The organism is Mesorhizobium sp. M1348, from assembly GCF_040317925.1.
Lineage (GTDB): Bacteria > Pseudomonadota > Alphaproteobacteria > Rhizobiales > Rhizobiaceae > Mesorhizobium.
Genome location: NZ_JAMYLH010000026.1, coordinates 1 through 55,462, shown reverse-complemented (window position 1 = coordinate 55,462; position 55,462 = coordinate 1). Strand labels below are relative to the sequence as shown.

The following is a 55,462-nucleotide window of genomic DNA, read 5'->3' as shown; positions in this document are numbered from 1 at the left end:
CTGCGGCTTTGCGCTTGTCTCTTTTGGCGGTTTGCACTAGCGAAGTTGCACATCAAAATATGCGTTCTCGCATATCCGCAATTTCAATATGCAGGCCCTTATGAGCATCATCGATACCCGCACGCCCGACGCCAAGCGCCTGGTTCCCGGCGCCACCGGCGACTGGGAGATCATCATCGGCCTCGAGGTCCATGCGCAGGTGACCTCACAGGCAAAGCTGTTTTCCGGCGCCTCGACCATTTTCGGCGCCGCGCCCAATGCCAATGTCAGCCTGGTCGACGCGGCGATGCCCGGCATGCTGCCGGTCATCAACGAAGAATGCGTCAAGCAGGCGATCCGTACCGGGCTGGGCCTGAAGGCTGAGATCAATTTCAAATCGGTCTTCGACAGGAAAAACTATTTCTATCCTGATCTGCCGCAGGGCTACCAGATCTCGCAGTTCAAGCAGCCGATCGTCGGCGAGGGCAAGGTGATCGTCTCGGTCGGCCCGGACCGGCAGGGCGAGTTCGAGGACATCGAGGTCGGCATCGAGCGCCTGCACCTTGAGCAGGATGCCGGCAAGTCGATGCACGACCAGCATGCGACGATGTCCTATGTCGATCTCAACCGCTCCGGCGTGGCGCTGATGGAGATCGTCTCCAAGCCGGATATGCGCTCCGCCGATGAAGCCAAGGCCTATGTCACCAAGCTGCGCACGATCGTGCGCTATCTCGGCACGTGCGACGGCAATATGGACGAAGGCTCGTTGCGCGCCGACGTCAACGTCTCGGTACGCCGGCTCGGCGGTGAATTCGGCACGCGCTGCGAGATCAAGAACGTCAACTCGATCCGTTTCATCGGCCAGGCCATCGACTATGAGGCGCGCCGCCAGATTGCCATCCTCGAGGACGGCGGCAGGATCGAACAGGAAACGCGGCTGTTCGACCCCAACAAGGGCGAGACGCGCTCGATGCGCTCCAAGGAAGAAGCGCACGACTATCGCTATTTCCCCGATCCCGACCTTCTGCCGCTGGAATTCGACCAGGCCTATGTCGACGCGCTGGCAAAGGACCTGCCGGAACTTCCGGACGCCAAGAAGGCGCGGCTGATCACCTCGCTCGGCCTGTCGACCTACGATGCCTCGATCCTGGTTTCTGAAAAGGCGATTGCCGATTATTTCGAGAAGGTGGCGGCCGGGCGCGACGGCAAGCTCGCCGCCAACTGGGTCATCAACGACCTCCTGGGGGCCTTGAACAAAGCCGGCAAGGATATTGAAAACGCTCCTGTTTCGCCCAACCAGCTTGGTGCCGTCATCGACCTGATCAAGGAAGGCACCATCTCCGGCAAAATCGCCAAGGATCTGTTCGAGATCGTCTGGAACGAGGGCGGCGATCCGCGTCAGCTGGTCGAAAGCCGCGGCATGAAGCAGGTCACCGATACCGGCGCCATCGAAAAGGCGGTGGACGAGGTGATCGCAGCCAACCCAGACAAGGTCGAACAGGCGCGCGCCAAGCCGACCATGGCCGGCTGGTTCGTCGGCCAGGTGATGAAGGCGACCGGCGGCAAGGCCAATCCGCAGGCGGTCAACGAGCTGGTCAAGGCCAGGCTCGGGATCGAATAGGATGTTCGTCCGTACCGCCGGCGAGCGCGATCTTGCGGCGGTACGCGCATTGCTGATCGAGACCTGGCATGCCACCTATGACGCCATCTACGGCGCGGCGCGGGTCACCGAAATCACCGATGAATGGCATTCGATTGCCGCACTCAAAGCACGGCTGACGCGGCCGAACTCGGAGTTCCTGCTCGCCGACGACGGCAAGAGCATCGGCGGCATGGCCTTCGCCGCCGCCACCACGGATCCCGGGATCGTCATGCTGAACCAGCTTTACGTGCATCCGGCCTGGCAGAGGCAAGGCATCGGCCAGGCGCTGCTGGACGAGATCGAGGCCAGCTTTCCGGAGGCCCGGACGCTGCGCGTCGAGGTCGAGGAAGCAAATGCTCCGGCCATCGCCTTTTACCGCTCGAGAGGGTTCTTGCCCGCCGGCAACACGGCCGATTGCGGCGGCGCCTCAGGATTGCCGGCGCTGGTTTTGGAGAAGGCGATCGGCTAGCTCGTTCGCCTGGCGCTCAGTTGCGTTTCACGGGCAGGTTGGAGCAGCCGGCAGCGAGAAACTCGCACGGCAGGCTGCCGCCGCCACCCGACGTGTGCGGGGGCGTGGCGGCTTCGATTTTTTCCACCTCGTAATATTTCGAGGTGACGCCCCATTTTTTGACGCCCTGGCACGTCGAGCGCAGGCCAACCTCCGTCGCCTTTGCCGCAGTCTTGAAATACGTGGTGATCCTGCAGGATTGGCTGACCGGCAGCGCGTTCGCCGGGCTCGTGACCGGCGGCAGGAAGTTCGGGAAGGCAAGCAGCGAGATTGCCGCAATGATCCGGACGGCGGGCATGGTGTGGGGAAAGTGCAGCATCGTTTGTCTCCATCGATGGCGCCGCTCGCTCGTGGCGCAGCGGCGCGTTTGTTCCCGCAAGATCAGGCCATGAAGCCGGCGCTGCCGCATCGGCCGCGCGGGAGATGGCGGGAACCGCCGCCGTCATCCGCGAGCGGCCGCGTCAGGGCGTTTTCGGCTTGATGAGCGTCTTTATCGGAACAGCGACTTTTGGTGGCCGGACCGTACTGGCCCCACCGTCGACGGCCAGCCCGCCGCTGTTGAGATAGCGTACCGTATAGTGCAGCTCATAGCCCGGAACTCTGATCCATGTAGGCTTGTGATTGAACTGGTCCGGAGGCCTCGAATACCACTTCGGGATCTGCATGATCTTGGAACCGGCACCGAATCCCGCAGTCTTGGCCGCTACTGCGAAGGCGCTGTCTCTGGGATCGTTCGGCGGCTGATCGACATTGCCGATGACGACCAGCGAATCGTATTTTCCCGCGTCGAGCTGTACTGCGGGAAGGTTCAGCGCAGCCACGTCGCCTTCGCGCATCGTCAGCGCCTTCTGAAGGCCATCCTCATTGGCATAGACGTTGAGGTTTATGGCCTCGGATTCCGCATAGACGACATTGTTGTGGAAGTCGCGGGCTGCCAGGCGTGTGAGGCTGTCGAAGGTCACTTCTATCGTCGGCTTGGCTATGGCGTCCGTCACCACCAGGTTGCGTCGCGGCACCGTCCAGAAGATGAGATCATCGTCGGTGGCCTGCGTGCCGGCATCGGAGCCGTCTATGGCCGAGCATTTCGAATTCGGAACCGGCGTCGTCACCGGCAGGGGTGCCGAAAACGAGCTGCGTACCTGGGCGTCGATGTAATTGCCGACGTTGAAAACGTCTTCGAGGATGTTGCCACCTTCGAAGCTCGCCGGGCCGGGTTGCGAGCGGATGATGACCTGGCTGGAATCGGTCTGCCAGCCGCTGCAGAAGACGTTGACGTCTATGGGAATGCCGATGTGGCGGTCGGAGGTCACCGGGATCGAGACTTTGATGGTCAGGATGTAAGGAACTTTGACAAACCAGCTGTTCGGCTGGTTCAGCATCTGCGTCGCAAAGCGCGACGGCCGCCATTGCTTCAGCGATTCGATCGATGCGCGCGACGATCGTCCCTGGGCGGCCAGCTGTGCGTTGGTGGCGTCGACCTTGGCTTGCGCCAGGTTGCGGACGGTGTTGGTGATCAGGAACACGCCGAGTTCAGCTTTGCAGGGCCTGTTCGATTGTGTGGGGTTGCATGGGGCAAGTGCCGCACTGGGAACCGGCGGCCCCGAAGGCGGCGGCTGGGCGGCCGCGGTGGCCGCCATCAGGCAGAAGAACAGCATCGTGCAGGTTTTCAACATGGTATCCTCGCTCTGTCGTTGGAAACCACCCTCCGCCTAGACAGCAGCATTTCTTCGATGGCGGTTCATCGCCCGCACGGGGGATGAACCGCGAAACGTCGGGCGGGCCCAGCGACGTTGAGCCGCCGCCGTCCTTTCGGATCGGATGGCTACTGCTTCACGGCGCCTTCGGTTGTCGCCTTCGGCGCGACGACCTTCGGCTTGGGGGTTTTCGGGCCTGGGTCGACTACCAGTGCGGCCGTGCAGGAGCATTTGCCCGAACCGCAGTTCAGGTCGCCCTTGCACATTTTGGAATGCCGCATGTCGGTGCAGTCGGCGGTCCCGGAGCAGGAGCAACTGCCTTGCCCAATCGTTCCGGACTGACATTTGAAGCTCCATGCCGGATCGGCGGCAAGGCCGGCCACGGCGAGCGATAGGACAAAAAGCATCGTCGAGATAAGCTTGCACATGAATACCTCCCGGTTCTATCGAGCGATGGAACCACGAAGCAGCAACGCCTTCATCTCCCGCGTGGGGGACGAACTCGCATACCGGTGACGATCGTCAATGCTGTCCCTTCAGCACGACGAGATAACCGCGTTCGACGCGAAGCCGGAACGCGATTTGCCCTGCAGTGCCGGGATCCTTGGAAACTTTGTCGATGACATAGCCGCTGGGATGCGAACCAAGCCATTCTTCCGGTTTGTCGGTGCTTTCGAACGGCCTTTGCAACCGGGCCAGGAAGCCGACTTCGCCTTGATAGTCGAAAGCCACGGCCCAGTCCGCATCCTTTCGCTCGTCGATGAAGTTGGCGAGCGGCGTCAGGTCATAGCGTTTGAACGCGGTTGCCGATGCCACCGCGTGGCCGATGCCGAAAATGACAAGCATGACGACGGCCGAGCTCTTCAGCCTGGCGAGCGGGATCTCCGCCATGAAATAGCCGAACAGGATGACCACGAACGGCAACATCGGCACGACATAGTGGGGCTGCTTGCCAGATATCGCGCTGAACACCAAGAACACGGCAACGAACGAGAACGACAGCAGGCGCAAGGCGCGCAGATCCGGCGACTTCGCGTCGATCAGGCTGCGTATCCGCGTGCGCAGCTTCAACCGCCAGACCTCGGGTATGAAGATCCACGGTATGAACATGACCGGCAGCAGCAGCAGATAGAAATAGAACGGCCGGCCGTGCGAATTGCGCAAATTGCCGGTGACGCGCCCCGCCGACTGGTTCCAGACGAGATCATAGACGAAATTGCCTTTTGTCAGGATCGTCGCCGGCACCAGCCAGATCGCAACCGGAATCAGCGCGGCGAGCAATGCCAGGCCCACTCCAGCGAGGAAGTTCGGTGTCGCCAGTCCCGCCCGCCGGTCGCGCCAGAACGGGTAGAACAGGATGGGCGCGCCGATATGGATCAGCACCACCGGGCCTTTCGTCAGCACGCCCATGCCGATGAACAGCCCGGCCAGAACGGCCTGCCAGCGGTTGCCGCTCCGGGCAAAGGCAATCAGCGACAACAGCGCGGCGAGCACAAAGACCGTCAGCAACAGGTCGAACAGGATCAGCGTCGAATAGATGACGAACACGCTGCTTCCGGCGACCAGCCAGGGGATGCGCCGCGCGATGTCGTCGCGGCCCGGAAACAGGGTCTTTGCCAACGCCGTGGTCAGCCAGATGACGAGCGAGGAGGCGGCGAAGATGACCAACATCGCCGCCGGCCGGCTGGCGCCGAAAACGGTCCAGACAAGGTCGATAAGCCAAAACAGCAGTGGCGGCTTCTGCAGATAGGGCGCGAAATTCATCGTCGGGACGAAGATCTGTCCGCTCAGATACATTTCCCAGGTGACGCTGAGATATCGCGTTTCGTCGACGGGCAGCAGTGGCCGGAAAGCGACCGCGATTACGATCAGCCCAAGCAAAAAGAGGTAGGGGAGCAGCCGCTCGGTAGATGTCGGTGTCAAAGGTCGAGATCCGCGCCAGAAACCATTTTCTTTCCAGCCGAGCATAGTGCCGCGTTTCTGGACCGCGAACGACCGCACCATGATTTTGGCCGAATTGCAACGTTGCCGGTTTCGTTTCGCAGATTTTGCGGACGATGGTCTTAAAGGCTTGGAAAACTGACCGGCCGAGCCTTTTGGACCGCCGCCGGTCCGGGGAATCTGCGCAAATTAACTGGAGCGCAACGGCGGCGACAATTCCCGCATCAAGAGTTCGAGCTCGCGCTGATCGCCGGTACCGGTCTTGTCGAAGATCGTCGCCAGCTGCGACTTGACGGTGCCGTCCGAGACGCCGCCGGCCGCGGCGATTTCCTTTCGGGTCAGGCCGGCGGCAACGTGACCGGCAACGCGCCTTTCTGCCGCGGTCAGTCCGAACAGCGCCGCAATGGCGTCCAGCGCCGGGATTGGTGCCGAACCGGCCGCAGCGATGAAGATTGCTGCGGCGGCGCGCTGCGAGATGCGCGCCGAGATTTCACGCCGCGCCAGCGGCATCACATGGGCCACCGCCGGAACGGCCGTCTTGGCCAGGGGAATGTTGATGCCGCAAGGTCCGAGCGCGAATTCGTCGCGCGTGCCGAGCTGGACGGCGCGGCCGATCGCGGCATTGGCGTTGGCATAGGTGAAGGAAAGCTGGCCGCGCACGCAAGCAACCGAAATGTTTTCGGCGAGCAGCGCTTCGGCTGACGGGTTGGCGAAGATGATGGTCATGTCTTCGGCGACGATCAGCACCGGATGGTCGAGGCTTTCGATGATGGAGCGGAAGATTTCGGCCTTCCGCCGCTCGGCCTCGAACAGGTCGCCGATGGTCACCGCGCGCCGCACATGCGGCGCCAGCAGGCAGACAAGCTCGAGATCCTCGCGGGAAATCTGGCGCCTGTCCTTGTCGGTCACCACCATTAGCGTGCCGATCCGGGTCGGCCGCTTCATCAACGCCACCCAGAAGAAATCGTCCAGGCGGTTGGGTTGCACCCATTCGCGCACGATGCGGCTTTCGAGCCATCTCTGTCGCGTATCCGGGCCTTGCAGGGCGTAGATCGAATCGACGGTGAACGGCACGTCGATCTCCATCTTGGGAACCGCCGCATAGAACGGCACTTGCGAGCCGTAGTCATGCTTCAACGGCTCAAGAACTGCGGGATCGCCGCAGGACACCGAAAACCGCGCGGAACTGCTGATCGTGTCGATGACGGCGAGCATGGCAAGCTGGCCTTCCGCCAGGCTGCAGATGGCCTCGAGTGTCGCCTGCCAGCGGTCGACGTCGGCAATCGAATCGTAGATCGCCTCAACGACCTGCGGCAATGCGCGACCGGCCGTGCCCGCCAGCGATGACATGAGCCCCTCTCATTTGCCGTCCTTGAGGCAACGAAGCATCAACTCCTAGAATAACGCTGCGTAAGGTCGCCAACAACCCATTTCATCTGCTTCGGGCGGACGCGAAAATCGCATGAACGTTTCGCTTTCCCGCCAGCCATTTGCTCGCCGGTTGCGGCAAGACCCTTGCCTTCGCAATGCCGTGACGCCATAAGCAGGAACAGGCGCCGCCGCAGCCGCCGCGAGGACTTGCTACAAGGACTTGCCACGAGGATTTGGATGAAAACTTTCCTTCTGCAGTTTTTCACCTGGTGGAACAGCCAGACATTGGGAACGCGCTTCCACACCTGGCGGCATGGCAAGAAGGTCGGGCAGGACGAGGTCGGCAACGTCTACTATGAGGGCGGCGTCGATTCGGAAGGCCGCACGCGCCGCTGGGTCATCTACCGCGACTATTCGGAAGCCTCGGCGATTCCGCCCGGCTGGCATGGCTGGATCCATCACCGTGTCGACGTTGCGCCGCCAAGCGAAGACTACAAGCCACGCGACTGGCAAAAGCCGCATGTGCCGAACCTCACCGGCAGCCCCGCAGCCTATCGGCCGAAAGGCTCGGTGCTGACCAACCAGCATCGTCCGCAGGTGACGGGCGACTACGACGCCTGGACGCCTGGTTCGTGATCGATCGCCGCGACACGCGCGCGGTCTCCACGGGCGCGGTCCCCACGGGGCGGTCCTTTGTCGCCACAATTGCTGTTTAGCTGTTTGCTGATCCGACAGCAGCAACTAGCCTTGGCGTTAAGAGAATCACCCGGGCGCAAACCACCGGACCTTGCATGAGCATGTTCAGCCGAATTTTGACGGGCGGATTAACCGCGGTCGTTCTCGCTTCTATGGTGGCGCTTGCTGCTGCGCAGGAATTGGCGCCGCCTGCACCGGACGCGTCCGTGGCGCCTGCAGCACCCGCAGTATCCGAGCGCATCACCAATCCCGTCGCTGAATTCGCCGGCATCGACAAGATCACCGGCCGTATCATCACCTTCGATGTCTATATCGACGAGACGGTGCAGTTCGGCGCTTTGCAGGTGACGCCGCGCATCTGCTATTCGCGGCCGGAGAACGAAGAGCCGAAGACGGATTCGTTCGTCGAGGTCGACGAGATCACGCTCGACCGGAAAATACGCCGTATCTTCACCGGCTGGATGTTCGCCGAAAGCCCCGGGATCAACGCCGTCGAGCATGCCGTCTATGATATCTGGCTGAAGGGCTGCAAGCAGAAGTCCGACGTGCCGGCACCCACTGCCCCCAAAACCAACTAGAATCTGTCAGCGCGGCGGCGGATACCGCGCCTTGCGGAACCGCCGTGTTGCCCGAGCGTTGGTGCCTCTCTACGGTGGAGGTTGCCATGATGATGGCCAACAAGAACGAACTTCTCGATATCGAAAGGGGATTCTGGAGCGGCGGTGCCGACTATTTCAAGGCCAACGCCGATACCGAATGCCTGGTGGCCTTCCCGCAGATGGCGCGGGTGATGAGCAATACCGATCTGGCCGCAACTGCGACGGACCCGAACCGCTGGCGCGATCTCGACATCGACCTCAAAGGCATCATCGAGCCTGGCAGCGACATCGTCATGCTGACCTACGAGGCGCGTGCGACGCGGCAAGATGGCGAAGCCTATGCGGCGCTGGTCAGCACCGGCTATGTCCACCGCGTCAATGGCTGGAAAATGATGTTCCACGCACAGACGCCGCTGGTGACGGCATCAAAAGGCTGACCGGCCGCTGGAGCAATTCCAGGAAAAGTGTGAACGGTTTCCGTCCGGAATTGCGTTTCTGTGAAACGATGAACCATTCCAGGTTATGGAAAAAACACGGCCTCGCCCTTCAGCGCCCCGGCCAGCATCTTCTCGTACTTGCCGCGCGGCACGTCGATTGCGCCGAAGCGTTTGAGATGCTCGGTGGTGAACTGCGTATCGAGCAGCGCAAAGCCGCGCGCCTTCAGGCGTTCGACGAGGTGAACCAGGCAGGCCTTTGACGCGTCGGTCTCCCTGGCGAACATGCTCTCGCCGAAGAACACGCGGCCGAGCGATACGCCGTAGAGGCCGCCGACCATCCGGTCGTCGTGCCAGGCCTCGACCGAATGGCAATGGCCCATCCGATGCAGCTCGATATAGGCTTCGCGGATCGGTGCGTTGATCCAGGTCGACCGCCGTTCCTCGCGCCTTTCGGCGCAGGCCTCGATCGTCGCCTCGAAGTCGAAATCGATGCGGAACTCGAACAGGTTCTTGCGGATCGTCTTTCTCAGGCTTTTCGGTATGTGGAACCCGTCGAGCGGAATGATGCCGCGCGTCTCCGGCCGCACCCAGAACACTTCGGGGTCATTGGCGCTTTCGGCCATCGGGAAGACGCCGGAGGCATAGGCTTTGAGCAAAAGGTCGGTCGGGATGCGATAACCGGGTGCGTAGGGACGGGTCATCGCTTCGCCCTGTATCACTCGCCTTCGGCCAGGTATTTTTCCAGCCAGTGGATGTCGTAGTCGCCATTGGCGATGTCGGCGTTGCCGACGAGGTCGCGAAACAGCGGCAGCGTCGTCTTGATGCCGTCGACGACGAACTCGTCGAGCGCGCGCCGCAGTCGCATCATGCATTCGACGCGGTTGCGGCCATGCACGATCAGCTTGCCGATCAGGCTGTCGTAGTAGGGCGGGATCTTGTAGCCGGAATAGACGCCGGAATCGACGCGGATGCCGAGGCCGCCCGGCGTGTGGAAATGGGTAATGGTGCCCGGCGACGGGGTGAAGGTGCGCGGATCCTCTGCATTGATGCGGCATTCGATGGCATGGCCATGGAAGCGGATATCTTCCTGGCGCACCGAAAGCCCGCCGCCCGAGGCGACGCGGATCTGCTCGTGCACGAGGTCGATGCCGGTAATCGCCTCGGTAACCGGATGTTCGACCTGCAGGCGCGTGTTCATTTCGATGAAATAGAACTCGCCGTCCTCATAGAGGAATTCGATGGTGCCGGCGCCGGAATAGCCGAGATCGGCGATCGCCCTGGCGCAGACGCCGCCAATATGCGCGCGCTCCTCCGCATTGAGCGCCGGCGAGGGCGCTTCTTCCCAGACCTTCTGGTGACGGCGCTGCAGCGAGCAGTCGCGCTCGCCGAAATGCACGCCGCGCCCGGCGCCGTCGCCGAACACCTGCACTTCGATATGGCGCGGCTTCTGCAGATATTTCTCGATATAGACGGCGTCGTCGCCGAAGGCCGCACCCGCCTCCGAGCGTGCCGTCTGCAGCGCCACCTCGAGGTCGGCCTCGCTACGCGCCACTTTCATGCCGCGCCCGCCGCCGCCGGCCGACGCCTTGATGATCACGGGGTAGCCGATCGCGGCGGCAATGCGCTTGGCTTCCTTGTCCTCGGTGACCGCGCCGTCGGAGCCGGGCACCACGGGAATGCCGAGGCGTTTTGCGGTGCGCTTGGCCTCGATCTTGTCACCCATGATGCGGATATGGTCGCCCGTCGGGCCGATGAAGGTGATGTTGTGCGCGGCGAGGATGTCGGCGAACTTGGCGTTCTCCGACAGAAAACCGTAGCCGGGATGCACCGCGTCGGCGCCGGTGATCTCGCAGGCGGCGACGATCTGGTGGATGTTGAGATAGCTGTCGCGCGACGGCGGCGGGCCGATGCAGACGCTCTCGTCGGCGAGACGCACATGCATGGCGTCGGCGTCGGCGGTCGAATGCACCACCACCGTCTGGATGCCCAGCTCCTTACAGGCGCGCAGCACCCTGAGGGCGATTTCGCCGCGATTGGCGATGAGGATTTTCTGGAACATCTTTCGCCTGTTCCCGGCTCTACTCGATCACGACGAGCGGCATGCCATATTCGACCGGCTGCGCATCTTCAAACAGGATCGCCGTCACCGTGCCGGCGCGCGGCGAGGGGATCTGGTTCATCGTCTTCATTGCTTCGATGATCAGCAGCGTCTGGCCTTCCTTGACCTTCTGGCCGATTTCGATGAACGGCCTGGCGTCGGGCGACGGTGCCAGATAGGCGGTGCCGACCATTGGCGAGGCGACGGCGTTCTTCGACACATCGGGCGTCGCCGGGGCGGCCGCTGCCGCGGGCTGCGCGGCTGCCGGCGCATAGGCCGGCTGGGCTGCGGCGACCGCATGGACGGCCGGCGCCTGCCGCGAGACGCGCACCTTCAGATCGCCCAGCTCGACCTCGATCTCGGTCAGGTTGGTGTCGTTCAGTATGCCCGCCAGATCGCGGATCAGCTGCTGGTCAACACCGTTCTTCTTTATCGACATTTTCGAGCCTTCTGTTTGTTGGCCGGTCATAGGCGTGCAGCCAGCGCCTGCAGCGCCAGCGTGTAGCCGAGCGGCCCGAACCCGCAGATCATGCCGACGGCGACCGGCGCGACCATGGAAACGTGGCGGAATGGTTCCCGCGCGTGGATGTTGGAAAGATGCACCTCAGCGACCGGCAGCGGCGCGACAGCGCGGATGGCATCGTGAATGGCGATCGACGTATGGCCGTAGGCGCCCGGATTGATGACGATTGCGGCGGCCTTGTCGGCGGCCTCCTGGATCCAGTCGACGAGGTCGCCCTCATGGTTCGACTGGCGGAAATCGATCTCCAGCCCAAGTGCGGCACCCGCCTGCTTGCAGTCGTCGGCGATCGCGGCAAGCGTCTTGCCGCCATAGATGCCCGGCTCGCGCTTGCCGAGCGCGTTGAGATTGGGGCCGTTCAGGACGAAAACCGTTTTCAAAAAATGCCGACCTTTCCCGGCGCGGCTAAGCCGGCGCGCCGGACCCTCTATAATGGGCATAGACGCTGGCGAAAAGAGCGCAAGTGCGTTCTTTCGCCGTCCACAACAGCCGGAAAACGGCCCGTGCCGGAAACCCGCAGCCTAATCGAAACCCGAACGCTAATCAGAGCGCGGCCTTCGCCGCCTCGATCTTTTCGGCCAGCACTTCCTGGCCAAGCGCGCCGAACACCACCTCGTTGCCGACGACATAGGACGGCGTTCCGGTGATGGCGAGCTTGGTGGCGAGGTCATAGGTCTTGGAGAAGGCCTCGGTGATGCTCGGGTCTTTCATCTTTTCGCGCAGCGCCGCCTCGTCGGCGCCGAGCGACAGCGCCACCTTGATTGCCGCCGCCTCGGTGGCGCGCCCCTGGCCGCCGAGCAGCGCATTGTGGAATTCGCCGTATTTCTCCGGCTTCATCAAATGGAAGGCCATCGAGACGACGCTCGCCTTCTGCGAATCCGGGCCGAGGATCGGGAACTCCTTGAGCATGAAACGCAGGTCCGGATCGGCCTTGGTCAGCGCGCGCATGTCGTCGATGGCGCGTTTGCAGTAGCCGCAATTGTAATCGTAGAACTCGACGATGGTGACCTTGCCGTTCGGATTGCCGACAACGCCGTCGAATGAGGAATTGAAGATCTGGTCCTTGGCGTCTTTGATGACGCCGAGACTGGCGACGCGCTGTTCTTCCTTCTGCTTGGCCTCGAGTGCCTGCTGGGCCTCCAGAAGCACTTCCGGGTTCTTCAGCAGATAGTCGCGGACGATGCCTTCGACTTCGGCACGGTCGAGCTTGGTACCCGAGGACGCCGTCTGGGCAAGCTGTGCCGTGCCGGCCTTCGCCGTCTGCGGATTTCCGGCGACGAAGCCGAAAGCCAGCATGGCGAGAGCCGCTGCCACTCCGGTAGTGCCCAGCAGAATTGCCTTGGTCATGATCCTCGATCCTCTTGCCTGTGTTCGGGTCCGCTCGGTTTGGCTGCGTCGCAGCGTGCGTCCGAAAAGGTTCACTTCTTCTTACCTGATGGTGCGTAGTTTATAATGTCCTGCGCGCGAAGCCAGCCCGGCTCGCCCCGCTTCATGCTCTGCTGCGCCCGCATGGCGAAGATTTTCGCATTCTTGTAGTCGCCGGAATAGAAATGCCCTTCGGCGGTTGCAAGCTCGGCGGCCGGGATGTTGCCGAGTTCCCCGTAGGCCTGTGCCAGATAACGGTATCCGGCGGCGTTTTCGCGGTCCCGCCCGAGGCCGGTGTTGATCTGCGCCACCGCCTTCTTCAGCGAATCCGCCGTGCCGATGGCCATCAGCGCCTGGCCGTAAGAGACCGGCAGCAGCCCGGATCGCGCCGGATCGAGACTGACCGACTTGGCATAGGCGTCCGCCGCATCCTTCGGCCGGTTCGCCTTCATCAGGATGTCGCCGCGTAATTCCTGGAAATAGGGATTTTTCGGCTGTTCCTTGATCAGCGCGTTGGTTTTGGTGAGCGCCGAGGCCAGATTGCCGAAAAGATAGGTCATCTGCGCGTCGCCATAGCGTGAGGCGAGGCTGCCGGGGTTCTTGCGCATCAATCGCGACGCCGCGGCCTGGCCTTGCATATAGGCGGCGATCTTGATGCGCATCATATCGTGGCGCTGCTGCAGTGCAGGGGGGTCGACCTTGTCGACGTAAGGGCTCTGCTTCACCAACACTTCGAGATTGGCGATACGCTCCTGCGGCATCGGATGGCTGATCCTGTAGGGATCGACTTGGGCGCCCGAGAGCGACAATGCGTTCTGGAAACGGCTGAACGTCTTCAGCATGCCCATGCCGGACTGGCCGGTAGCATTGAGATAAGCGATTGCCGAGCGGTCGGCGGTCATCTCTTCGGTGCGCTGATAGGCGAGGATACTGCGTTGCGCCATCTCGCCGCCGCCGGCCATCACGCCCATGCCGGCGCCGGCGAGGCCGCGGCTGTTGCTGGTGGCGCCGGCCACCATGGCGCCGGCGCCCAACAGCGTCGCCAGGATCGCCATCGTCTTGGCGCGCTCGAGCTGTTCGCGCAATTTCTGCTGGTGCCCGCCGGCGATATGGCCGGCCTCGTGGGCGATGACGCCGATGATCTCGTTGGGCGTTTCGGCCGTCATCAGCGCGCCGGTATTGATGAACATGCGGCGGCCGGCAACAAAGGCGTTGAAGCTCTGGTCATTGACCAGCACGATGTTGATGGCGTCGCCCGACAAGCCCGCCGCCTTGAAGATCGGCCGCGCGTAATCGCGTACCAGCGCCTCGATCTCGGCATCGCGCACCACCGGCACATTCTGCGCAAACGCATTGACCGAGCCGGCCATGGCGACCACCGCGGCAAGCGAAAGCGTCGCGAAGGCGCGCGCTGTCCTGGCGATCGTCGATTTGGGTCGGCTCAACATGGCAGGTCCACTGGTAGACGAGTGGGCGAAGGATGAAAAGTCGGCAGCTTAAACTTACCGAACTTGTGATCCCCACACCAATCGGGCATTTGTGCGGCGCAGCCAGCATGGCGGCACGTGCGGACAAGTGTGGTGGATTGAAAAATGGTTGTTTCGCTTTCGCGCCGCGGCGCGGTCGAACCGTTCCATGCCATGGACATCCTGGCCGAGGCGAATCGGCTGAAGGCCAAGGGCCTGCCGGTCGTTTCCATGGCCGTCGGCCAGCCTTCCGATCCGGCGCCGGCCGGCGTTCGCGAAGCGGCGACGATCGCCTTGAAAGCAGGCCGCATCGGCTATACCGACGCGCTGGGCCTCACCGGCCTCCGCAAGGCGATCGCGGCCCATTATGGCGAGCATTACGGGCTTGACGTTTCGCCCGAGCGGATAGCCGTCACCACCGGATCGTCGGCTGCCTTCAACCTCGCTTTCCTGGCAATGTTCGATCCAGGCGACCGCGTCGCCATCGCGGCGCCCGGCTATCCTGCCTATCGCAACATCATGGCCGCGCTCGGCATCGACATCGCCGAGATCGAGTTGGACGGCGCCGCCTATCTCCATGCCGAGCACCTGCAAGCCGCGCATCGCGAAAAACCGCTGAAGGGCGTGCTGTTCGCCAGCCCGGCCAACCCGACCGGCGCGGTCATTCCCGCCGGCGATCTCGAGGCGCTGGTCAAGACGGCGCAAGAGCTCGGCATCGCCGTCATCTCGGACGAAATCTACCACCGGCTGGCCTATGCGGCGCCCGACACGACCGCGCTTTCTTTCGGCGCGGATGTGACGGTGATCAATTCCTTCTCGAAATATTATTGCATGACCGGCTGGCGCATCGGCTGGATGGTGCTGCCGCAGGAATTGGTGCGGCCGGTCGAGCGCATCGCCCAGAGCCTCTACATCTCGCCGCCCGAGCTGTCCCAGATTGCCGCGATCGAGGCATTCAAGGCGACGCCAGAACTGGAAGCGGTGAAGGCGCGCTATGCCTGGAACCGCGAGATCCTGATGCAACGCCTGCCGGAGCTCGGCTTTGCTTTGGCCGCGCCCATGGACGGCGCCTTCTACGCTTTCTGCGACGTCACCAGGCATACCAATGACAGCATGGCGTTTGCGCGCAGGATGTTGGCCGAGGCGCATGTGGCGGCGACGCCGGGCCGCGATTTCGATCCGCTGCAAGGCCATCGCACGATGCGCTTTTCCTATGCCGGCAGCCACGACGATATGGTCGAGGCGATGGCGCGCATCGAACGCTGGCTGAAGTAGCGGGGGCGACCATGCCGGAGTTTGATCAGGCGCCCCAACTCGAACATGCGTTGCGCGAGGTCGCCGCCGAAATGGCGGAGCGTACCGATCGCGGCGACGTCGCCAGCTATATTCCCCAGCTCGGCAAGATCGACCCGAAAAAATTCGGCATTTCCGCGGTGACCAATGACGGCCGCGTGCTGACCGCGGGCGATGCCGACGAGGCGTTTTCGATCCAGAGTATCTCAAAGGTGTTCACGCTGACGCTGGCGCTTGGCAATGTCGGCGATGCGCTATGGCAGCGGGTTGGGCGCGAGCCGTCGGGCAATCCGTTCAACTCGATCGTCCAGCTCGAGCACGAGAACGGCATTCCGCGCAATCCGTTCATCAATGCCGGCGCCATCGTCGTCTCCGACATCCTGCTCGCCGGCCATCAGCCGCGCGAGGCGATCGGCGAGATCCTGCGCTTCGTCCAGTTCCTGGCCGATGACGACACGATCATCATCGACCGCGAGGTCGCGGCGTCCGAACGCGCCACCGGCTTTCGCAATTTCGCGCTTGCCAATTACATGAAATCGTTCGGCAATCTCCACCATGCGCCGGAACTGGCGCTGGGCGTTTACTTCCACCATTGCGCTATCGCCATGAGCTGCCGGCAACTGGCCCTGGCCGGCCGCTTCCTCGCCAATGGCGGCAACAACCCGGCGACCGGGCATTCCGTCGTCTCGGCCGAGCGCGCCCGCCGCATCGGCGCGATGATGCTGACCTGCGGCCACTATGACGGCTCCGGCGACTTCGCTTTCCGCGTCGGCATTCCCGGCAAGAGCGGCGTTGGCGGCGGCATATTGGGGATCGTGCCGGGCATCGCCTCGCTTGCCGTCTGGTCGCCTGGCCTCAATGCCAACGGCAATTCCAGGCTGGGCTCGATCGCGCTGGAAAAACTGGCGAAGATAATGAACTGGTCGATCTTCGCACCATAGTGTTGTCGCCTGGAATTGGGGCAAAAAAATCCCGCGCAGCCGATCGGCCACGCGGGACTTTTTTAATCAGAAAGTCTGGCTAATGCACGGAAAGGCTTAGAAAAAGCCCTTCCGCTGCCACCAGCCGGCACGCTTCGGCTTGTCCTCGGCCTTTGCTTCCTCGGTCTTTGCCTCGTCGGGGACGATCGAGGAGACGACCGGCACGACCGGAGCATCCACCGGTACGGGCTTGCGCCGCGACGGCCGGACCTTCGGCGTTTCCTCGGCAGCCGCCACTTCGGTCTCCTGCGACACCGGCGCGGGGGTCTCGCCGGAAGCCACGGAGGCGGCCTCGGCAGCCGATGTCTCGGCGCCCGCAATCTCGGCAACTGCTTCCGCCGCAACCTTCTTCGGCTTGGCGGCGCGGCGCGGCTTCTTCGGCTTTTCGGCGCTCGGCATGTCGTCGTTCGCCGGAGCAAGCACCGCAAGCTCTTCGGCCGGCGGCGCACCTTCCGGCTCGCCGGTCACGGGCTCTGCTTCCGACACGGCATCTTCCGTCATGGCGGCTGGCTCGCCGGCGCCGGCTTCGACGCCGTCCTCGCCGTCTTCACGGCGATTGCGTTTGCCGCCGCGCTTGCCGCGCCGGCGCTTCTTGCCGTGACCGTCGTCCGCCGCTTCCGCCGTTTCGGCAACACCGGCCGGCGCTTCACGGTCCGCTTCGGCGGCTTGGTCGCCCGCGGCTACGAAGGCGTCGTCTGCCGGCGCCGAAACGGAAGCACCTTCCACAGCAGCGCCATGCTCGCGGTCCCCATGTTCGCGGTCCCCGTGCTCGCGTTCCCCGTGTTCACGATCCTTGCCGCCGCGCCGTCTGCGGCGCTTGCGGCGCTTGCGATCGCGGCCTTCGCCGTCCTCGCCGGACTTTGGCTGCTGCGGCTGCTGGACAGGACGTGGCTGCTCGGCCTGCACCGGTGCCTCGTCTTCCTGCTCGATGACGATCTCGTCCTCGGGTTCTTCCGGCTCGACATAGGCCGGGAACGTGCGCGCCTCGACAAAGCCTTCAGGCTTTTCGGCCAACGCACCGCGGAAGATGGCATAGTGTTGTGCACCGACCGCGTCATCGGCTTCGATGGTGATGGTCACGCCGAAGCGGTGCTCGAATTCCACCAGCGTGCCGCGCTTGTGATTGAGCACATAGAGCGCGGTCGCTGCCGGCGTCCGCACCGTGATGTGGCTGCGCGAATCCTTGAGCAGGAATTCCTCGATTGCCCGCACCACCATCAGCGCAACCGACGAATCGGAGCGCACATGGCCGGTGCCGCCGCAATGCGGGCAAGGCTTCATCGTCGATTCCAGCACGCTGGCACGGATGCGCTGGCGCGACATCTCCATCAGGCCGAAATGCGAGATGCGGCCGACCTGAATGCGGGCGCGGTCGTTCTTGAGGTGATCCTTCAGCCGCTTCTCGACGGAGCGGTTGTTGCGGTTCTCCTCCATGTCGATGAAGTCGATGACGATGAGGCCGGCGAGATCGCGCAGCCTTAATTGCCGGGCGACTTCCTCGGCGGCTTCCAGATTGGTGTGAAGTGCGGTGTCCTCGATCGAGTGCTCCTTGGTGGAACGGCCCGAATTGACGTCGATGGCGACCAGCGCTTCCGTCTGGTTGATGATGATGTAGCCGCCGCTCTTCAGCGTCACCTGCGGCTGCAGCATGCGGTCGAGCTGCGCTTCGATGCCGTTGCGCACAAAGATCGGCGTCGTGTCGCGGAACGGCTGAACCACCTTGGCGTGGCTCGGCATCAGCATGCGCATGAAGTCCTTGGCCTCGCGGTAGCCTTCTTCGCCGGAAACCAGGATCTCGTCGATATCCTTGTTGTAAAGGTCGCGCACCGAGCGCTTGATCAGGCTGCCTTCCTCGTAAACCAGGGCAGGGGCCGTGGATTGCAGCGTCAGATTGCGGACGTTTTCCCAAAGCCGCATCAAATATTCGTAATCGCGCTTGATCTCTGCCTTGGTGCGGCTTTCGCCGGCCGTACGCAGGATGACACCCATGCCCTGCGGCACTTCGAGATCGGCGACCACTTCCTTCAGCCGCTTGCGGTCCTGCGCATTGGTGATCTTGCGCGAAATACCGCCGCCGCGTGCCGTATTCGGCATCAGCACCGAATAGCGGCCGGCCAGCGACAGATAAGTGGTCAGCGCTGCACCCTTGTTGCCGCGCTCTTCCTTGACGACCTGCACCAGCAGGATCTGCCGGCGCTTGATCACTTCCTGGATCTTGTACTGGCGGCGCACCGGCTTGCGCCGGTTGCGCACTTCTTCCAGCGCGTCTTCGGCGCCGACCGATTCGACCTCGTGATCGTCCGGATGCGAGGATTGCACCTCTTCCAGCATGCCGCGATCATTGTCTTCGGAGGTTGCTTCGCCGCTTGTCTCGGCCCCGCTTGTCTCGGCCCCGCTTGTCTCGACTTGCGGGACGGCTTCCGAGATTACGTCGGCATCGACGCTGGCAGCGATGGAACTGGATCCGCCTTCGGATGGCTCGGTCTCGCCGCGATCGGCGACCTCATCGCTCTGTCCGGCGGCATCCTCGCTCTGTCCGGCAATGTCGGACATGGTGTCGTCGGCAGCGGCATCCAGGTTTTCTGCGACGGCATCTTCGCCGTTCTCGCCATTCTCACCGTCGGCCGCGCCTGCCTCGCGCCTGTGCTCGCCGCGGTCGCGGCTCTTGCCGCCACGCCGGCGTCCGCGCTTGCCACGGTCGCGGCTCTGGCGGTCCTCGCCTTCGGCGGCTTCCTCGTCCTCTTCGTCCTGGGCCTCCTGTGCTTCCGCACGCAGCAGCGCCTGACGGTCGGCGACCGGAATCTGGTAGTAGTCGGGGTGTATTTCACTGAAGGCGAGGAAACCGTGACGGTTGCCGCCATATTCGACGAAGGCTGCCTGAAGGGAAGGTTCGACGCGCGTTACGCGGGCGAGATAGATATTTCCTTTGAGCTGCTTCTTGTCCTGGGATTCAAAGTCGAATTCTTCAATACGGTTACCGCGAACGACGACAACGCGTGTTTCCTCCGGGTGGGAGGCGTCTATCAGCATTTTGTTGGGCATTATTTCGTTTCCTCCCGGCAGCCGTCGGCCGCGGCTTGCGGGGCAATGCCCGCTGCCGTGGACCCGGGACATGGGTGCCGGACAATTGAACGTCCGCCGGCCGCTGCCTGAGCGCCATGGCGGTGCCGCCCGCAGCCGTAGTGGCGCGGTTTGTTGCGGACCTTTCCATGATTGCGCTTGAAGCCATCGTCACCAGCAGAACCTTTTGAACCAAAGCCCGGGAAAAACCGGACCAGCTTGTTTGCTCATACAGAGCCGGCACGGGACAATCCCGGCCGTTTTGCTCACGCAGGCGATTCCCCCGCCACGGGAGCACGCCTGCGAAAATCGTCGCGATCACCGATGCCTTCTTCGCCTGAAGCGAAAGGAGCCGTCTTGCGTCTGACCTGTAGCAGTAAGCTGCGGAGGAGGACGGTTCCAGGATTGCAGTGATCCACCATCGCTTTTATGATTTGGCGGGTTGGAAGGCAACCCCGATTCCCGATGCCGGCAAAAAGCCGTTCCGCAGCGGAAGCACAGGTCCCAAGCCTTCCATGAAGGCTTGGTTAACCTTCTCTGGATACCAATCGTTAATCGAGTTCGCGGCCTGCCAGAACTTTGACAAGCAATAAGGCGCTTCGACAAGCGATCGCATGACGCCAAACGGGAGCGACTGGTAGAAAGATGGGACTGGCAGGCTTCGCAGACAAGGGCCGTCATAATGGAGGCCGGTTCTTCCGCACCGCCTGCCTGCTGCCGCTGATCCTGGCTTGCCTGCTCCTTTCGCCGCTTTCGCGTGCTGCCGACGCACCGCTCGGTGCCACAAGCTACAAGATGGCCGGCGATGCCACCAAGATGCGTATCGTCATCAATTTCGACCGCGAGCCCGACATCAAATGGTTCCTGCTGCGCGGCCCAAATCGTCTGGTCGTCGATCTGCCGGCCACGAGATTCGCCCTCAATGCCAAGGATGTGAAGCCGCGCGGGCTTGTCCGCGCCGTGCGTTACGGTGGACTCGGCGAGGGGAAATCGCGGCTGATTCTCACCGGCAAGGGACCGTTCGCCGTCAACAATCTCGACGTGCTCAAGAACGATGACGGCAACGGCTACCGCATCGCCATCGACATGTCGGCGGCGTCGCAGCGGGAATTCGATGCGGCGCTCGCCAATCAGGCGCTGACCACCGGTTCGACGGTCTCCGCCGACAAGGCCGGCAGGGTCGGTACCGGGCCGGTCTCTAATCCGGGCCATCGATTCACCGTCGTCATCGATCCCGGCCATGGCGGCATCGACGGCGGTGCCGGGGGCCTGAACGGTACGGTCGAAAAGAACGTGACGCTCGCCTTTGCCATGGAACTGCGCGACAAGCTCGCCGCCAGCGGCAAATACGACGTGTTCCTGACGCGTGAGACCGACGTGTTCCTGCGGCTCGACGACCGCGTCCGCATTGCCCGCCAGCATGAGGCCGACCTGCTCATCTCGATCCATGCCGACACGATCAGCCTCAAGGGCATTCGCGGCGCAACCGTCTACACCGTGTCCGACAAGGCTTCCGATCCCGAGGCGCAGGCGCTTGCCGACCGTGAAAATCTTTCCGACCAGTTCGCCGGCATGGAGATCAAGGACGACAGCAAGGAAGTGACCGATATCCTGATCGACCTGATCCGCCGCGAGACGCATAATTTTTCGATGAGCTTTGCCCATACACTCGTCGGCCAGCTTTCCACCAGCGTCGGTCTGATAAACAACCCGCAGCGCTCTGCCGGCTTCAAGGTGCTGAAGGCGCCGGACGTTCCATCCGTGCTGGTCGAACTCGGCTATCTGTCGAACGCCAAGGACGAAGCGCAGTTGCTCAGCGCCGATTGGCGCAACAAGGCGACCCAGAGCATAACCAACGCCGTTGCACTGTTTGCTTCGGCCAAGAGCGGAACGGGGGCCGGAGGCTGAAATGCCCGCCGGCGCCCACAACCTGAAGCAGCGTTGCACGGCGACAACACCCTGTGCTTTTATTTCCGGCATTCGAAACCGAAATTCCACGCTGCCGTATTTTGCCCACATGGTCGCGACATGGGTTTGCGATTACGGTTTGGGATCGTCCCGAAAGCTTGCGTGAAGGGCGGCTTCGTTTAGGAAATTCCCGAACCAAGGACTGGAGCGGGTATGATTCGTCTCATTGGCTATTTCTTCGGCATCGGCACGACGCTGGCCCTTTTGGTCGCGGCGGGCGTGGCGATCTATATCGGCCATTTGTCGAAGGACCTGCCCGATTACGAGGTGCTGGCCAAATATGAGCCGCCGGTGACGACCCGCATCCACGCGTCGGATGGCGCGCTGATGGCCGAATATGCGCGTGAGCGGCGGCTTTATCTGCCGATTCAGGCGATCCCGGATCGTGTCAAGGCGGCCTTCCTGTCGGCCGAGGACAAGAACTTTTACAACCACCCCGGTATCGACGTGACCGGCCTTGGTCGCGCCATTGTCGTCAACCTGCAGAATGTTGGCTCGGGAAAGCGCCAGGTCGGCGCCTCGACGATTACCCAGCAGGTGGCGAAGAACTTCCTGTTGTCTTCAGACCAGACCTACGAGCGCAAGATCAAGGAGATGATCCTCGCCTTCCGCATCGAGCAGGCCTATTCGAAGGATCGCATTCTCGAGCTCTATCTCAACGAGATTTTCTTCGGTTTCGGTGCCTATGGCGTCGCCGGTGCTGCGCTCACCTATTTCGACAAATCGGTGAACGAGCTCACCGTGGCCGAGGCTGCCTATCTTGCCTCTCTGCCGAAGGGGCCGAACAACTATCATCCCTTCAAGCATGCCGATCGCGCCTTGGAGCGCCGCAACTGGGTCATCGACCAGATGGTCGAGAACGCTTACGTCACGCATGAAGAAGGCGAGAAGGCCAAGGCCGAGCCGCTCGGCGTCTCGCCGCGCCGCACCGGCAACTATCTCTTCGCCGGGGAGTATTTCACCGAGGAAGTGCGTCGCCAGATCATCGCGCGCTATGGTGAGAATGCGCTCTACGAGGGCGGCCTTTCCGTCCGCACGACGCTCGATCCGAAGATGCAGCTGATTGCCCGCAAGGCCATGCAGAATGGTCTCATGAAGTTCGACACACTGCGCGGCTATCGCGGGCCGGTCACGAGCATCGACATTTCCGGCGATTGGGGCGTGCCGCTGGGCAACGTCAAGCGGTTGGAAGACGTGCCGGAATGGTCGCTCGCCGTCGTGCTCGACAGCTCGGCCACCGGCCTGTCGATCGGCCTGCAGCCGACGCGCCAGATCTCCGGCGAAATCGTCAAGGACCGTGTCGAAGGCACCGTCAGCCGGGAGGACATGAGCTTCGCCATGCGCCACGTCGTCGACGGTAGAACCGTCAAGGCGAAGTCGCCGGCCGACGTGCTGAAGCCGGGCGACGTGATTTTCGTGCAGAAGAACGACGGCTCGGACAACAGCTACAGCTTGCGCCAGGTTCCCGAAGTGGAGGGCGGCCTGATCGCCATGGACCCGCATACCGGACGCGTCCTGGCCATGGTCGGCGGTTTCTCCTACGCGCAGTCGGAGTTCAACCGGGCGACGCAGGCCATGCGCCAGCCGGGATCGTCGTTCAAGCCGATCGTCTATTCGGCCGCCCTCGACAATGGCTATACGCCCGCCTCCGTGATCATGGACGGGCCGATCACCATCCAGAGCGGCAACACGACCTGGACGCCCAAGAACTACGACGGAACGGTGGCCGGCCCGGCGACGTTGCGCTCCGGCATCGAGAAATCGCGCAACCTGATGACGGTGCGGCTTGCCAACGACATGGGCATGAAGCTGGTCGTGGAATATGCCGAGCGTTTCGGCGTCTACGACCACCTGGCGCCGTATCTGCCGATGGCGCTGGGATCAGGCGAGACGACGGTGATGCGCATGGTGTCGGCCTATTCGATCATGGCCAATGGCGGCAAGTCGATCAAGCCGTCGCTGATCGACCGCATCCAGGACCGCTACGGCAAGACCGTCTTTAGGCAGGACGAACGCGGCTGCTCGAACTGCAACGCCGCAGAATGGCAGAACCAGCCAGAGCCGGAGCTGGTCGACAATTCCGAGCAGGTGCTCGATCCGATGACGGCCTACCAGATCACATCGATGATGGAGGGCGTCGTGCAACGCGGTACCGGCGCCACCATCAACGAACTCGGTCGTCACATCGCCGGCAAGACCGGAACGACCAACGACGAAAAGGATGCCTGGTTCATCGGCTATACGCCGAACCTCGTTGTCGGCCTCTACATGGGCTACGATCAGCCGAAAGGTCTCGGCAAGGGCGCGACCGGCGGCGGCCTTGCCGCGCCGATCTTCAAGGATTTCATGCGCGTGGCGCTGGACGGCACGCCCAATGTCGACTTCAAGGTTCCGGAAGGCATGAAGCTGATTGCGATCAATCGCAAGACCGGCATGCGGGCTAACGCGGGCGACGCCGGAACCATCATCGAAGCCTTCAAGCCGGGTACCGGTCCCGCCGACAGCTATTGGGTGATCGGCATGGGTGCGGACGGCTCGAACGCCACCGGCGGGGCGCTATCGCCGCAGGCCAACCAGGCCATCCAGTCGGGCGGCGGCGGGCTCTACTGACAATCACTACATCGGGTCGGGCCGGCTTGACGATCATGGTCGACCCGGCCCACTCCGCTTTACAGGGGCCGGCGCTTTACAGGAGACCGTGCCGTCCCTATGTACCGCGCCACCAAACCGCCATCCAACAACAGGACAGAACAGCCAGCCATGCGCGCGGAAACGCAAAATATTGTCGACGAGATCAGGCAGGCGATCACCCTGCTGAGGAGGCATCTTTGACTGGGACCAAGCCATAAAGCGGCTTGAGTACCTGAATGTGCGTGCCGAGGATTCAAGCCTCTGGAACGAGCCGTTGGAAGCGCAAAAGCTGATGCGCGAGCGTCAGGGCCTCGAGGAAGGCATTGCCGCGGTCAAAGGCCTCACCCAGGCCCTGGAAGACAATATCGGCCTGATCGAGCTTGGCGAGGAAGAGGGCGACGAGGGCGTCATCGCGGAGGCCGAAGCGGCGATCCGCTCGATGCGCGGCGAGGCCAAGGCGCGCCAGATCGAAACGCTGCTGTCGGGCGAGGCTGACGCCAACGATAGCTATCTGGAAGTCCATGCCGGCGCCGGCGGCACCGAAAGCCAGGACTGGGCCTCGATGCTTCTGCGCATGTATACGCGCTGGGCCGAGCGCCGCCGCTTCAAGGTCGAGGTGCTGGAAGTGCATGACGGCGAAGAAGCCGGCATCAAGTCCGCCACGCTGCTGATCAAGGGCCACAACGCCTATGGCTGGCTGAAGACGGAATCCGGTGTGCATCGTCTCGTGCGGATTTCGCCCTATGACAGCAATGCGCGCCGCCACACCTCCTTCGCCAGCGTCTGGGTCTATCCCGTCATCGACGATACGATCGACATCGACGTTTCCGAATCCGACGTCCGTATCGACACTTACCGTTCTTCGGGATCGGGCGGCCAGCACGTCAACACCACCGATTCGGCGGTGCGCATAACCCATCTCGCCACCGGCATCGCGGTCGCCTGCCAGGCGGAGCGCTCCCAGCACAAGAACAAGGCCAAGGCTTGGGAAATGCTGCGCTCGCGGCTTTACGAGGAAGAGCTGAAGAAGCGCGAAGCGGTGGCGAACGCCACGGAAGCGTCGAAGAGCGATATCGGCTGGGGCCACCAGATACGGTCCTACGTGCTGCAGCCCTATCAGCTGGTGAAAGATCTGCGCACCGGTGTCGAGAGCACCAGCCCGTCGAGCGTGCTCGACGGCGACCTCGACGATTTCATGGAAGCCTCGCTGTCGCAGCGGATCGAGGGTGGCGCCGGTGAAACGGTGGCCGATATCGACTGAGGCTGCCGGGAATGTGAGTTCATCACGCGAGAGTTACGGCCATCGCGCGAGAGTGACGAGCTCTCAATTTGCACTTACCTGTCGTTCTACAACTTTGTTTTTCGTAGAGTTTTTCAAAATCGAATTCCGCTTTTGACGTGGATGCCTCGGGCCTGCCGGTGCCAAGCCTGGAACCAGCGCGAGCCAAATCCCGTTATTGGCGATCCCGCTGCCGGGGTTGACCAAATTTCGTCAATCAGGGCGGCAGGTTGGTTCCGACTGCAGAGGTCGGCGTTCGGTTGCAACAGCAATTCCTTGCGCCAACCAACGAATCAGCTCAGCATTCATGCGCTGGGGAGGAAAAAGCATTTATGGCCGGACGCGGCGTATCTGCGACCTGACGATCCGGCCACTGGGAAGACACGTTCCGGGAACGGGCAAGCGAAATGCTTGACAACCGTTGATAGGAACTGCGCTCATGCCTGCTCTCGCACCCAGACCGGCCCCAATCGCCCGCACGGCGCGCCGACTCCTGAATTCACTTGTCGCGGCAGTGGTTTTGATAGCTGCCGCCATTCCATTCGCGGCGCCTGCTCTGGCGCATGATGCCACGCCGACCGCGGCCATGCCTCAAGGCTGGAGCTACCCGTTCTCCTGCTGCTCGGGCTATGATTGCCGCGAGGTCTCTCAGACGTCGATCAGCGAACGTCCCGAGGGCTATGTCATCAAAGGAACCGGGGAAGTCGTGGCCTATAGCGACAAGCGGATCAAGAATTCGCCCGACGGCGAATATCATTGGTGCTCCGTCGCCGGCGCCAATGACGGAAAGACCATCTGCCTGTTCGTGCCACCTTCGTCCTATTAGTGCATGTCACCCAAAGTTTTGCCCACGGCTTGACCCCAGGGAGTGCAGCGGTTTTGGATTGACGCGCTCCATCGCAGGCCCACAGGTCTGCTGACGGGGAGTTGTCAGGAGCGTTACTTTATGGTGCCTTGCCGTAGGGGCGGCGGGCATTATGAGGGACTGGTTCATGACCATCAAGGCAAGCTGCCACTGCAAGGCGACGACGTTCGAGGTTTCGCAAGCGCCGCAGACAGTGACCCGGTGCACCTGTTCCTTCTGTTCGAAACGCGGGTCGTTGTGGGCCTATTACACCCCATCGCAATTCAGACTCACCAGCCCGCCGGAGAATGTTTCGTTCTACCAGTGGGGATCGAAAACCATAAAACATGGTTTTTGCGCCACCTGCGGCTGCGGCACCTTCACCGAGACGCCGGACTGGTCGACGGGCGAGCCGAATTTCGACAATCCGAAAATCAGCGTGAACTCGCGGCTGTTCGACGATTTCGATCTCGACAAGGTCGAAGTGGTGGTCATCGACGGCAAGAATCTCTGGTAGCCGGGTCGAATTGCGGTGGTCGCGCGAGCCGCTGCAGGCGTGTGGAATTGAGCCGGGGAAAGCCGCGGCAGCGGCTTTTGCTGGTCCGCTTTTCGCCGCATTTCATGTTACAAGTCGCTGGAAGGGCTGATGCGGTGCGCCGTTGCGCGGCCGTGGAATGGAGAGGGACCACCAAATGAAAAAGATTGTGCTCGCCGTCGTGGCGACGGCTGTGCTCGTGAGCGCATGCACCACCGATCCCTACACCGGGGAGCAGAAGGTTTCCAACACCGCTGCCGGCGCCGGTCTCGGTGCTTTGGCGGGTGCCGGGCTCGGTATGCTTGCCGGCGGCAACGACCGCCGCAACGCGCTGATCGGCGCGGGCATCGGTGCGCTTGCCGGTGGTGCCATCGGCGCCACCATGGACCAGAACGAGGCCGAACTGCGCCGGCAGCTTCAGGGCACCGGCGTCAGCGTTACGCGCACCGGCGACCAGATCATCCTCAACATGCCGTCCGACATAACCTTCAACGTCGACCAGGATGCGGTGAAGGCCGGTTTCTATCCGGTGCTGAATTCAGTGGCCCTTGTGCTGAAAAAATTCCGCCAGACCACGGTCGACGTGTTCGGCCACACCGACTCGACCGGCAGCGACGAGCACAATTTCGACCTGTCGCAGCGCCGCGCTTTGGCGGTCGCCAACTACCTGTCCGGACAGGGCGTCGATTCCCGCCGCTTCGCCGTCACCGGCTTCGGCAAGACGCGTCCGATCGTCTCCAATGCGACCGCTGCCGGCCGGGCACAGAACCGCCGCGTCGAGATCCAGCTGTCGCCGCTCACCTGAGGCAAGCGCATGAACCGGGAGCGGCCCCGCAAGGGGCCGCTCTAATGGTTATGCCGGACCGCCGGCCGCCGGCGCCCTTTGTTCGTGATGTCAGGACCGGGCCGGCTGATCGACAATCGCGGCAACGATCCGGCGTACGATCGGAAGCACAATCAGCAGACTGGGAAACGCGACAAGCCATGAAGCACCCCATGCATAGCTCCAGGCCGCAATAAACCCGTTCGTCCAGCCTGCGCCGATTGCCGTCGAAACCGCCGAGACAATCGAGGACATCAGAATCGAAAGAACCAACGGCATCACCACCGCGCCGTAGGAGGGCGGCAGCTTTCTCAACTTGAAGGCTCGGTCCGGTGATGCTTGCATCGAAATCTCCCCATCAGAAAATGTGCGTAAGTATTATTGTGAGGACGATCAGGCGGCATATGCCGCCTGCAGCGCCAATTCCCGAATGAAGCTTCGCAGCGAACGCGGCTCGCGGCCAAGCGCGGCGCGCAACGCCAGGCTGTTCCCGCCGAGGCCGTATTTGGCGTAGTGGCTGTGTACTTTGGCCAGCATCTGCAACTGGCGGTCGGTATAGGGAAGGCGGGCTTTCGCCGCCCAGTCCTGAAATGTCGGCTCGCCCGCCGAAACCGGCCGGCCAAGCGCTTGGCTCATCATGGCAACGACCTCTTCGCGGCTGTGCATACCGTCGGCGCACAGTTCGAGGGTCGCATAGGACAAACGCGCTTCGGTCAGTGCGATCGCCGCCACTTCAGCCACATCGCGGTAGTCGACGCGGGCAAGCTTCGCCGTCTTTGGAAACGGCTCCGAGAAAACGCCATGCTCGACGACGGACGGCCAGGCGGCCGCGATATTTTGCATGAAATTGGCCGGGTGCAGAATGGTGTATTCCATGTTCGTCGAATAGAGGGCAGCTTCGACGGGTATCTTGCTTGCATGGTTTTCCAGCCTCGTATTTGTGGGCTGGATCACCGACGAAAAGACGAATTTCCGAACGCCCGCTCGCGCCGCCGCCTCAACCATGGCAACCCCCATGGCGGCTTCATCGGGAGCAAAGGCCGGTCCGATGTGAAAGACACCGTCGACACCTTTCACGGCCTGCTCAAGGCTCTGATGGTTGCGCAGATCTCCGATCGCGATCTCTGATGCGCCGGCTTTCCGGGCTTTTTCGGCACTCGCGGCGTCACGAACAAGCGCCCGAACCCTGGCGTTGCGGCGGACGAGTTCAGGCACCACCAAACCGGCAACGCGGCCTGCGGCGCCTACGACCAGGACGGTTGGACTGGGTGTTCGCATGACGATCTCCTTCCCTCGAGTCTGCCTTTCGGCCTGTGCAGGGAAGATAAAATCTAGCGAACTGCGTTACAATTCACCGATTTTGCGATAGTTTCTCCCGGTTTTCGGGAGAAATAGGCAATGAGCCGGATAGAGGATTTCGAAGCCTTCATTGCCATTGTCGAGCATGGCAGCCTGACGGCTGCCGCACGCCGGCTGAACCGCTCGCTGCAGTCGGTCAGTCGGTCTCTGGCGACATTGGAGGAATCAATCGGGGTCGAGCTTCTGCACAGGACGACGCGCCGCTCGACGCCGAGCGAAGCCGGAGCGGCCTTTTTCCAGCGCATCAAACCCGCCGTCGAGGAAATTAACGAAGCCAGGCTTCAAGCGGCCAATCGACGATCCGAGCCGTCCGGCATCCTGCGCATGAGTGCCCCGGTTCTGTTCGGCCCGGACTTCCTCGTGCCGGTTATCGCCGACTATATGCGGACATATCCCCGGGTCGGGGTTGACCTCCAGCTTTCCGATGAATTTGTCGATCTTGATGCCGAGGGTCTCGATCTGGCGGTAAGGATCGGCAATTTGCCGGATTCCAATTTACGTGCGAAGCGCCTGGGGGCGCTGCGGCGCGTGGTGTTCGGCGCACCTGCCTACTTCCAGCAACACGGCCGACCGGCCCATCCGCTTGAATTGCGTGAGCATGAATGCATCGTACGAACTGTCGACGGCCGCCCAGGGGAATGGATGTTTCAGATTGAAGGCAAGCCCCGGCCGGTGAAGGTCGCGGGCACCTTCCGGTCGAATTTGATGATATCGATCTATGCAGCCGCGGTTCACGGATTGGGTCTGGGCTACTCGCCGCTTTGGCAGGTAAGGCACTTGGTGGACGATGGCCGTTTGGAACTGGTTCTGACCGAATTCGAGCCAGTGCCGGTGCCGATACACGCCGTGTGGCCGGAAGGCAGATCATCCTCGGCCAAAGTCCGCGCTTTTCTGGACCTGCTGGCATCCCGCCTGGAGCTCAAGAACCTTTAGGGCCCAGACCAAACTGAACGCCGATCTTACCTCATCGACATCAAGTTCGTGATCAGAACAGCTGTGACGGCGTCGAGTGCGGGCTGATGGACCTCCGAATGACCGATGTCCTTCAGCTGATCGGTCGTCAAATCTGCCAGTGCCCTGCGTCTTGCGACGGTCCGCCGCCAACCGCTGAAGGCAGCGATCATCATTGCTGCGTCTTTAAGGCTAGACCCAAGCAAGCGTTTGGCCATGCTGCGGGCGGCGCGAGGTTCCGTGTGAGCCATTGTTTTGGTCTCCCATTTCGAGTTTGCGGATGGGAGCGTGCCACGCAGGCGTTTTCGGGCTGTTCGGCTGGGCGTGAACAACTGGGAGAAGTCCGGCGATCGGCCGTTAAATCGGTGTTAAATCGATCCACCGAGATGCTATTCTGTCGCTGCGGTCGAAGTCTGGAGAGGATTTGTGCGCATCCGGTTGCTTGGTGGCCTGGAGGTTACTTCCCCGGAGCACCGGCCTGTCCGGTTCGCCACACGCAAGACTTCGCTTCTTTTTGCTGCTCTGGTTCTCGCAGGCCGCCGCGGCCATCGTCGCGAGCAGCTTTCCGAAACTTTTTGGCCGGGGCGAAGCAACGGGCAGGCCCGCAATAGTCTGCGGCAAGCGCTGGTCGACATCAGGCGCACGTTCCCCGCCAGCTCGGATGCAACCGTCTATATCGATGGTGATCAGGAAACCGTCGCGCTTTTTGCCGGTCCGGATGAGGCGGACATCTCGATCTTCGACCGGAAATTAGAGCAGGGCCGAACCGCCGATCTCGCCGTCGCCGCCGATCTCTACCGCGGTGAGCTGCTTGCCGGGCAAGCCATTCCTGACGAACTGGACGAGTGGTTTGGACCTTATCAGAGCCAGTATCAACGGAAGGCACAGCAGCTGGTGGAGCGGCTGAGCCTCGCTCTCTCCGAGCCCGGCTCCGCAGAAGAATCGGCCTGCGAAGGGCTCGCGGAGAGGCTGCTCGCTTCGGATCCGACCGTGGAGGCGGCCCATCGGGCGTTGATGCGGATCCATACCCTCACGGGCCACGAAAACGCGGCTTTGCGACAGTTCGAGTCCTGTCGGGCTCTCTTGAAGAAGCATCTGGGCGCGGAACCTGAGGCACAGACGGTCTCCTTGGCGGCTTCGCTGCAATCACGGAAGGGAGCCGAATATCAGCGGACCGCACCTAGATCTGATGTGGTACCGCAGCCGCAAGTCTTGCCGGTCCCGACGAAACATCACGATCGACCGTCGGTAGCGGTGTTGCCATTTCAGAATTTAAGCGGCGATGCGGAGCAGGAGTATTTTGCCGACGGCATAGTCGAGGACATCATCATAGCCTTAACTCACTTCCGCCACCTGTACGCCATCGCCCGGAATTCGAGCTTCACCTACAAGGGCCAGGCCGTAGACTTAAAGCAGGTCGGGCGCGAGTTGGACGTGCGCTATGTGGTTGAGGGAAGTGTACGCCGGACGGGTGATCGCCTGCGCATCGCCGGGCAACTCATCGACACCTCGACAGGGGCCCATCTCTGGGCCGACCGTTTTGACGGAACGCTCGCCGAAGTCTTCGATCTGCAGGATCAGGTCGCCTCAAGCATAGTGGGCGCAATAACGCCGAAAGTGGAGGAGGCCGAGATCGAGCGTGCCAAGAGCAAGCCGACGGAGAGCCTCGACGCTTACGACTACTATCTCCGCGGGGTGGCGGCCTTTGACCGGACGATCACTAGCAGATCGGCCATTGACGATGCCTTGCGCCTCTTCATGAAGGCGATCGACCGTGACCCGGAGTTCGCGATAGCCCATGCGCGGGCGGCGCGGTGCTACGCCACCCGAAAAAGCAACGGCTGGATGGTCGACCGCGCGAAAGAGAATGCCGAGGCTACTCGACTGGCCAGGAGAGCGGTCGAACTCGGAAGGGACGATGCGATTGCGCTTACCTTCGGTGGATACGTCCTCGGCTACGTAGGTGGCGACCTTGATGACAGTGCGGCTTGCATCGATCGCGCGCTCGCGCTCAACCCGAACTTGGCCGCTGCTTTGGGCGTCAGCAGCTGGGTGAGGGCTTGCTTGGGCGAGCCAGGCAAGGCCGTCGAGCACGCCGCGCTTGCCATGCGCCTAAGCCCATTGGATCCACGCCTGTTCGCTTGGCAATTCAACACCGGACTCGCTCATTTTTGTGCCGGCCGCTACGATGACGCCGTCGCTTGGGCGGGAAAGTCGCTGCGGTACCAACCGAACTATGTGAGCGCGATGCGTGTAGTGGCGGCGAGTCATGCCCTTGCGGGGCGCCTGTCGGAAGCGCAGCAAATGATGGCCCGGGTCTGCGAGTTCGATCCTTCGCTGCGGCTTTCGAATCTCGCCGAGGTGCTGCCGCCGTTTTATCGACCGGACGATCGCAGCAGATACATCGAAGGCCTTCGGAAGGCGGGCCTGCCGGACTGACTCGCGGCAATGCTTCGCGCGTCGGTGTACGCGCGAGCGCCGTATCAGACCTTGGCGACGATCCGCATAAAGGCCGGCATGTCGTCGCCGAAACCGACGGTCGCGTCATTGTCTTCCTGGCGCTGGCGGGCAGGGCGCTCGCGCTGCGGCCTGGTGTCGCCGCGTTCGGGCGCGCGCCGTTCGTTGCGATCGGGCGAAGCTTTGCGTTCGGTATTTTCGGAGCGGATCGCGTCTTTGCGGGTACGCCGCTCGCCTATGTCGGCGACGGTGGCTTCGGCCACGACCGGCTGTTCCTCGCTAACTGCTTCCGGCGCTGCTTCTTCGCTGCGCTTGGCGTGGCGTTCACGCGGTTTGCGCTCGCCCCTGTCCTTGGCGTCGTCCTTGCGGCCGGCGCGGCGTGGTGCACCGCGGCCACGGCGCGGCGCCTCATCCTCGCCGCCCTCGCTGGCGACGACCGTCGATAGGTCGCCGTCGTGCCATTCGATCTTAGTGCCGATCAGCCGTTCGATCGCGTCGATGTATTTGGTATCCGACTTGGTCGCGATGGTGAAGGATTTGCCGGAGCGTCCGGCGCGGCCGGTACGGCCGATGCGGTGGACGTAATCCTCGGCGTGGATCGGCACGTCGTAATTGAAAACATGGCTGACATCGGGAATGTCGAGGCCGCGCGCCGCGACGTCCGAAGCAACGAGGTAGCGCAGCTTGCCGTCACGGAAATTCGCCAGCATCTGCATGCGCGCGCGCTGGTCCATGTCGCCATGCAGGGCGCCGGCGTCGAAATCATATTTCAGCAGCGAGCGGAACAGCTCCGACACCTCGACCTTGCGGTTGCAGAAGATAATGGCGTTCTTCAGCTCGGCATCCTCGGCCTTCATCAGATTGCGCAGCGTCTCGCGCTTGTCCCAGGGCTTTGGCCCGGATTTCACAAGCCGCTGGATGATGTTGGTGGCGGCGGACGCAGCCTTCGACACTTCGACGCGCACCGGCGCGTGCAGGAACTTCTCGGTGAGCTTGGTGATCTCCGGCGGCATCGTCGCAGAGAAGAACAGCGTCTGCCTGGTGAACGGGATCATCTCGCAGATACGCTCGATGTCGGGGATGAAGCCCATGTCGAGCATGCGGTCGGCCTCGTCGATGACGAGGATCTCGACGCCATTGAGCAGGAGCTTGCCGCGCTCGCGATGGTCGAGCAGGCGGCCGGGGGTCGCGATCAGCACGTCGGCGCCGCGCTCGAGCTTCTTGTCCTGCTCGTCGAAGGACACGCCGCCGATCAGCAGCGCGATGTTGAGCTTGTGGTTCTTGCCGTATTTGACGAAGTTTTCCTCGACCTGCGCGGCGAGCTCGCGCGTCGGCTCGAGGATCAGCGTGCGCGGCATGCGGGCGCGGGCGCGGCCCTTTTCCAGCCGGGTGAGCATCGGCAGGACGAAGGACGCCGTCTTGCCGGTGCCGGTCTGGGCAATGCCCAGCACGTCCTTGCCGAGCAAGGCGTGAGGGATGGCGCCAGCCTGGATCGGCGTCGGCTCGGTGTAGCCGGCATCGGTAACTGCGGAAAGGACCTTCGGCGACAGGCCGAGGTCTGCGAAGGTCAACGCTTCTTGAGCGATCTGGGTGTCTGAGGACAAGTTTGGCTGTCTTTGGCTGGTTCGGGGGCGCAACATAAGCAGTCGCGGCAAGCGCCGCGCGCCTGCAAGATTGGTATTGCAGGTAGGCGCAAGCCCACGATTTGTCAACACAAACGGGTGGCATTGGCGCGATTGTGAAGTCGTAACCTTAATCGCGATGCTTAATTTGCGCAGTGGCTGCTGCGCCGGCTCAATACCTGAACTGTTCGGCGAGAATGCGCTCGTTCCACGAATGGTTGGGATCGAACAGCAGCGTCGCCGTTGCCGTCGGCGATTCCCTCACCGTGACCGTCGTCACCGCCTTGACCTCGGTGTGGTCAGCGGCGGCATTCACCGGCCGCTTTTCCGGCTCCAGAATGTCGAAACGCACGATCGCCTTGTTGGAGAGCAGCGCGCCGCGCCCGCGGCGCGGACGAAACGGGCTGACTGGGGTCAGCGCCAGCAGCGGAGCGTCGAGCGGCAGGATCGGCCCGTGCGCCGACAGATTATACGCGGTCGAGCCGGCCGGCGTCGCAATCATCACGCCGTCGCAGTGCAGTTCCTCCAGCCGCTCTTGCCCATCCACGGTGATGCGGATCTTGGCGGTCTGGTAGGACTGGCGCCAAAGCGCGACCTCGTTGATCGCGAGCGCCGAAATCGTCTCGCCCTCCGCCGTCACCGCCTGCATCTCCAGCGGACGGATCGTTTCGGCAACGGCCGCCGCGATGCGCCCCGTCAAGCCGCTGGCGCGGTATTCGTTCATCAGGAAACCGATGGTGCCACGGTTCATGCCGTAGACCTTCTTTCCCGTGCTCATCGTCTCACGCAGGGTCTGCAGCAGAAAGCCGTCGCCGCCGAGCGCCACGACGATCCCGGCTTCTTCGACGGATGCCTGGCCGTAACGTGCAGAAAGGCTTTCCAGCGCCGCATTGGCGTCGGCTGTACCGGATGAGACGAAGGCGAAACGGCTGGCGGTTTTGCTCATGGCTCTCAACGACAACCGATTGGCGACGACCGTTTGGCGACCGATTGGCGGCGACCGGTTGCTGGGCCGCGCCAGCGCCGGGTTAGCATGGGTGGGCATTTCTGCAAAGGGAGGGAGGTGCCTTGAGTTGGCGGCCAAACAAGCCGCACTCGCGCATCATGTCGCGGGACAAAATGATGTGATGGTTAAGACTCGCCTTAAACTCTCGTAAAGCCGGATCGATCATGTTAGCCGGCAGCGGACGGGCGGCGTGGGGCTAACCAGTCGAGGCCGATCTATTGCCGCTGGCACGCTTGATTATTGTCTTCCTGATGCTGGCAAGTTTTGCCCTGGCTTTCGCGGAACTGGTGCGCCAGTCGGAGGAAAAGAGTTTTAGACCCGAGCCTACGGCGTCACGCTGCGGCGACGCGGTGGGGACACCCTGTCCGCAAAGGGCGCTTTGACGCCACTGCGCCAGTGCTTATCGGGCGAGCAGGTGGCAGCCGGCCTTGCGCTTTTGCGCGAGATACTCGTCGACAAGCTGGCGATAGCGGACTTTGCCGAAGCTCGGGAAATGGCCGCCATGCACGACCGAGACATCGAGATCGCGCATGCGCAGCAGCGTTTCGACATAGTCGTCGATATCGGAGTGATAGACATCGTCGATCAGCGGTCCGTCATAGACGATGTCGCCGGAAAACAGGATGCCCGTCCTGTTTTCGTAGAGCGCAATGCCGCCGGGTGAATGACCGGGCGTGTGGATCACCTCGAAGGCGCGGTCGCCGAGATCGACGACATCGCCTTGTTCGAGCAACCGGCCGGCTGGTGCGGGCAGGATCCGGTAGCGTTTCGTGTCCCAGCCTTGCGGCATGCCGTCGAACATCTCGTCGGTGGCATAGCGGTCGGCAACCGTCCATTCGTTGCGCGGGTCGGCGAGGATCTCGGCCTCGGCCGGGTGCACGCAGCGGTCGGGAAATTCGTGATGGCAGCCGATATGGTCGAAATGCGTATGGCTGGCCACGCAAACGAGCTTGCGTTCCGTCACCAGCGGCACGTGGCACCGCAAGCTGAAATGGCCGAGGCCGGTGTCGAACAGCAGATCGCGGTCGCGGCCGCGCACATGCCAGATGTTGCAGCGGAAGAACGGCTTGATCCACGGCTCGTGGATCAGCGTCACGCCATCGCCCATGCGGATGGTTTCGTACCAGTGGCCGGCGTCGATGGTTGGAAGCGTGCTCATGTTCAGTCCGCAAGCAGGATGATGTCGCCAGCATCGCACGATACCGCGACCACGTCGCCCGGCTGGACGGCCGATGCCGAGGGAACCTTGGCGATGAAGTGCAGCGCCGGGTCGGTCGTGGAGGTCCCCAGCACACGCTTGAAGCTGCCCTGGAAGACAACGTCGCTCACTTTGACCATGCCAAGCGGCACAGCGCCGCCGGCCGCGCCGAGGACAAGATGCTCAGGCCGAATGGCCAGCACAACGGTCGAGCCGGTCGGCAATGTGCCGGGCAGCGAGAGCGACCCAAGCTTCGTGGTGACGGTGATTTTGCCGCTCTTCGCCTCCGTCACCGTTCCCGATATCAGCGTGCTTTCGCCCATGAAAGTCGCGGAAAAGCGCGTCGCCGGCCGTGCATAGACGCGCTCGGGCGGTCCTTCGTCCTCGATGCGCCCGTCATTCATCACCACGCAATGATCGGCCAGCGCCATCGCCTCTTCCTGGTCGTGGGTGACGTGGATGAAGGCGGTGCCGACGCGTTTCTGGATCGCCTTCAACTCGTCCTGCATCTGCCGGCGCAATTTCAGGTCGAGCGCGCCGAGCGGCTCGTCGAGCAACAGCACCGCCGGCTCGACCACCAGGGCGCGCGCCAGCGCCACGCGCTGCCGCTGACCGCCTGAAAGCTGGTGAGGCTTCTTGTCGAAGGCGGTGGCCAGCCCAACCAGCGCCAGCGCCTCGCGCGCTCTCGCTGCTCGGGTTGCGCCATCGACGCCCTGCATGCGCAGGCCGAAACCGACATTGCTGCCGACGCTCATATGCGGAAACAGCGCATAGTCCTGGAACACGGTCGTCGTCGGCCGCTTCGCCGGTGGCACGGCGGTGCAGTCCTCGCCGCGGATCAGCACCTTGCCTTCGCTCGGCGTGACGAAGCCGCCGAGGATGGACAGAAGCGTCGTCTTGCCGGAGCCGGACGGCCCGAGCAGGATCGTGTAGCTGCCCGGCTCGATCGTCAGCGAGACGTTCTTCAGCACCGTGTGCTGGCCGAAGCGATGCGAGACAGAGCTTATATCGACCAGTGGCGCACTCATGCCGGCTTCCTCCGCAACAGCATCAGCTCGAACAATACCACCAGTACGATGGATACGGCGAAGACCAGCGAGCCGACGGCGTTGGTCTTGGGATTGAGGCCGGAGCGCAGCAGGTTCCAGATCTCGACCGGCAGCGTCGTGTCGAAGCGCGTCAACAGGAACGAGATGACGAATTCGTCCCAGGAGAAGGTCATCGACAGGAAGTAGCCGGCGAAGATGGCCGGCGCCATGACAGGCACCGTGATCAGCAGCAGCACCTTCCATTCCGGCGCGCCGAGGTCGCGCGCAGCGCGCTCGATATTGATCTGGTGGTCGCCCATCTGGCTGTAGACGATGGCAAAGCAGAGCGGCAGGTTGATCACCACATGGCCGATGCCGGCGGCAGTGAGCGACTTCGGCACGCCGGCCCAATTGAACAGCACCAGCAGCCCCATGCCGATGATCAGATAGCTGACGGTCAAGGGCAAGGTGATCAGCCCGCGCATCAGGCCTGAGCCCGGCAAGACGAAGCGCGCAAAACCCCAGGCGGAGAGGAAGCCGAGCGTGATGGCGAGAGCCGAGGAGACGATTGCCACCAGCAGCGAATTGACTAGCGCCGAAGTCAGCCGCGTGTCGGCGAGCACGGCCTCGTACCAGCGCAGCGAAGGCCCGGTGAAGGGCGGGATCGGAAACGACGTCGCTTGCAGCGAAAACAGCACCAGCACCACCACCGGCAGGAAGATGAAGCCATAGATGGCGAGGGCATAAAGGCCGGAGACGAGGCGGATGAAAGCGCGCATGGTCAGGCCCGCTCGATCTTCAGCCAGCGGGCGCAGGCGAGATAGGCGATGGTGACCACCGCCATCAGAATGATCGACAGCGCAGAGGCGAGCGGAAAGTCGCCGCGCCGGCCGATCTGCATCATGACGAGCTGCGGCATCAACAGCTCGTTGTTGCCGCCGAGGATCTGCGGCGTGATGTAGTCGCCGATGCACAGCACAAAGGTGAGAAAGGCGCCGACCATGATGCCCGGCAGCGTCAGCGGCAAAACGACGTGCAGGAATGTGCGCACCGGCCCGGCGCCGAGGTCGGCGGCGGCCTTGCGGTAGCTTGGGCTGAGCTGCTTCAGATTGGCAAAGATCGTCAGCGTCAGCAGCATGACGAAGAAATGCACGAAGCCGGTGACGGTCGCTAGCCGCGTATTGGCGAGTTGCAGCGGTTCGCCGAGCAGGCCGGAGCCGGTCAGCGCCCGGTTGACGACGCCGTTCTGCGCCAGCACCAGCAGCCACGAATAGGAGCGCACGACATAGGAGGTCCAGAACGGCAGCACCGCCAGCATCAGCGCCAGCCGCTGCCAGCGCTCCGGCACCTGCTCGGCCAGGATCCACGCAAAGGGATAGGCAAGCAGCACGGAGATCACGGTAACGATAGCGGTGACCTGCAGCGAGTTCACCATCGCCTGCCAGTAAGATGGATTGGCAAAGAACTGGCTGTAGTTGGACAGCGTGAAGCCGCCGCCTTCATGCGCGGTCAGGCTGGATACCGCCATGGCGACGAAGGGCAGCACGAAGAACAGCAGCGTCCAGCCGAGCGCCGGCGTGACCAGCGCCCAGGGCAGGGCACGCTCACTCTTCGTGGCAGCGCTCACGACCGGTAGCCGGTCATTGCGCCTGCAGCATTTCGGTCCAGACGTCTTGCATCTTCTTGTCGAGATCGGCGTTCGGCGCCGGATAGGACTGGGCGCGGGCGAGGAATTCCGGCTGCTCGTCGAAACGCAGGATCTTCTTCTGCTCGTCGCTCAACGCCGCCTTGCTGTTGGCCGGCATGCCCCAATAGCAGGACGAGGTCGCGAGCCGCGCCTGGCCTTCGGGGCTCATAATGTACTGGATGAATTTAAGCGCCAGCTCCTTGTTCTTGGAATCCTTGAACATTGCCAGCGACTGCGACCACAACACGGCGCCTTCTTTCGGGATCGAGAAGTCCAGCGCCGGGTTTTCCTTGGCTAGCCCGGCCGTCACCCATTCGCCGCCGCCGACCAGTATGTCGACCTCGCCGGTTGCCAGCGCCGTCTGGCTGGCGGTCACTTCGCCGACCAGCTTGGCGTTGGCCTTCATTTTGAGCAGCTCTTCCTTAATGGCGGGAAGGTCGGCTTCGGTCAGTTCCGCCGTCCTCTTGCCGATCGCCAGTGCGGCCATGCCGATGACCGGCAGGTAATAATCGTAGATGGCGATCTTGCCCTTGTATTTGTCGCCGGTCAGCGCCGCCATCGACTGCATGTCGGCCGGGTCGACCTTGGTCTTGTTGTAGCCGATCGTGTTGTAGCCGAACTTTTCGGTGATGCCGTAGCGCTTGCCGTCGACCACGGTGGAACTGTCCATCTTCACCTGCGGGAAGAGGTCGGACAGCGGCAGCTTGTCTTCCGGCAGCGGTTCGAACAGGCCCTTTTCGACGCCTCGCGGTACGTCGATGCTGTCGATCACCATCACGTCCCAATCGCCGGGCTGCGACTGTTCGACGATGGCCAGGCCGGCGCCGGTGCCTTCGAACTCCTTGACATTGACCTTGACGCCGTTCGCTTCCTCGAACGGCTGCAGCAGTGCCGGATCGGCGTGATCGCACCAGATCAACGCATTGAGGTCCTGCGCCTGAGCGAGGCTGCCAGCCGCCAGCAGCAGTGCTGCCGCGGCGCACGCGCCTTGGAGATGGCTCTTCAGAACGGAAAGCGGATTCCTGACGGTTGGATTGGGGGTCTTTGGATTGACGGACATCGAGTGTTCTCCCTTGCCTTTTTGGCTTGTGGCAAAAAATTGAACCAATTCTAAAATTGAGTCAATTCTGTTTTTGTGGCAAACAGCCGCTATGAGCGGATTGCGGGCAAGGCAGAAGGCGGATCGGCACCGCCGCATCATAGAGGCTGCGGCGGCGCTTTTCCGCGATGCCGGTTATGAAGGCGCCAAGATCGAGACCATCGCCGCGCAGGCCGAAGTCTCGGTCGGCACGATCTACAATTACTACCAGAACAAGGGCGACATCCTCGGCGCCATCGTCTCGATGGAGGTCAACGAGGTGCTCAATGCCGGGCGCGGCGTCGTCGCCAACCCGCCGGCCAATATCGGCGACGCGCTGGACACGCTGCTCGGCATCTATATCGAGCACTCGCTGCATTACCTCAGCAAGGAGATGTGGCGGCAGGCCATGGCGATCTCGACGCAACTGCCCGACAGCCCGTTCGGCCAGGCCTACACCGCGCTAGACCGCGCACTGACCGAGCAGATCCGCGCGCTGATCGCCCGCCTGCAGGCGCTCGGCCTGGTACGCCGCGACATCGACGGGCCGGCGCTGGGCGAACTCATCTTCAACAACATGAACATGATGTTCATCGAATTCGTGAAGCGAGAGGAGGCGAGGATTGCCGAACTGCGCACGGCGATACGCAGGCAGAACCGGATATTGGTGGCGGCAATCGGAATGTAAGAAGATCAAGAGCGAGTAGGGCCTGCAACACAAATCGCCGCAGCCGGAGCATCGCCTAACGGTTGATCAGCCATAGAATGGCCGAGAGCACGATGCTGACCAGTATCCCCGTGGTGATGGGGACATAAAGCCTGAAGTTCTCACGCTCGATCACGATATCGCCGGGCAGCCTGCCAAGGCCGGTCCGGGCCAACCAAGGCCACAGCAGGCCTATGGCGACTATGCTGAGACCAACGACGATCAGAGTTCGCGACATGGCTGCATCCTGCCGGAAATAGTATCATGCCAGAAATCTAGTGTTGACGGGTCTGCAAGCAGCGCTTCCTCTCGATGTTGCCTCTTGAGTTGAGGTTGAAATCTGTTACAACCTAAAAGGGCATCAAGGAGGGATTGGATGCAGATTTCCATCTGGCATTGGGCTATAGTGCTGCTGCTGATCGGCGTGCCTGTTTTCTTTGCCGTTCGGTCAGCCGCAAAGCCATTACAGGATACTTCGGCTCTCGTAGGTTTCGGAGGCTGGCTTATGCTGCTGGCGATCCTTCAGGCTTTCTCTCCGCTACGCACGCTCGTCTCATTGGGCTCATCGAGTGAAGGCTACCGACAGCTCATGACGCTCCCGAATGGCACTTTGGCGGTCTACGGAGAGATTGCCCTCTTGCTGGCGTTTGCGGTGTTCCAGGTGGTTGTGCTCTTTGCGATGCTGCTGCGGAGTTACCGCTTCAAGCAGCTATTCCTGTATCAGTGGTTTGCAATACCAATCGTGTTTATTCTGGACGCGGTATGGATCTCAGCGGTTATGAGCGCTCCTGTGAGCTTGGTGCTTGCAGGGCATGCGCTGGTAATGCCCGCAGTTTCTTTTGTCTTGACCGGCATCTGGGTCGCCTACGTCTACAAGTCGGTCAGGGTGAGAAACACGTTCGACCGGGTCGCCATATCCGGTCAGGTCGCGAGTGCTTCATAGAGCTTGCCGCGAGTCCTATGTATGGCTGCCGACAAAAATGCCGGGCGCCCAATATGGACCCGGATCATCCGGCTACTAGGCCTGCTCTAGCGAGGATTTCAGGAGCCGGCGTGACATGCCCGTGCGGCTTGCAGTAGTCCGGGTCGATCGCGCGATAGCCGAGCAGATGGCCGAGTGGCGCTAGGATCGCCAGCGCCACTTGCTGAATCGAAGGTGGCGGGTGCGTGAAGACGATCACGTCGGCAAATTCCCTGGCGATGACTGCCGCCTGAAGCGGCGAAGGTCTGCCTTTTCTGTCCACCTTGCCGGCATTGGCCAGGCCGAAGAGCATGCCAATCAGCAGCTCGAAACGGTTCGGGTCGACATCTTCCGCACCTGGCGCCCGATCGACTTCGACCAGCACATGCGCTTCTTCGGTTTTGCTGCTGTTCCACCAATCATGTGCGACGCCCGCTTCGACCGTGGCGGATTGGCCAGGCCCCAGAGACAAAGTCTTCCCGCCGATGCAGGCGTCGAGCCGGCCGCCGAGGACGGTAAACCGTTCTGTCAGGTTCGGGTGGAAGTGCTCGCCCACCACTGCGGCTCCCGGCCGGGCGGTCAGATGAGCGATGCCAGGTCCCTGGCCGCGGTCTTCGGTGCCACGCAGGATGACTGCATATTCGCCGGTCACCTTGTTCTCGTAGACATCTCCACAACGTGACATGGATCAGCTCCGGGTTCAGAGCACCGCTGCCGGCAAGGTTACGGTTAAAGGGTTGGTCGTTCAACGACGCTCGAACGGGCGATTGTGAAATTCTTGCGCCGGCTCCGTCGACACGGGCGCGACCGGCGCTCTACCGGATATGCTTAGGCGGGCGCGCTCGTGGAAACGGCACGACCGTCAGTGGCGCCTTGCGGAATTCCGCGATGGCTATTTCTTCAATCAGCGCGTCGAGGGCCTCGTTGACGCGTCGGCTCGTTTCATCCGCGCCGCAGAGGCGGTTTTGTGCGCACTCCAAAAGCTCTCGCGCCGCGGCGAAATCGCTTCGCATGACAACACCCTTTGGTTTTTGGCCCGCCGCACGGCCATTGTCGGCGCGCTTAATTGAGCGAGTGCTAATATACACAGGAGCAATTTAATCGAATGCTGTTAAATGGCCCGGAGCCCGGAGAGCGGCCGAAATGACCGCCCTGTAAGCGCAAGACACGAATAGGCTAGGGATCTCCTGGTATGAGACGCCAAAGCGCAATCTGATGTCAGATTAAGCCGGCAACTCACGCAAAATTTGTGGTTCGCCGAGGGGGGACGGTCGGGAACGCGTGGGGCCTAATACGTTCTTGGGCGGCTTAGAAATTCTCGGGCGGCGGCAATCTGGCGTCGATGCTCGCGAAGGAATGCCGCGCCGAAACAAATGGCGAAGGCCAGTACCGAAAGACTTGTCGTTGCTCTTGATGCAGGATCAGGATCGGGACTTATCAGGAAACGGAAGCCGAAGGCGAAGGCGAAGACGACAACGCCACCAAACATGCCGCTGACGAAGGGGGTAGTCGTGCGTCTCTGCTCCAACGAAGACTCCTAGGTTTTCCGCTAGGGAACTATGGTTTCCGCTAGGGAATATATGCGTTGAAGCTGATGTGCTACCGATCCTGACGGCCCCGGCCTGTGGATATCGGGGATGAGCAGATATCAGGCGCCCCGGAGGTCTCAAGAAGCCCGTGCTGGTGCCCCCGGACGGGATCGAACCGCCGACCTTCGGTTTACAAAACCGCTGCTCTACCAGCTGAGCTACAAGGGCACGGCGCCTCGGTTAGCATATTTGTTGCGCCAGTAAAGACAAAACTCCGTTTTTCGGTTCCCGGCGAACGCGCCGGTTCTGCCGCCAGGGCGTCCTGAAAACGGCCAATTCGCTCCCTATATTGATCGAAGGTGCAATCGCATCAGCGAGGCTGTCGCATGATCAGGTTTGTCATCATTCTCCCGCTCGTCGTCGTGACCTGGCTTCTCCTGGTGAAGCTCATCAAGGATCTGAAGCGCGCCAATATCGACTGGACCGGCGTCACCACCATCATCGGCTTCATCGCGCTCGCCTTCTGGCTTCGCCATATCACCGGCATGGGCTGAGGCCTGCCGATTGTTCCGGTGAACTGTCGACGGCGCGACCGTTCGTGGTCGCGCGGCTGACAGCATCAGACCGGGCGATTTCCCCCGTCGAGAAAAAATCCAAAAAGATCTTCGAACCTTTTTCCTTGTTGCGACGACTGATGGTCAAGGGGCGGTTGGATCGCCTCCCACAACAAGGAGATCGTCATGTTCAAGCGCACCATCGTTTCCGGCCTCGTCGCCACCACTGTCGCCGCCGCCATGCTGGTCGGCACGGTTCAGCCTTCAGCCGCCCATCACAAGCACAAGCACCTCGGCATCGGTATTGCCGCAGGTGTCGGCGGCTTCCTGCTCGGCAGCGCGCTGGCCCAGCCGCGCACCGTCTATATCGAGGAAGACGGCGGCTCCTGGCACGTCCGGCGCTGCCTCAATCGCTACCAGAGCTACGACCCGTACTCGGACACCTATGTCGGCTACGACGGTTATCGCCATCGCTGCCGGCTTTGAGAGCCACTATGCCAGCTTGAGAGGAGGTGACCGTTTCAGGCACCGGAAGAAGGGGCACCCCACTGCCCCATTTTCTGTGTGTCTGGGCTCCTATTCGAATGGTCGACCGCCACTGTCGGCATAGCGCATCATTTTCGAATTGGGCGCCGTCGATGAAACTGCCAATCTCCCCCCTTGCGGGGGAGATGCCCGGCAGGGCACAGGGGGGTGCTGTCCCGCACTACCTGTCAATAGATGACAGTCAAGTCCTAAGCCAATTCCCAGTTGGAGTGGCTAAACATCGAAGCCGGCGATCCTTCCCACCCCCCTCTGTCCTGCCGGACATCTCCCCCGCAAGGGGGGAGATTGGATTGCCGAACGGCTTTCGCCAACCGCCAACACTGAAGACTGCCTTATCCCGCCGTTCGGCTCTTGCCGGATGTACAGCGATTTCCCGACAGCCTAATCTACTGCCGAGCCGAAACAGGGAGAGGGCGCTTGGGCGAGCACGATCCGAACGAAGAGCCGATCGAGACGGTTTTCCGCAACGGCACAATCACCACCGTCGGCATCCTGCTGGCGTTCTCGTTGGGCTTCATCACGCATTGGGCCGCCAACCCGATACCATGGGAAATCTATCACCTGGCCGCAGTCGTGCCGATTTTGATCGGCATTGCCCTGCAGATACGAGCGCTGCGGTTGCTGCTCGACTTAACGTCTCTACAACGGCGCGTTCTTGAACGCGCCAATCGTATCTTCATTGCCGGCCTCATCTTCACCGCCTGCGGAGTTGGGCTGGCGATGCTGCTTGATTTCTACGACCTATCGACCAAGAGCGCGGTGCCCGGGGCCTAGCTTTGGCCATCCTGGCTGATGTCGCACCATTCGGCGCTGGTCAGCGCTGCCATGCGCTCGGTTCGCTGCCAAGGCCGGGACGGGTCGGCAGGCCGCCGATCATCCTCGTCACCTCTGCAGCTGCATCGCGCACCAGCGGGCCGATCTCGGCTAGCCGTTCCGGCGTGACCCGCACCGTCGGCCCGGAGACCGAAACGCCGCCGATCGGCTCGCCGAATTCGTTGAAGATGGCGGCGGCGACGCAGCGCATACCCGGATGCCGCTCCTCGTCGTCGACCGACCAGCCGCGCAATTTGATCGTCACCAGGTCGCGGGCGAGAGCCGAGATGTCGGACAGCGTGTTTTCAGTGAAGCGCTCCAGCCCGGCCCGGCGCAGGATGGTGGCGACGCGTTCCGGCTCGAGATGCGCCAGCACCGCCTTGCCGATACCCGAGGCATGGAAGGAGCTGCGCGTGCCTGGCCGGAAGAAGGCGCGGATCGCCTGATGGGTCTCGACCTGGCTGACGAAGACGACGCAATCGTCCTCGGCGACGCCGAGATTGGCGGTCTCGCCGGTCTTCTCCATCAATTCCTGCATGACGATACGGGCGCGGTCGACCAGCTTGCGGCGGCGCAGGAACGCCGCGCCCATGCGATAGGTCTCGACGCCGATCGACCACAGCTGGTCGGTGCCGTCGAACTCGACCATGCCATGGTTCTCCAGCGTCGTCAGCATGCGGTAGGCGGTGGATGCTGGCAGACCGGAACTGGCGGCGATCTCGCTCAGCGACAGGCCGCTGCCATCGGCCACGATTGCCAGGATGCGCAGCGCCCGGTCCAGCGACTGCACCGAAGCGGCCTCGGACGGCCCGTTGAAGGCGCGCGGCCGGCCGCGCTGGCGTTTTTCGGTGGTTTCCATCGGGCCGTTCTTCGCTCTGTTTGCCCAAATAGGCAATGGAAAAGTTTTTCACCGCTTTGCGAAGTGAATTCGTGGAAAACAGAAAGCCAAATCAATTCAATCCACAAGAGCCGTTTTCTAGAAATGAAAAAATATTCTGAAAAAATTGAGAAATCGTTGGTGCGGTGGCATCATCGGCTATCAACAATTCCGTGGAGGCTGACATGGCCAGGATGCGCGCAGTCGACGCAGCGGTTCTCGTTCTCGAAAAGGAAGGCATCTCCTGTGCCTTCGGCGTGCCGGGTGCTGCGATCAACCCGCTCTATTCGGCGCTGAAGGCGAGGGGCAGTATCCGCCACATCCTTGCGCGTCATGTCGAGGCGGCCTCGCATATGGCCGAAGGGTTTACCCGCGCCAGGTCGGGCAATATCGGGCTGTGCATCGGCACTTCGGGTCCCGCCGGCACCGACATGATCACCGGTCTCTATTCGGCCGCTGCCGATTCTATCCCGATCCTCTGCATTACCGGGCAGGCGCCGCGCGCGCGTCTCAACAAGGAAGATTTTCAGGCCGTCGACATCGCCGCCATCGCTGCACCCGTCGCCAAATGGGCGGTCACCGTCATGGAGCCCTATCTGGTGCCGATGGCGCTGCAGAAAGCGTTCCATCTGATGCGCTCGTCGCGGCCGGGGCCGGTGCTGATCGATCTGCCGGTCGATGTGCAACTGGCCGAGATCGAGTTCGACATTGATGCCTATGAGCCGCTGGTGCCGTTCAAGCCAGCAATGTCGCGCGCTCAGGCCGAGAAGGCGTTGACGATGCTGAACGCAGCGGAAAAGCCTGTCATCGTCGCCGGCGGCGGTATCATCAACGCCGATGCGTCGGACCTGTTGATCGAATTCGCCGAAGTCACCGGCGTGCCTGTCATCCCGACACTGATGGGTTGGGGCGCGATCCCCGACGACCACCGTCTGATGGCCGGCATGTGCGGCCTGCAGACCTCGCACCGCTACGGCAACGCGACGATGCTCGAAGCCGATTTCGTCTTCGGCATCGGCAACCGCTGGGCCAACCGCCACACCGGTTCGGTCGACGTCTACACCAAAGGCAAGAAGTTCATCCACGTCGATATCGAGCCGACGCAGATCGGCCGGGTCTTCGCGCCGGACCTTGGCGTCGTCTCGGATGCCGGTGCGGCGCTTAAAATGCTGCTAGACGTCGCCACCGAATGGAGGACGGCCGGAAAATTGCGCGACTGGTCGGGCTGGGCCGGCGAATGCCGGCAGCGCAAGAAGACAATGAAGCGCAAGACCCATTTCGAGCAGGTGCCGCTGAAGCCGCAGCGCGTCTACGAGGAGATGAACAAGGCGTTCGGCCGCGACACCACCTATGTCACCACGATCGGCCTGTCGCAGATCGCCGGGGCGCAGTTCCTGCATGTCTACAAGCCGCGCAACTGGATCAATTGCGGCCAGGCCGGGCCGCTCGGCTGGACATTGCCGGCAGCACTCGGCGTTCGCGCCGCCGATCCGGACCGCACCATTGTCGCGCTGTCCGGCGACTATGATTTCCAGTTCATGATCGAGGAACTGGCGGCCGGCGCACAGCACAAATTGCCCTACATCCATGTCGTGGTGAACAATGCCTATCTCGGCCTGATCCGCCAGGCACAGCGCGGCTTTTCGATGGATTTCGAGGTCAGCCTGGCCTTCGAGAACGTCAACCGGAAAGACGAACCTGAGGCGGGCTACGGCGTCGACCACGTCGCCGTTGCCGAGGCGATGGGCTGCAAGGCGGTCCGGGTGCGCCGGCCGGAGGAATTCGCCGGTGCCTTCGAAGAGGCGCAGCAGCTGATGAACGAGCACCAGGTTCCGGTGGTGCTCGAATTCATCCTCGAGCGCGTCACCAATGTTTCGATGGGTACCGAAATCGACAAGATCACCGAATTCGAGGAACTTGCCGAGCATCACGAAGATGCCCCCACGGCGATCGTCATGCTGGACTGACTGGGAGAAGAAGAATGCCACGGTTTTCAGCCAATCTTTCGATGCTCTTTCCCGAGCATAACTTCCTCGACCGCTTCGATGCCGCCGCCCGCGCCGGCTTCAAGGGCGTCGAGTATATCGGCCCCTATGACCATGCGCCGGATGTGGTCGCGGCCAGGTTGAAGAAGAACGGGCTGACGCAGGTCCTGTTCAACCTGCCTGCCGGCGACTGGGCCAAGGGCGAGCGCGGCATTGCGATCCTGCCGGACCGCGTGCCGGAGTTCCGGCAAGGCATTGCCAAGGTCGTCACCTATGCGCACGCGCTGGGCTGCGAACAGGTCAATTGCCTCGCCGGCATCGCGCCGCAGGGCGTCGATCGCTCCGTGCTGGAAGACGTCTTCGCCGAAAATCTGGCTTTCGCGGCCGAAAAGCTGGAGCAGGCCGGCATCAGGCTGCTGATCGAACCGATCAACACCCGCGACATTCCGGGTTTTTTCCTGAATTACTCGCATCAGGCCCTGGCGCTGATCGACCGCGTCGGCTCGAAGAACCTGTTCCTGCAATACGACATCTATCACATGCAGATCATGGAGGGGGATCTCGCCCGTACCATAGAGGCAAACCTCAGCCGCATCGCACATATCCAGCTTGCGGACAATCCCGGCCGCCATGAGCCGGGGACGGGCGAGATCAATTTTCCCTTCCTCTACAACCACATCGACCGCATCGGCTATTCCGGCTGGGTCGGCGCAGAATACAAGGCAAAGGGCGGAACGGAAGCCGGGTTGGGGTGGTTTCGGGACGCGGCCGGGCAGGGGAGTGCGGCGGCGTAGACGCTACGTGTCGCACGTCGCGTTCCCTCGCGCCCCCCTCTGGCCTGCCCTCTTTGCCAAAACTTGGCATCTCCCCCACAAGGAGGGAGATTGGATGTCACCGCCGCTTTCGCCAATTTTCGAGGTCGGGAGGGCCGGCGCGGGAACTGCCGATCTCCTCACTCGTGGGGGAGATGGCCGGCAGGCCAGAGGGGGGCGCGCAGGAACGCCGCCTTAACAAGAAACGGAGAACTACCATGGAAACCATCGGCTTCATCGGCCTCGGCATCATGGGCGCGCCGATGGCGGGGCATCTGCTCGACGCCGGCTATCAAGTCTTCGCCAGCGACCACCGCTCGAAACCGCCGGCCGATCTCGTCGACAAGGGTCTGAAGATCGTCTCTGGCCACAGCGCCGTCGCGAAAACGGCCGACATTGTCATCACCATGGTTCCGGATACGCCGCAGGTGGCCGACGTGCTGTTCGGCGAAAACGGCGTCGCGTCCGGGCTGACAAGAGGCAAGCTGGTCATCGACATGAGCTCGATCTCGCCGATCGAGACCAAGGAATTCGCAAAAAAGATCAACGATCTCGGCTGCGACTATCTCGATGCGCCGGTGTCGGGCGGCGAGGTCGGCGCCAAGGCAGCGTCGCTGACCATCATGGTCGGCGGCGAGGAAAAAGCCTTCGAACGCGCCAGGCCCATCTTCGAGAAGTTGGGCAAGAACATCACGCTGGTCGGACCGAACGGCGTCGGCCAGACAACCAAGGTCGCCAATCAGATCGTGGTCGCGCTGACCATCGAGGCCGTCGCCGAAGCGCTTGTCTTTGCTTCAAAAGCCGGCGCCGATCCGGCCAAGGTCAGGCAAGCGCTGATGGGCGGGCTCGCCGCCTCGCGCATTCTCGAAGTGCACGGCGAGCGCATGATCAAGCGCAGCTTCGCGCCGGGCTTCCGCATCGAACTTCACCAGAAGGATCTCAATCTCGCGCTGGAAGGCGCGAAAGCCCTCGGCGTGGCGCTGCCCAACACCTCGACCACGCAGCAATTGTTCAATTCTTGCGCGGCGAATGGTGGGGCTAAGGAAGATCATTCGGCGCTTGTTCGAGCGCTGGAGCGGATGGCGGGATGTGAAGTGGGTGAATAGTGAATGGTGGGTAGGTAGTCAGTAGCAGATAGGTGAGTAGTTGATAGTGAATTGGTCACGACTTACGTGCAGTCTCACCATTCACCATTCACCATTCACCATTCACCATTCACCATTCACTCTTTCAAAAATTTCCTTGCCGCATAAAGCGCCACCGCCGCCGCGTTCGACACATTGAGGGAGCGGATGGCGCCGGGCATGTCGAGCCGGGCAAGCGTCGTCACCGTTTCGCGCGTTTTCTGGCGCAGGCCTTTGCCCTCGGCGCCCAGCACCAATGCGATCTTTTCTCCCGAAAAACTCTTTTCGAGCTCCGCCGGACCGTCCGAATCCAGCCCTATCGTCTGGAATCCGGCCTCGTGCAGTTGGCCGAGCGCGTCGGCGAGGTTCTTCACCTCGATCTGATCGATGTGCTCCAGCGCACCGGAGGCCGACTTCGCCAGTACGCCGGATTCCTGCGGGCTGTGGCGCGCCGTGGTGATCAGCGCGCCGGCGCCGAAGGCCACCGCCGAGCGCAGGATCGCGCCGACGTTGTGCGGATCGGTGATCTGGTCGAGCACCAGCACCAGCCTGGCGTCGCCAAGCGCATCGAGCCGCTTCGGTTTCAGCGGCTCGGCCTCGATCAGCACACCCTGGTGCACAGCATCGGAGCCGGTGACCTTGTCGATGTCCCTGGGCTCGACCAGTTCCGCCTTGAAGGCCAAAGCACCGAGATCGGCGATTGCCAGCCGCTCGGCAGCGTTGCGCGTCACCAGCATTTTTTTGATCTTGCGACGCGGATTGTCGAGCGCCGCCCGCACCGTGTGCAGCCCGTAGAGCCGCACCAGTCCATCCGCCGGGTTCTCGCCGGCCGGCACCGGCTGGCGTGGCCTGAACGACGGCGCGCCGCCGCTCTTCTCGTCGCGATGCGCGCGGCGCAGCTTGGCGTAGTGGGTGTCTTTCGGGGTCTTGGACTTGTTATCGTTGCTCATGGCCGGCTTCTATAGCCGTGTCGTCCGGCCATGGATACAGCCGCAGAAGCTGCTTGTCGGGCGAGGCGTGAGATTCAGCGCTTTTTGCCGGGCTGTTGCGGTTGACAGTTTTGGGCGCTGCCGCCATAAGGCGCTTCGCGGAAGGGCTGCTTTGGCGGCCGCGACGCGTCGATGCCTCGTTGCATGGCTCCGGCGGCAGACTGGAGAGGTGCCCGAGTGGTTAAAGGGGACGGACTGTAAATCCGTTGGCTATGCCTACGTTGGTTCAAATCCAACCCTCTCCACCACTGCCGGCCCGGAAGCCCTGAAACGCAGAGCGAGCGTCGGAGCGGATCCGACGCTTGACTGAAAGGCGCGGGTATAGCTCAGTGGTAGAGCAGCAGCCTTCCAAGCTGAATATGCGGGTTCGATTCCCGCTACCCGCTCCAGATTTCCCGCAGCCGCCGCGTCCCTCGCGCACGATCCCGAAGCAGGCAGCGCCAAGCGAAGCGCTTTGCCGATAGTTCAAAGTATTCGTTGCGCGTCCAAACGGACGCGCGACGAACTCTAATCTGTGTTTTACGCATATCGTTGTCCCAACCCGCAGGCGGCATTGGGCGACAGGCGTCAGCTCGCGAATTTGCTGAATATGGACGCGAGTTGGTTCTGCTGCGGCACTTGCCCTTTCGGCGTCAGCTGGTCGACAAGCCCGGGCAAGGCCGCGGACAATTGCTGGAGCAATTCCTGCTGGTTCAGGCCCGTCCTTTGGGCGATCTCCTGGATGATTTGTGGCCCGAGAGCACTGCCCAGATCGCTGGGGTTGATCGGCTGGTTCTGACCGGTGCCGACCCACGAATTGACGACGTTGCCGTGGCCGGCGTCCTTCAGTTTGTCGAGCAGGCCGCCCAGACCGCCGAGCAGTCCGCCGTCGGCGGATGCGGTTGCATCAGGCGGGACGGGGGCAGGGCTTTGCGCTGCCTCCGGCTGGGCGGAACTTCCACCGCTCAGCATTTTTCCCACCAAAAGTGCACCGAGCGCGATCATCAGCGGCTTGGCGACGTTGCCGCCGGGAACGGCATTGTCAAACAGTCCCATTGTGGATCTCCATGTCAAATTGCCCGTCCGTCTCCGACAATGACGCATTCATGGCGAATTTCAAGCCGGTTTGAGCTTTCCGTAATCATGATTTTCAAGTTGGCTTGAGCTTTGCTTAATAATGTGGAAGTAATCGAGCGCGGGGAACGGAGAGGAAAAATGTCAATATTAAGCTGGATTATTCTCGGCGTCATCGCCGGCTTCATAGGCAGCAAGATTGTCAATAAAAGCGGGCAAGGCCTTGTGCTCGACATCGTGCTCGGGATTGTCGGGGCTATCGTCGGCGGGCTCATCTTCAGTGCGTTTGGTGCGTCGGGCGTTACCGGGCTCAACATCTACAGCCTGATCGTAGCCGTTGTCGGTGCCGTGGTTGTCCTGTGGGCCTATCACCAGTTCAGCGGCAAGAGGGCTCTGTAGAAGCCGTTCGGCAGTTGCGTCGGCATTCACCCGAATGCCGACCGCCTATCTGATCCTTTTGAGGATTTCGCGGATCAGCGTGTTGAGGCCGGCTTCCAGCCCTCTCACCATGATCGGCCATAATTCCTCGAGCAGTCGCTGCCATGCCGCATCGCGCCCAATCCTCACCGGCAGATTTGGCATCAAGCCCATTGCCGCCGTCACGTCGCGGCGCAGCCGTTCGCCACAGGCGCTTGCGCCGCTGATCGTCGGATCGAAGGGCAGCCGGGTGAATCCCATTTTCCGCGTTGTTCTATGCCGAGATTGCTCTCGACCTCGGCATGCGAGAGCACCGTTTTGGACGTGACCTTGATGCGGTAATATTTGCAGAGTTCGGCGACAACCGCGGTCATCGCGTCCCACTGCGCCCTGGTCATCGGATAGCGGCCGGCATCGAACGGCCTTTCCTCCCGGCCATGCAGCAGAGCGAAACCCCGATCGAGCCGCCGTTGCAGTTGAGCGTGTGCGCGGCATATCCCGGTTTTACCCGGCCCGAATTGAGTGCGATCGAAGGCCGGCCCCTGACCAGACGGCCATTCCCCTCGACCAGTATGTGATACGCATCCCTGTCGGTATCGCCGGCCGAATGCGAGCCTGCCGTCCAATGGCAAATGACGCGCCTCATCGCAACATTGGGCAACCAGTCGGGCGGCAATGCCACAGAAATCTCCGCGACATAAGTTCAGTGACGGAGCACAGTATAGTTTGCTTGGCGGCGCACGCGAAAACGAAACGATAATTTGGTTGAGCGTTTCTAACGGTCAGCTATTCGCCGGCATCTCCGGCGACCGCGTGTTCTTCATATTGCGGCAGATCGTCGGTGATCGTGAACCACTTTGCCTTGGAGCCGACGAAGATGTGCTGCGTCGGGCGGATGGTCGGCTCGTCGACGAGGCTTCCCATGGCGACATGCACGAAGGCACCGTCGCGGACCACCGAATAGAGCAACGAGCCGCAAGTCTTGCAGTGCGCATCATGGCCGGTTTCGTCGCCGAAGATCATGAGATTGTCCTCGCCCGTCGCCAGGCTCAACCTGTCGCGCTCGATGCCGGCGAATGGCTTGAAGGCCGAGCCGGTGGTGCGCCGGCAGTTCGAGCAGTGGCAGTTCGCGGCATAGATGAACGCGTCCGCCACCGCGTACTGAACGGCGCCGCACAGGCACTTTCCGGCGAGCGTGCGGTTGCGTGAATTCTGGTTGTCATCCGGGCTTGCCACGCGCTCCTCCCATTGTGCAGGCCGATTTCAGTTTCAAGCGACGACGGTCAACCGGCGCTTGCGCTCGTCGAGCGAGACGATGGTCAACCCGCTGGCCACCACCAGCAGGATGCCGCAGATGGCCAGCGCATTCGGGAGCTGCCGGAATACCACCAGGCCTGAAATCACCGCCCAGACGGTAAAGCAATAGTAGAACGGCGCCACCACGCTGGTCGGCCCGACGCGATAGGCCATGAAGATGAAGAAGTGGCCGAAGATCAGGAACAGTCCGGCGCCGCCCATCAGCAGCAGGTGACCGGTCCCAGGCACCACCCACTGCTCGGAAACCAGATGCGCAACGCCGGCGCCCGCGAGCACCACAATCACCGCGGAAATAGCCACGACCATTCCCGGCACGTCGGCGGCGACCTTGCGTCCGGCCAGATCGCGCGCCGCGGACAGGGCTGCATTGCCTAGCGCCAGCAGGGCGTAGACCGAAATCCCTTGCATTGTCGGTTGTGCCACCATCACCGCGCCGACAAAGCCGAGCCCGATCAGCGCCAGGCGTACCCCGCCGATCCGTTCGCCAAACAGCATCGAGGAGCCGACCAGCATCAGCAAGGGCGTGATCTGCCCGAGCGCGGTCGAGTCGGCGATCTGCATGTTGGCGAGCGCCACCACGTAGCAAAGGATAGCACCCAGCTCGAGCAGGTTCCTGCGCAAAACCTTGGCGTCTAGGATCAGCGGGATCTGCTTGCCATAGCCCAGCATGAACAGCAGCGGAATGCCCCACAATGTTGCCGCAGCGCCGCGCAGGAACAGCACCTCATAGGGCGGCAGTCCCGCGGTTGCGAGCTTCATCATCGTGTCGTTGACGATGTAGGACCCGGTCGAAACGACCATGAACAGCGGGCCTCGTATGGCAGTCGGGATGAAATGCATCGGCCCACGAAATCAGACCGGCGCCAGAGCGGCAATGGGCCAGATCCGGCTGTAAATCCGTCAAAGCCGTCAGCCGCCGCCGTAACCATTCCATTTGCCCTTGTTCGTTCCTATATCCGCGCCACATTCTCCGAAACCGGATCACGCGTTCGGGCGGGCGAGCGCGCTCGGCGACAAGGCACTTGTGTTTTTCGGCCTTAGTCGCTAATCGCCCCGCATTCGACTGAACTGAAGGTCCAGGCCGTCCCTAGGCCGTCCAAGGAAAGAGACTATGGCAAAAGGTAAATTCGAGCGCACTAAGCCTCATGTGAACATTGGCACGATTGGTCACGTCGACCATGGCAAGACGTCGCTGACGGCGGCGATCACCAAGTATTTTGGCGAATACAAGCGCTACGACCAGATCGATGCGGCGCCGGAAGAGAAGGCGCGCGGCATCACCATTTCGACGGCGCATGTCGAATACGAGACCGCCAACCGCCACTATGCCCATGTCGACTGCCCCGGCCACGCCGACTATGTGAAGAACATGATCACCGGTGCTGCGCAGATGGACGGTGCGATCCTGGTGGTGTCGGCCGCCGACGGCCCGATGCCGCAGACCCGCGAGCACATCCTTTTGGCCCGCCAGGTCGGCGTGCCCTCGATCGTGGTGTTTTTGAACAAGGTCGACCAGGTCGACGACGCCGAGCTGCTCGAGCTGGTCGAGCTGGAGGTGCGCGAGCTTTTGACCAAGAACGAGTTCCCCGGCGACGACATTCCGATCGTCAAGGGTTCGGCGCTTGCCGCACTTGAAGATTCTGACAAGAAGATCGGCGAGGACG

At 62.2% G+C, this 55,462-nt stretch carries 58 protein-coding genes and 3 tRNA genes; 27 read left to right on the top strand and 34 right to left on the bottom strand.

Annotated elements, in window-relative coordinates:
• Nucleotides 1-100 precede the first annotated feature (100 nt).
• The gene (gene gatB, locus NKH13_RS28430) at nt 101-1,600 is read left to right on the top strand and encodes an Asp-tRNA(Asn)/Glu-tRNA(Gln) amidotransferase subunit GatB (protein ID WP_352720746.1); all 1,500 of its coding nucleotides are present in this window, start codon (nt 101-103) and stop codon (nt 1,598-1,600) included.
• A gap of 1 nt (nt 1,601) precedes the next feature.
• Entirely contained in the window at nt 1,602-2,090 is a 489-nt protein-coding gene (locus tag NKH13_RS28425) for a GNAT family N-acetyltransferase (RefSeq protein ID WP_352720749.1), read from the top strand.
• 16 nt (nt 2,091-2,106) lie between these two features.
• Here the strand turns inward: NKH13_RS28425 and NKH13_RS28420 are convergent, their stop codons facing one another.
• The 5 genes from NKH13_RS28420 to NKH13_RS28400 all read right to left on the bottom strand — a co-directional run bounded on the left by NKH13_RS28420 (nt 2,107) and on the right by NKH13_RS28400 (nt 7,114).
• On the bottom strand, nt 2,107-2,448 hold the full coding sequence (locus NKH13_RS28420; RefSeq protein WP_352720751.1) for a hypothetical protein: 342 nt from the start codon (nt 2,446-2,448) through the stop codon (nt 2,107-2,109).
• A gap of 142 nt (nt 2,449-2,590) precedes the next feature.
• A complete protein-coding gene (locus NKH13_RS28415; RefSeq protein ID WP_352915904.1) occupies nt 2,591-3,799 on the bottom strand; it encodes a hypothetical protein in 1,209 nt (402 codons plus the stop codon).
• 152 nt (nt 3,800-3,951) lie between these two features.
• On the bottom strand, nt 3,952-4,251 hold the full coding sequence (locus tag NKH13_RS28410) for a hypothetical protein (protein ID WP_352720755.1): 300 nt from the start codon (nt 4,249-4,251) through the stop codon (nt 3,952-3,954).
• A 94-nt stretch (nt 4,252-4,345) separates the two neighbouring features.
• Entirely contained in the window at nt 4,346-5,746 is a 1,401-nt protein-coding gene (locus NKH13_RS28405) for an ArnT family glycosyltransferase (protein ID WP_352720757.1), read from the bottom strand.
• 207 nt (nt 5,747-5,953) lie between these two features.
• Complete coding sequence (locus NKH13_RS28400; protein ID WP_352720759.1) at nt 5,954-7,114, bottom strand: helix-turn-helix transcriptional regulator; 1,161 nt, start codon at nt 7,112-7,114, stop codon at nt 5,954-5,956.
• Nucleotides 7,115-7,372: 258 nt separating this feature from the next.
• On the opposite strand from NKH13_RS28400, the gene NKH13_RS28395 reads away from it, so the two are divergent.
• The 3 genes from NKH13_RS28395 to NKH13_RS28385 all read left to right on the top strand — a co-directional run bounded on the left by NKH13_RS28395 (nt 7,373) and on the right by NKH13_RS28385 (nt 8,867).
• Nucleotides 7,373-7,771, top strand: coding sequence for an NADH:ubiquinone oxidoreductase subunit NDUFA12 (locus tag NKH13_RS28395; RefSeq protein WP_023674818.1), 399 nt, complete (start codon nt 7,373-7,375; stop codon nt 7,769-7,771).
• Between the two features lie 155 nt (nt 7,772-7,926).
• Nucleotides 7,927-8,409 carry a DUF2155 domain-containing protein gene (locus tag NKH13_RS28390; RefSeq protein WP_352467340.1) on the top strand — a complete coding sequence of 161 codons (483 nt, stop codon included), beginning with the start codon at nt 7,927-7,929 and terminating at the stop codon, nt 8,407-8,409.
• An 89-nt stretch (nt 8,410-8,498) separates the two neighbouring features.
• Nucleotides 8,499-8,867 (top strand): hypothetical protein, encoded by a 369-nt coding sequence (locus NKH13_RS28385; RefSeq protein WP_352467351.1) that lies wholly within the window; start codon nt 8,499-8,501, stop codon nt 8,865-8,867.
• Between the two features lie 83 nt (nt 8,868-8,950).
• On the opposite strand, the gene aat is transcribed toward NKH13_RS28385, so the two are convergent.
• The 6 genes from aat to NKH13_RS28355 form a co-directional block, all read right to left on the bottom strand.
• Nucleotides 8,951-9,568 (bottom strand): leucyl/phenylalanyl-tRNA--protein transferase, encoded by a 618-nt coding sequence (gene aat, locus NKH13_RS28380; RefSeq protein ID WP_352720763.1) that lies wholly within the window; start codon nt 9,566-9,568, stop codon nt 8,951-8,953.
• A gap of 14 nt (nt 9,569-9,582) precedes the next feature.
• The gene (gene accC, locus NKH13_RS28375) at nt 9,583-10,926 is read right to left on the bottom strand and encodes an acetyl-CoA carboxylase biotin carboxylase subunit (protein ID WP_023674822.1); all 1,344 of its coding nucleotides are present in this window, start codon (nt 10,924-10,926) and stop codon (nt 9,583-9,585) included.
• Between the two features lie 19 nt (nt 10,927-10,945).
• Nucleotides 10,946-11,404 carry an acetyl-CoA carboxylase biotin carboxyl carrier protein gene (gene accB, locus NKH13_RS28370; protein ID WP_292662508.1) on the bottom strand — a complete coding sequence of 153 codons (459 nt, stop codon included), beginning with the start codon at nt 11,402-11,404 and terminating at the stop codon, nt 10,946-10,948.
• A gap of 26 nt (nt 11,405-11,430) precedes the next feature.
• The gene (gene aroQ / locus NKH13_RS28365) at nt 11,431-11,865 is read right to left on the bottom strand and encodes a type II 3-dehydroquinate dehydratase (RefSeq protein WP_031211260.1); all 435 of its coding nucleotides are present in this window, start codon (nt 11,863-11,865) and stop codon (nt 11,431-11,433) included.
• A gap of 163 nt (nt 11,866-12,028) precedes the next feature.
• Nucleotides 12,029-12,832 (bottom strand): DsbA family protein, encoded by an 804-nt coding sequence (locus NKH13_RS28360; RefSeq protein WP_352915897.1) that lies wholly within the window; start codon nt 12,830-12,832, stop codon nt 12,029-12,031.
• A gap of 71 nt (nt 12,833-12,903) precedes the next feature.
• Nucleotides 12,904-14,298: a M48 family metalloprotease gene (locus NKH13_RS28355; RefSeq protein WP_352720765.1), complete on the bottom strand. Its 1,395-nt coding sequence runs from the start codon at nt 14,296-14,298 to the stop codon at nt 12,904-12,906.
• Nucleotides 14,299-14,442: 144 nt separating this feature from the next.
• Between NKH13_RS28355 and NKH13_RS28350 the strand changes: the two genes are divergently transcribed.
• Both NKH13_RS28350 and NKH13_RS28345 read left to right on the top strand, forming a co-directional pair.
• The gene (locus NKH13_RS28350; protein ID WP_352720766.1) at nt 14,443-15,591 is read left to right on the top strand and encodes a pyridoxal phosphate-dependent aminotransferase; all 1,149 of its coding nucleotides are present in this window, start codon (nt 14,443-14,445) and stop codon (nt 15,589-15,591) included.
• Between the two features lie 11 nt (nt 15,592-15,602).
• Nucleotides 15,603-16,550, top strand: coding sequence for a glutaminase (locus NKH13_RS28345; RefSeq protein WP_352720767.1), 948 nt, complete (start codon nt 15,603-15,605; stop codon nt 16,548-16,550).
• A gap of 96 nt (nt 16,551-16,646) precedes the next feature.
• On the opposite strand, the gene NKH13_RS28340 is transcribed toward NKH13_RS28345, so the two are convergent.
• On the bottom strand, nt 16,647-19,631 hold the full coding sequence (locus NKH13_RS28340; RefSeq protein WP_352720769.1) for an Rne/Rng family ribonuclease: 2,985 nt from the start codon (nt 19,629-19,631) through the stop codon (nt 16,647-16,649).
• Nucleotides 19,632-20,294: 663 nt separating this feature from the next.
• Between NKH13_RS28340 and NKH13_RS28335 the strand changes: the two genes are divergently transcribed.
• The 6 genes from NKH13_RS28335 to NKH13_RS28310 all read left to right on the top strand — a co-directional run bounded on the left by NKH13_RS28335 (nt 20,295) and on the right by NKH13_RS28310 (nt 27,711).
• Nucleotides 20,295-21,557: an N-acetylmuramoyl-L-alanine amidase gene (locus tag NKH13_RS28335; protein ID WP_352720770.1), complete on the top strand. Its 1,263-nt coding sequence runs from the start codon at nt 20,295-20,297 to the stop codon at nt 21,555-21,557.
• A gap of 213 nt (nt 21,558-21,770) precedes the next feature.
• Nucleotides 21,771-24,227, top strand: a complete 2,457-nt coding sequence (locus NKH13_RS28330; protein ID WP_352720772.1) for a penicillin-binding protein 1A — start codon at nt 21,771-21,773, stop codon at nt 24,225-24,227.
• Nucleotides 24,228-24,377: 150 nt separating this feature from the next.
• Nucleotides 24,378-25,509, top strand: a protein-coding gene (gene prfB / locus NKH13_RS28325) for a peptide chain release factor 2 (RefSeq protein WP_352451084.1) whose coding sequence is annotated in 2 segments (ribosomal slippage) — nt 24,378-24,443 and nt 24,445-25,509 — 1,131 coding nt in all. Because the reading frame shifts where the segments join, the coding sequence is not laid out codon by codon here.
• Nucleotides 25,510-25,966: 457 nt separating this feature from the next.
• Nucleotides 25,967-26,353 (top strand): hypothetical protein, encoded by a 387-nt coding sequence (locus tag NKH13_RS28320; RefSeq protein ID WP_352468780.1) that lies wholly within the window; start codon nt 25,967-25,969, stop codon nt 26,351-26,353.
• 166 nt (nt 26,354-26,519) lie between these two features.
• Nucleotides 26,520-26,888 carry a GFA family protein gene (locus NKH13_RS28315; protein ID WP_023679923.1) on the top strand — a complete coding sequence of 123 codons (369 nt, stop codon included), beginning with the start codon at nt 26,520-26,522 and terminating at the stop codon, nt 26,886-26,888.
• A gap of 175 nt (nt 26,889-27,063) precedes the next feature.
• A complete protein-coding gene (locus NKH13_RS28310) occupies nt 27,064-27,711 on the top strand; it encodes a YiaD family glycine zipper/OmpA-like lipoprotein (protein WP_352720774.1) in 648 nt (215 codons plus the stop codon).
• A 90-nt stretch (nt 27,712-27,801) separates the two neighbouring features.
• Here the strand turns inward: NKH13_RS28310 and NKH13_RS28305 are convergent, their stop codons facing one another.
• Nucleotides 27,802-28,074: a DUF2798 domain-containing protein gene (locus tag NKH13_RS28305; RefSeq protein WP_023679921.1), complete on the bottom strand. Its 273-nt coding sequence runs from the start codon at nt 28,072-28,074 to the stop codon at nt 27,802-27,804.
• Between the two features lie 48 nt (nt 28,075-28,122).
• Entirely contained in the window at nt 28,123-29,007 is an 885-nt protein-coding gene (locus tag NKH13_RS28300) for an NmrA/HSCARG family protein (RefSeq protein ID WP_352720775.1), read from the bottom strand.
• Between the two features lie 120 nt (nt 29,008-29,127).
• Here NKH13_RS28300 and NKH13_RS28295 point away from each other — a divergent pair, with 120 nt between their 5' ends.
• The gene (locus NKH13_RS28295) at nt 29,128-30,021 is read left to right on the top strand and encodes a LysR family transcriptional regulator (protein WP_352915891.1); all 894 of its coding nucleotides are present in this window, start codon (nt 29,128-29,130) and stop codon (nt 30,019-30,021) included.
• Between the two features lie 26 nt (nt 30,022-30,047).
• Here NKH13_RS28295 and NKH13_RS28290 read toward each other — a convergent pair whose 3' ends face one another.
• A complete protein-coding gene (locus NKH13_RS28290; protein WP_352915918.1) occupies nt 30,048-30,212 on the bottom strand; it encodes a YjiS-like domain-containing protein in 165 nt (54 codons plus the stop codon).
• A 253-nt stretch (nt 30,213-30,465) separates the two neighbouring features.
• On the opposite strand from NKH13_RS28290, the gene NKH13_RS28285 reads away from it, so the two are divergent.
• A complete protein-coding gene (locus NKH13_RS28285; protein ID WP_352915888.1) occupies nt 30,466-32,478 on the top strand; it encodes a BTAD domain-containing putative transcriptional regulator in 2,013 nt (670 codons plus the stop codon).
• Nucleotides 32,479-32,522: 44 nt separating this feature from the next.
• Here the strand turns inward: NKH13_RS28285 and NKH13_RS28280 are convergent, their stop codons facing one another.
• The 7 genes from NKH13_RS28280 to NKH13_RS28250 all read right to left on the bottom strand — a co-directional run bounded on the left by NKH13_RS28280 (nt 32,523) and on the right by NKH13_RS28250 (nt 40,097).
• Nucleotides 32,523-34,100 carry a DEAD/DEAH box helicase gene (locus NKH13_RS28280; protein WP_352720782.1) on the bottom strand — a complete coding sequence of 526 codons (1,578 nt, stop codon included), beginning with the start codon at nt 34,098-34,100 and terminating at the stop codon, nt 32,523-32,525.
• Nucleotides 34,101-34,290: 190 nt separating this feature from the next.
• Nucleotides 34,291-35,064 (bottom strand): NAD kinase, encoded by a 774-nt coding sequence (locus tag NKH13_RS28275; protein ID WP_352705043.1) that lies wholly within the window; start codon nt 35,062-35,064, stop codon nt 34,291-34,293.
• 460 nt (nt 35,065-35,524) lie between these two features.
• A complete protein-coding gene (locus NKH13_RS28270; protein WP_352720784.1) occupies nt 35,525-36,283 on the bottom strand; it encodes an MBL fold metallo-hydrolase in 759 nt (252 codons plus the stop codon).
• A 2-nt stretch (nt 36,284-36,285) separates the two neighbouring features.
• A complete protein-coding gene (locus tag NKH13_RS28265) occupies nt 36,286-37,350 on the bottom strand; it encodes an ABC transporter ATP-binding protein (protein ID WP_352720786.1) in 1,065 nt (354 codons plus the stop codon).
• Nucleotides 37,347-38,129, bottom strand: coding sequence for an ABC transporter permease (locus NKH13_RS28260; RefSeq protein ID WP_352720788.1), 783 nt, complete (start codon nt 38,127-38,129; stop codon nt 37,347-37,349). The genes NKH13_RS28265 and NKH13_RS28260 overlap by 4 nt, the downstream gene beginning before the upstream one ends.
• 2 nt (nt 38,130-38,131) lie before the next feature.
• On the bottom strand, nt 38,132-38,977 hold the full coding sequence (locus tag NKH13_RS28255) for an ABC transporter permease (RefSeq protein ID WP_352720790.1): 846 nt from the start codon (nt 38,975-38,977) through the stop codon (nt 38,132-38,134).
• Between the two features lie 13 nt (nt 38,978-38,990).
• Nucleotides 38,991-40,097 carry a polyamine ABC transporter substrate-binding protein gene (locus NKH13_RS28250; RefSeq protein WP_352720792.1) on the bottom strand — a complete coding sequence of 369 codons (1,107 nt, stop codon included), beginning with the start codon at nt 40,095-40,097 and terminating at the stop codon, nt 38,991-38,993.
• Nucleotides 40,098-40,188: 91 nt separating this feature from the next.
• Between NKH13_RS28250 and NKH13_RS28245 the strand changes: the two genes are divergently transcribed.
• Nucleotides 40,189-40,803 (top strand): TetR/AcrR family transcriptional regulator, encoded by a 615-nt coding sequence (locus tag NKH13_RS28245; RefSeq protein WP_352720795.1) that lies wholly within the window; start codon nt 40,189-40,191, stop codon nt 40,801-40,803.
• Between the two features lie 55 nt (nt 40,804-40,858).
• Here NKH13_RS28245 and NKH13_RS28240 read toward each other — a convergent pair whose 3' ends face one another.
• Nucleotides 40,859-41,059: a DUF2905 domain-containing protein gene (locus NKH13_RS28240; RefSeq protein WP_023679908.1), complete on the bottom strand. Its 201-nt coding sequence runs from the start codon at nt 41,057-41,059 to the stop codon at nt 40,859-40,861.
• Nucleotides 41,060-41,197: 138 nt separating this feature from the next.
• On the opposite strand from NKH13_RS28240, the gene NKH13_RS28235 reads away from it, so the two are divergent.
• Nucleotides 41,198-41,764, top strand: a complete 567-nt coding sequence (locus NKH13_RS28235) for a DUF2569 family protein (protein ID WP_352720797.1) — start codon at nt 41,198-41,200, stop codon at nt 41,762-41,764.
• Nucleotides 41,765-41,828: 64 nt separating this feature from the next.
• Here the strand turns inward: NKH13_RS28235 and NKH13_RS28230 are convergent, their stop codons facing one another.
• From NKH13_RS28230 to NKH13_RS28215, 4 genes are all read right to left on the bottom strand, one after another.
• Nucleotides 41,829-42,467 (bottom strand): cupin domain-containing protein, encoded by a 639-nt coding sequence (locus tag NKH13_RS28230; protein WP_352720799.1) that lies wholly within the window; start codon nt 42,465-42,467, stop codon nt 41,829-41,831.
• 130 nt (nt 42,468-42,597) lie between these two features.
• On the bottom strand, nt 42,598-42,795 hold the full coding sequence (locus NKH13_RS28225; protein WP_352496180.1) for a hypothetical protein: 198 nt from the start codon (nt 42,793-42,795) through the stop codon (nt 42,598-42,600).
• 275 nt (nt 42,796-43,070) lie between these two features.
• Nucleotides 43,071-43,310: a hypothetical protein gene (locus NKH13_RS28220; RefSeq protein WP_352720801.1), complete on the bottom strand. Its 240-nt coding sequence runs from the start codon at nt 43,308-43,310 to the stop codon at nt 43,071-43,073.
• Between the two features lie 153 nt (nt 43,311-43,463).
• Nucleotides 43,464-43,539 (bottom strand) — tRNA-Thr (locus NKH13_RS28215).
• A 158-nt stretch (nt 43,540-43,697) separates the two neighbouring features.
• On the opposite strand from NKH13_RS28215, the gene NKH13_RS28210 reads away from it, so the two are divergent.
• From NKH13_RS28210 to NKH13_RS28200, 3 genes are all read left to right on the top strand, one after another.
• On the top strand, nt 43,698-43,865 hold the full coding sequence (locus tag NKH13_RS28210) for a hypothetical protein (protein WP_352720803.1): 168 nt from the start codon (nt 43,698-43,700) through the stop codon (nt 43,863-43,865).
• A 186-nt stretch (nt 43,866-44,051) separates the two neighbouring features.
• Complete coding sequence (locus NKH13_RS28205) at nt 44,052-44,351, top strand: BA14K family protein (protein ID WP_352724701.1); 300 nt, start codon at nt 44,052-44,054, stop codon at nt 44,349-44,351.
• A 477-nt stretch (nt 44,352-44,828) separates the two neighbouring features.
• The gene (locus NKH13_RS28200) at nt 44,829-45,185 is read left to right on the top strand and encodes a hypothetical protein (protein ID WP_292665071.1); all 357 of its coding nucleotides are present in this window, start codon (nt 44,829-44,831) and stop codon (nt 45,183-45,185) included.
• Between the two features lie 40 nt (nt 45,186-45,225).
• Here NKH13_RS28200 and bhcR read toward each other — a convergent pair whose 3' ends face one another.
• On the bottom strand, nt 45,226-46,083 hold the full coding sequence (bhcR, locus tag NKH13_RS28195) for an HTH-type transcriptional regulator BhcR (RefSeq protein WP_352720806.1): 858 nt from the start codon (nt 46,081-46,083) through the stop codon (nt 45,226-45,228).
• 203 nt (nt 46,084-46,286) lie between these two features.
• On the opposite strand from bhcR, the gene gcl reads away from it, so the two are divergent.
• The 3 genes from gcl to NKH13_RS28180 all read left to right on the top strand — a co-directional run bounded on the left by gcl (nt 46,287) and on the right by NKH13_RS28180 (nt 50,004).
• Nucleotides 46,287-48,068, top strand: coding sequence for a glyoxylate carboligase (gene gcl / locus NKH13_RS28190; RefSeq protein ID WP_352720808.1), 1,782 nt, complete (start codon nt 46,287-46,289; stop codon nt 48,066-48,068).
• A 14-nt stretch (nt 48,069-48,082) separates the two neighbouring features.
• Entirely contained in the window at nt 48,083-48,880 is a 798-nt protein-coding gene (hyi, locus tag NKH13_RS28185) for a hydroxypyruvate isomerase (protein ID WP_352720809.1), read from the top strand.
• A gap of 236 nt (nt 48,881-49,116) precedes the next feature.
• Nucleotides 49,117-50,004, top strand: a complete 888-nt coding sequence (locus NKH13_RS28180; protein ID WP_352720810.1) for a 2-hydroxy-3-oxopropionate reductase — start codon at nt 49,117-49,119, stop codon at nt 50,002-50,004.
• 116 nt (nt 50,005-50,120) lie between these two features.
• Here NKH13_RS28180 and NKH13_RS28175 read toward each other — a convergent pair whose 3' ends face one another.
• Nucleotides 50,121-50,972 carry a TrmH family RNA methyltransferase gene (locus NKH13_RS28175; protein WP_352720811.1) on the bottom strand — a complete coding sequence of 284 codons (852 nt, stop codon included), beginning with the start codon at nt 50,970-50,972 and terminating at the stop codon, nt 50,121-50,123.
• Nucleotides 50,973-51,174: 202 nt separating this feature from the next.
• On the opposite strand from NKH13_RS28175, the gene NKH13_RS28170 reads away from it, so the two are divergent.
• Nucleotides 51,175-51,259: transfer RNA gene (locus tag NKH13_RS28170), tRNA-Tyr, on the top strand.
• Between the two features lie 67 nt (nt 51,260-51,326).
• Nucleotides 51,327-51,400, top strand: a tRNA-Gly gene (locus NKH13_RS28165).
• Between the two features lie 178 nt (nt 51,401-51,578).
• On the opposite strand, the gene NKH13_RS28160 is transcribed toward NKH13_RS28165, so the two are convergent.
• A complete protein-coding gene (locus tag NKH13_RS28160; protein ID WP_352720813.1) occupies nt 51,579-52,046 on the bottom strand; it encodes a YidB family protein in 468 nt (155 codons plus the stop codon).
• Between the two features lie 159 nt (nt 52,047-52,205).
• On the opposite strand from NKH13_RS28160, the gene NKH13_RS28155 reads away from it, so the two are divergent.
• Entirely contained in the window at nt 52,206-52,463 is a 258-nt protein-coding gene (locus tag NKH13_RS28155; RefSeq protein WP_023717513.1) for a GlsB/YeaQ/YmgE family stress response membrane protein, read from the top strand.
• Between the two features lie 45 nt (nt 52,464-52,508).
• On the opposite strand, the gene NKH13_RS28150 is transcribed toward NKH13_RS28155, so the two are convergent.
• The 4 genes from NKH13_RS28150 to NKH13_RS28135 form a co-directional block, all read right to left on the bottom strand.
• Nucleotides 52,509-52,742, bottom strand: coding sequence for a hypothetical protein (locus tag NKH13_RS28150; RefSeq protein WP_352720815.1), 234 nt, complete (start codon nt 52,740-52,742; stop codon nt 52,509-52,511).
• 133 nt (nt 52,743-52,875) lie between these two features.
• Nucleotides 52,876-53,163 (bottom strand): peptidoglycan recognition protein family protein, encoded by a 288-nt coding sequence (locus NKH13_RS28145; protein ID WP_352915877.1) that lies wholly within the window; start codon nt 53,161-53,163, stop codon nt 52,876-52,878.
• A 104-nt stretch (nt 53,164-53,267) separates the two neighbouring features.
• Nucleotides 53,268-53,717, bottom strand: a complete 450-nt coding sequence (locus tag NKH13_RS28140; RefSeq protein WP_352720817.1) for a GFA family protein — start codon at nt 53,715-53,717, stop codon at nt 53,268-53,270.
• A gap of 33 nt (nt 53,718-53,750) precedes the next feature.
• Nucleotides 53,751-54,638, bottom strand: coding sequence for a DMT family transporter (locus NKH13_RS28135; protein ID WP_352915874.1), 888 nt, complete (start codon nt 54,636-54,638; stop codon nt 53,751-53,753).
• A gap of 271 nt (nt 54,639-54,909) precedes the next feature.
• On the opposite strand from NKH13_RS28135, the gene NKH13_RS28130 reads away from it, so the two are divergent.
• Nucleotides 54,910-55,462 (top strand): GTP-binding protein (locus NKH13_RS28130; protein ID WP_352915871.1); only part of this gene is annotated, 553 nt, incomplete at its 3' end.

Coding starts and splice junctions, on each gene's coding strand:
- NKH13_RS28360 (WP_352915897.1), bottom strand. CDS start 12,832: ATGACCAAGGCAATTCTGCTGGGCACTACCGGAGTGGCAGCGGCTCTC.
- NKH13_RS28275 (WP_352705043.1), bottom strand. CDS start 35,064: ATGAGCAAAACCGCCAGCCGTTTCGCCTTCGTCTCATCCGGTACAGCC.
- NKH13_RS28345 (WP_352720767.1), top strand. CDS start 15,603: ATGCCGGAGTTTGATCAGGCGCCCCAACTCGAACATGCGTTGCGCGAG.
- NKH13_RS28210 (WP_352720803.1), top strand. CDS start 43,698: ATGATCAGGTTTGTCATCATTCTCCCGCTCGTCGTCGTGACCTGGCTT.
- aat (WP_352720763.1), bottom strand. CDS start 9,568: ATGACCCGTCCCTACGCACCCGGTTATCGCATCCCGACCGACCTTTTG.
- NKH13_RS28310 (WP_352720774.1), top strand. CDS start 27,064: ATGAAAAAGATTGTGCTCGCCGTCGTGGCGACGGCTGTGCTCGTGAGC.
- NKH13_RS28240 (WP_023679908.1), bottom strand. CDS start 41,059: ATGTCGCGAACTCTGATCGTCGTTGGTCTCAGCATAGTCGCCATAGGC.
- NKH13_RS28180 (WP_352720810.1), top strand. CDS start 49,117: ATGGAAACCATCGGCTTCATCGGCCTCGGCATCATGGGCGCGCCGATG.
- NKH13_RS28330 (WP_352720772.1), top strand. CDS start 21,771: ATGATTCGTCTCATTGGCTATTTCTTCGGCATCGGCACGACGCTGGCC.
- NKH13_RS28225 (WP_352496180.1), bottom strand. CDS start 42,795: ATGCGAAGCGATTTCGCCGCGGCGCGAGAGCTTTTGGAGTGCGCACAA.
- accB (WP_292662508.1), bottom strand. CDS start 11,404: ATGTCGATAAAGAAGAACGGTGTTGACCAGCAGCTGATCCGCGATCTG.
- NKH13_RS28420 (WP_352720751.1), bottom strand. CDS start 2,448: ATGCTGCACTTTCCCCACACCATGCCCGCCGTCCGGATCATTGCGGCA.
- NKH13_RS28315 (WP_023679923.1), top strand. CDS start 26,520: ATGACCATCAAGGCAAGCTGCCACTGCAAGGCGACGACGTTCGAGGTT.
- NKH13_RS28290 (WP_352915918.1), bottom strand. CDS start 30,212: ATGATCGCTGCCTTCAGCGGTTGGCGGCGGACCGTCGCAAGACGCAGG.
- NKH13_RS28245 (WP_352720795.1), top strand. CDS start 40,189: ATGAGCGGATTGCGGGCAAGGCAGAAGGCGGATCGGCACCGCCGCATC.
- NKH13_RS28155 (WP_023717513.1), top strand. CDS start 52,206: ATGTCAATATTAAGCTGGATTATTCTCGGCGTCATCGCCGGCTTCATA.
- NKH13_RS28390 (WP_352467340.1), top strand. CDS start 7,927: ATGAGCATGTTCAGCCGAATTTTGACGGGCGGATTAACCGCGGTCGTT.
- accC (WP_023674822.1), bottom strand. CDS start 10,926: ATGTTCCAGAAAATCCTCATCGCCAATCGCGGCGAAATCGCCCTCAGG.
- NKH13_RS28265 (WP_352720786.1), bottom strand. CDS start 37,350: ATGAGTGCGCCACTGGTCGATATAAGCTCTGTCTCGCATCGCTTCGGC.
- NKH13_RS28410 (WP_352720755.1), bottom strand. CDS start 4,251: ATGTGCAAGCTTATCTCGACGATGCTTTTTGTCCTATCGCTCGCCGTG.
- NKH13_RS28205 (WP_352724701.1), top strand. CDS start 44,052: ATGTTCAAGCGCACCATCGTTTCCGGCCTCGTCGCCACCACTGTCGCC.
- NKH13_RS28350 (WP_352720766.1), top strand. CDS start 14,443: ATGGTTGTTTCGCTTTCGCGCCGCGGCGCGGTCGAACCGTTCCATGCC.
- bhcR (WP_352720806.1), bottom strand. CDS start 46,083: ATGGAAACCACCGAAAAACGCCAGCGCGGCCGGCCGCGCGCCTTCAAC.
- NKH13_RS28395 (WP_023674818.1), top strand. CDS start 7,373: ATGAAAACTTTCCTTCTGCAGTTTTTCACCTGGTGGAACAGCCAGACA.
- NKH13_RS28300 (WP_352720775.1), bottom strand. CDS start 29,007: ATGCGAACACCCAGTCCAACCGTCCTGGTCGTAGGCGCCGCAGGCCGC.
- NKH13_RS28175 (WP_352720811.1), bottom strand. CDS start 50,972: ATGAGCAACGATAACAAGTCCAAGACCCCGAAAGACACCCACTACGCC.
- NKH13_RS28235 (WP_352720797.1), top strand. CDS start 41,198: ATGCAGATTTCCATCTGGCATTGGGCTATAGTGCTGCTGCTGATCGGC.
- NKH13_RS28260 (WP_352720788.1), bottom strand. CDS start 38,129: ATGCGCGCTTTCATCCGCCTCGTCTCCGGCCTTTATGCCCTCGCCATC.
- NKH13_RS28385 (WP_352467351.1), top strand. CDS start 8,499: ATGATGGCCAACAAGAACGAACTTCTCGATATCGAAAGGGGATTCTGG.
- NKH13_RS28135 (WP_352915874.1), bottom strand. CDS start 54,638: ATGCATTTCATCCCGACTGCCATACGAGGCCCGCTGTTCATGGTCGTT.
- hyi (WP_352720809.1), top strand. CDS start 48,083: ATGCCACGGTTTTCAGCCAATCTTTCGATGCTCTTTCCCGAGCATAAC.
- gcl (WP_352720808.1), top strand. CDS start 46,287: ATGGCCAGGATGCGCGCAGTCGACGCAGCGGTTCTCGTTCTCGAAAAG.
- NKH13_RS28400 (WP_352720759.1), bottom strand. CDS start 7,114: ATGTCATCGCTGGCGGGCACGGCCGGTCGCGCATTGCCGCAGGTCGTT.
- NKH13_RS28250 (WP_352720792.1), bottom strand. CDS start 40,097: ATGTCCGTCAATCCAAAGACCCCCAATCCAACCGTCAGGAATCCGCTT.
- NKH13_RS28340 (WP_352720769.1), bottom strand. CDS start 19,631: ATGCCCAACAAAATGCTGATAGACGCCTCCCACCCGGAGGAAACACGC.
- NKH13_RS28295 (WP_352915891.1), top strand. CDS start 29,128: ATGAGCCGGATAGAGGATTTCGAAGCCTTCATTGCCATTGTCGAGCAT.
- gatB (WP_352720746.1), top strand. CDS start 101: ATGAGCATCATCGATACCCGCACGCCCGACGCCAAGCGCCTGGTTCCC.
- NKH13_RS28230 (WP_352720799.1), bottom strand. CDS start 42,467: ATGTCACGTTGTGGAGATGTCTACGAGAACAAGGTGACCGGCGAATAT.
- NKH13_RS28425 (WP_352720749.1), top strand. CDS start 1,602: ATGTTCGTCCGTACCGCCGGCGAGCGCGATCTTGCGGCGGTACGCGCA.
- NKH13_RS28335 (WP_352720770.1), top strand. CDS start 20,295: ATGGGACTGGCAGGCTTCGCAGACAAGGGCCGTCATAATGGAGGCCGG.
- NKH13_RS28160 (WP_352720813.1), bottom strand. CDS start 52,046: ATGGGACTGTTTGACAATGCCGTTCCCGGCGGCAACGTCGCCAAGCCG.
- NKH13_RS28305 (WP_023679921.1), bottom strand. CDS start 28,074: ATGCAAGCATCACCGGACCGAGCCTTCAAGTTGAGAAAGCTGCCGCCC.
- NKH13_RS28320 (WP_352468780.1), top strand. CDS start 25,967: ATGCCTGCTCTCGCACCCAGACCGGCCCCAATCGCCCGCACGGCGCGC.
- NKH13_RS28270 (WP_352720784.1), bottom strand. CDS start 36,283: ATGAGCACGCTTCCAACCATCGACGCCGGCCACTGGTACGAAACCATC.
- NKH13_RS28150 (WP_352720815.1), bottom strand. CDS start 52,742: ATGGGATTCACCCGGCTGCCCTTCGATCCGACGATCAGCGGCGCAAGC.
- NKH13_RS28355 (WP_352720765.1), bottom strand. CDS start 14,298: ATGTTGAGCCGACCCAAATCGACGATCGCCAGGACAGCGCGCGCCTTC.